49 protein-coding genes and 5 tRNA genes (1 of these 54 only partly in view) are annotated in these 57671 nt (G+C 41.9%); 18 read left to right on the top strand and 36 right to left on the bottom strand.

Annotated features, from left to right (window positions below; all coding sequences use genetic code 11):
- Positions 1–6: 6 nt before the first annotated feature.
- On the bottom strand, positions 7–1077 hold the full coding sequence (locus C2869_RS18445; RefSeq protein ID WP_108604335.1) for a hypothetical protein: 1071 nt from the start codon (positions 1075–1077) through the stop codon (positions 7–9).
- A gap of 220 nt (positions 1078–1297) precedes the next feature.
- On the opposite strand from C2869_RS18445, the gene C2869_RS18450 reads away from it, so the two are divergent.
- Positions 1298–5812: a PAS domain S-box protein gene (locus C2869_RS18450; RefSeq protein WP_108604336.1), complete on the top strand. Its 4515-nt coding sequence runs from the start codon at positions 1298–1300 to the stop codon at positions 5810–5812.
- Positions 5813–6751, top strand: coding sequence for a GGDEF domain-containing response regulator (locus C2869_RS18455; RefSeq protein ID WP_108604337.1), 939 nt, complete (start codon positions 5813–5815; stop codon positions 6749–6751).
- A gap of 31 nt (positions 6752–6782) precedes the next feature.
- On the opposite strand, the gene C2869_RS18460 is transcribed toward C2869_RS18455, so the two are convergent.
- Complete coding sequence (locus C2869_RS18460) at positions 6783–7007, bottom strand: hypothetical protein (protein WP_108604338.1); 225 nt, start codon at positions 7005–7007, stop codon at positions 6783–6785.
- A 246-nt stretch (positions 7008–7253) separates the two neighbouring features.
- Between C2869_RS18460 and C2869_RS18465 the strand changes: the two genes are divergently transcribed.
- Complete coding sequence (locus tag C2869_RS18465) at positions 7254–7574, top strand: RNA-binding S4 domain-containing protein (protein ID WP_108604339.1); 321 nt, start codon at positions 7254–7256, stop codon at positions 7572–7574.
- A 100-nt stretch (positions 7575–7674) separates the two neighbouring features.
- A complete protein-coding gene (locus tag C2869_RS18470; protein ID WP_108604340.1) occupies positions 7675–8586 on the top strand; it encodes a hypothetical protein in 912 nt (303 codons plus the stop codon).
- Between the two features lie 25 nt (positions 8587–8611).
- Here the strand turns inward: C2869_RS18470 and C2869_RS18475 are convergent, their stop codons facing one another.
- From C2869_RS18475 to mltB, 7 genes are all read right to left on the bottom strand, one after another.
- On the bottom strand, positions 8612–9115 hold the full coding sequence (locus C2869_RS18475; RefSeq protein ID WP_108604341.1) for a lipocalin family protein: 504 nt from the start codon (positions 9113–9115) through the stop codon (positions 8612–8614).
- A gap of 117 nt (positions 9116–9232) precedes the next feature.
- A complete protein-coding gene (gene lipA, locus C2869_RS18480; RefSeq protein ID WP_108604342.1) occupies positions 9233–10198 on the bottom strand; it encodes a lipoyl synthase in 966 nt (321 codons plus the stop codon).
- The gene (lipB, locus tag C2869_RS18485) at positions 10191–10856 is read right to left on the bottom strand and encodes a lipoyl(octanoyl) transferase LipB (RefSeq protein ID WP_228710840.1); all 666 of its coding nucleotides are present in this window, start codon (positions 10854–10856) and stop codon (positions 10191–10193) included. The genes lipA and lipB overlap by 8 nt, the downstream gene beginning before the upstream one ends.
- 14 nt (positions 10857–10870) lie before the next feature.
- A complete protein-coding gene (gene ybeD, locus C2869_RS18490) occupies positions 10871–11137 on the bottom strand; it encodes a DUF493 family protein YbeD (protein WP_228710841.1) in 267 nt (88 codons plus the stop codon).
- Positions 11138–11246: 109 nt separating this feature from the next.
- The gene (locus C2869_RS18495) at positions 11247–12392 is read right to left on the bottom strand and encodes a serine hydrolase (RefSeq protein ID WP_108604344.1); all 1146 of its coding nucleotides are present in this window, start codon (positions 12390–12392) and stop codon (positions 11247–11249) included.
- 157 nt (positions 12393–12549) lie between these two features.
- Positions 12550–13344: a septal ring lytic transglycosylase RlpA family protein gene (locus C2869_RS23050; protein ID WP_108604345.1), complete on the bottom strand. Its 795-nt coding sequence runs from the start codon at positions 13342–13344 to the stop codon at positions 12550–12552.
- 3 nt (positions 13345–13347) lie between these two features.
- Positions 13348–14337 (bottom strand): lytic murein transglycosylase B, encoded by a 990-nt coding sequence (gene mltB / locus C2869_RS18505; RefSeq protein ID WP_108604346.1) that lies wholly within the window; start codon positions 14335–14337, stop codon positions 13348–13350.
- Positions 14338–14516: 179 nt separating this feature from the next.
- On the opposite strand from mltB, the gene C2869_RS18510 reads away from it, so the two are divergent.
- Positions 14517–15227 (top strand): DUF6445 family protein, encoded by a 711-nt coding sequence (locus C2869_RS18510; RefSeq protein ID WP_108604347.1) that lies wholly within the window; start codon positions 14517–14519, stop codon positions 15225–15227.
- 14 nt (positions 15228–15241) lie between these two features.
- Here the strand turns inward: C2869_RS18510 and rodA are convergent, their stop codons facing one another.
- The 8 genes from rodA to leuS are packed head-to-tail and all read right to left on the bottom strand — an operon-like array spanning position 15242 to position 23903.
- Entirely contained in the window at positions 15242–16345 is a 1104-nt protein-coding gene (rodA, locus tag C2869_RS18515; protein WP_108604348.1) for a rod shape-determining protein RodA, read from the bottom strand.
- A complete protein-coding gene (gene mrdA, locus C2869_RS18520; RefSeq protein WP_108604349.1) occupies positions 16345–18255 on the bottom strand; it encodes a penicillin-binding protein 2 in 1911 nt (636 codons plus the stop codon). The genes rodA and mrdA overlap by 1 nt, the downstream gene beginning before the upstream one ends.
- Positions 18256–18270: 15 nt before the next feature.
- Positions 18271–18741 carry a 23S rRNA (pseudouridine(1915)-N(3))-methyltransferase RlmH gene (gene rlmH, locus C2869_RS18525; protein WP_108604350.1) on the bottom strand — a complete coding sequence of 157 codons (471 nt, stop codon included), beginning with the start codon at positions 18739–18741 and terminating at the stop codon, positions 18271–18273.
- Positions 18742–18761: 20 nt separating this feature from the next.
- Positions 18762–19079: a ribosome silencing factor gene (gene rsfS / locus C2869_RS18530; RefSeq protein WP_108604351.1), complete on the bottom strand. Its 318-nt coding sequence runs from the start codon at positions 19077–19079 to the stop codon at positions 18762–18764.
- Positions 19080–19094: 15 nt separating this feature from the next.
- Complete coding sequence (gene nadD / locus C2869_RS18535) at positions 19095–19733, bottom strand: nicotinate-nucleotide adenylyltransferase (RefSeq protein ID WP_108604352.1); 639 nt, start codon at positions 19731–19733, stop codon at positions 19095–19097.
- A gap of 6 nt (positions 19734–19739) precedes the next feature.
- Complete coding sequence (gene holA, locus C2869_RS18540) at positions 19740–20780, bottom strand: DNA polymerase III subunit delta (protein ID WP_108604353.1); 1041 nt, start codon at positions 20778–20780, stop codon at positions 19740–19742.
- Between the two features lie 13 nt (positions 20781–20793).
- Positions 20794–21291 carry an LPS-assembly lipoprotein LptE gene (locus C2869_RS18545; RefSeq protein ID WP_108604354.1) on the bottom strand — a complete coding sequence of 166 codons (498 nt, stop codon included), beginning with the start codon at positions 21289–21291 and terminating at the stop codon, positions 20794–20796.
- A 20-nt stretch (positions 21292–21311) separates the two neighbouring features.
- Complete coding sequence (leuS, locus tag C2869_RS18550; protein ID WP_108604355.1) at positions 21312–23903, bottom strand: leucine--tRNA ligase; 2592 nt, start codon at positions 23901–23903, stop codon at positions 21312–21314.
- Positions 23904–24135: 232 nt separating this feature from the next.
- On the opposite strand from leuS, the gene C2869_RS18555 reads away from it, so the two are divergent.
- The gene (locus tag C2869_RS18555; protein WP_108604356.1) at positions 24136–24618 is read left to right on the top strand and encodes a zinc ribbon-containing protein; all 483 of its coding nucleotides are present in this window, start codon (positions 24136–24138) and stop codon (positions 24616–24618) included.
- 43 nt (positions 24619–24661) lie between these two features.
- Here the strand turns inward: C2869_RS18555 and lnt are convergent, their stop codons facing one another.
- From lnt to C2869_RS18585, 6 genes are all read right to left on the bottom strand, one after another.
- Complete coding sequence (gene lnt, locus C2869_RS18560; RefSeq protein ID WP_228710703.1) at positions 24662–26230, bottom strand: apolipoprotein N-acyltransferase; 1569 nt, start codon at positions 26228–26230, stop codon at positions 24662–24664.
- A 3-nt stretch (positions 26231–26233) separates the two neighbouring features.
- Positions 26234–27106, bottom strand: a complete 873-nt coding sequence (corC, locus tag C2869_RS18565; protein ID WP_108604357.1) for a CNNM family magnesium/cobalt transport protein CorC — start codon at positions 27104–27106, stop codon at positions 26234–26236.
- Positions 27107–27228: 122 nt separating this feature from the next.
- The gene (ybeY, locus tag C2869_RS18570; protein WP_108604358.1) at positions 27229–27687 is read right to left on the bottom strand and encodes an rRNA maturation RNase YbeY; all 459 of its coding nucleotides are present in this window, start codon (positions 27685–27687) and stop codon (positions 27229–27231) included.
- 10 nt (positions 27688–27697) lie between these two features.
- On the bottom strand, positions 27698–28753 hold the full coding sequence (locus tag C2869_RS18575) for a PhoH family protein (RefSeq protein WP_108604359.1): 1056 nt from the start codon (positions 28751–28753) through the stop codon (positions 27698–27700).
- A gap of 9 nt (positions 28754–28762) precedes the next feature.
- Complete coding sequence (gene miaB / locus C2869_RS18580; protein WP_108605123.1) at positions 28763–30196, bottom strand: tRNA (N6-isopentenyl adenosine(37)-C2)-methylthiotransferase MiaB; 1434 nt, start codon at positions 30194–30196, stop codon at positions 28763–28765.
- Between the two features lie 102 nt (positions 30197–30298).
- Positions 30299–33136, bottom strand: a complete 2838-nt coding sequence (locus C2869_RS18585) for a ligand-binding sensor domain-containing protein (protein WP_159084232.1) — start codon at positions 33134–33136, stop codon at positions 30299–30301.
- Between the two features lie 241 nt (positions 33137–33377).
- On the opposite strand from C2869_RS18585, the gene C2869_RS18590 reads away from it, so the two are divergent.
- Both C2869_RS18590 and C2869_RS18595 read left to right on the top strand, forming a co-directional pair.
- The gene (locus tag C2869_RS18590; RefSeq protein ID WP_108604361.1) at positions 33378–34562 is read left to right on the top strand and encodes an FAD-dependent monooxygenase; all 1185 of its coding nucleotides are present in this window, start codon (positions 33378–33380) and stop codon (positions 34560–34562) included.
- Positions 34555–34965, top strand: coding sequence for a hypothetical protein (locus C2869_RS18595; RefSeq protein ID WP_159084233.1), 411 nt, complete (start codon positions 34555–34557; stop codon positions 34963–34965). Before C2869_RS18590 ends, C2869_RS18595 begins: the two co-directional genes overlap by 8 nt.
- Before the next feature lie 787 nt (positions 34966–35752).
- On the opposite strand, the gene C2869_RS18600 is transcribed toward C2869_RS18595, so the two are convergent.
- From C2869_RS18600 to C2869_RS18625, 6 genes are all read right to left on the bottom strand, one after another.
- Positions 35753–36997, bottom strand: a complete 1245-nt coding sequence (locus C2869_RS18600) for an IS4 family transposase (RefSeq protein WP_108601866.1) — start codon at positions 36995–36997, stop codon at positions 35753–35755.
- A gap of 464 nt (positions 36998–37461) precedes the next feature.
- Positions 37462–37546, bottom strand: a tRNA-Leu gene (locus C2869_RS18605).
- A gap of 91 nt (positions 37547–37637) precedes the next feature.
- Positions 37638–37712 (bottom strand) — tRNA-Gln (locus C2869_RS18610).
- A gap of 29 nt (positions 37713–37741) precedes the next feature.
- A tRNA-Gln gene (locus C2869_RS18615) sits at positions 37742–37816 on the bottom strand.
- A gap of 3 nt (positions 37817–37819) precedes the next feature.
- Positions 37820–37904 (bottom strand) — tRNA-Leu (locus C2869_RS18620).
- A gap of 14 nt (positions 37905–37918) precedes the next feature.
- Positions 37919–37995: transfer RNA gene (locus tag C2869_RS18625), tRNA-Met, on the bottom strand.
- A 250-nt stretch (positions 37996–38245) separates the two neighbouring features.
- On the opposite strand from C2869_RS18625, the gene C2869_RS18630 reads away from it, so the two are divergent.
- Positions 38246–38797, top strand: a complete 552-nt coding sequence (locus tag C2869_RS18630) for a DUF1415 domain-containing protein (protein WP_108604363.1) — start codon at positions 38246–38248, stop codon at positions 38795–38797.
- Positions 38798–38930: 133 nt separating this feature from the next.
- On the opposite strand, the gene C2869_RS18635 is transcribed toward C2869_RS18630, so the two are convergent.
- On the bottom strand, positions 38931–40496 hold the full coding sequence (locus C2869_RS18635) for a SulP family inorganic anion transporter (protein ID WP_108605124.1): 1566 nt from the start codon (positions 40494–40496) through the stop codon (positions 38931–38933).
- Between the two features lie 511 nt (positions 40497–41007).
- Here C2869_RS18635 and leuA point away from each other — a divergent pair.
- From leuA to C2869_RS18665, 6 genes are all read left to right on the top strand, one after another.
- Positions 41008–42558, top strand: a complete 1551-nt coding sequence (gene leuA / locus C2869_RS18640) for a 2-isopropylmalate synthase (RefSeq protein ID WP_108604364.1) — start codon at positions 41008–41010, stop codon at positions 42556–42558.
- A gap of 299 nt (positions 42559–42857) precedes the next feature.
- A complete protein-coding gene (gene leuB / locus C2869_RS18645; RefSeq protein ID WP_108604365.1) occupies positions 42858–43946 on the top strand; it encodes a 3-isopropylmalate dehydrogenase in 1089 nt (362 codons plus the stop codon).
- 93 nt (positions 43947–44039) lie between these two features.
- Positions 44040–45452 (top strand): 3-isopropylmalate dehydratase large subunit, encoded by a 1413-nt coding sequence (leuC, locus tag C2869_RS18650; protein WP_108604366.1) that lies wholly within the window; start codon positions 44040–44042, stop codon positions 45450–45452.
- On the top strand, positions 45452–46054 hold the full coding sequence (gene leuD / locus C2869_RS18655) for a 3-isopropylmalate dehydratase small subunit (protein WP_108604367.1): 603 nt from the start codon (positions 45452–45454) through the stop codon (positions 46052–46054). The genes leuC and leuD overlap by 1 nt, the downstream gene beginning before the upstream one ends.
- A gap of 474 nt (positions 46055–46528) precedes the next feature.
- Complete coding sequence (locus C2869_RS18660) at positions 46529–47701, top strand: HD-GYP domain-containing protein (RefSeq protein ID WP_108605125.1); 1173 nt, start codon at positions 46529–46531, stop codon at positions 47699–47701.
- 114 nt (positions 47702–47815) lie between these two features.
- A complete protein-coding gene (locus C2869_RS18665) occupies positions 47816–48046 on the top strand; it encodes a (2Fe-2S)-binding protein (protein WP_108605126.1) in 231 nt (76 codons plus the stop codon).
- Between the two features lie 388 nt (positions 48047–48434).
- Here C2869_RS18665 and C2869_RS18670 read toward each other — a convergent pair whose 3' ends face one another.
- The 4 genes from C2869_RS18670 to C2869_RS18685 form a co-directional block, all read right to left on the bottom strand.
- Positions 48435–49628, bottom strand: a complete 1194-nt coding sequence (locus tag C2869_RS18670; RefSeq protein ID WP_108604368.1) for an immunity 49 family protein — start codon at positions 49626–49628, stop codon at positions 48435–48437.
- A 2-nt stretch (positions 49629–49630) separates the two neighbouring features.
- Positions 49631–49867: a hypothetical protein gene (locus tag C2869_RS18675; RefSeq protein WP_108604369.1), complete on the bottom strand. Its 237-nt coding sequence runs from the start codon at positions 49865–49867 to the stop codon at positions 49631–49633.
- A gap of 43 nt (positions 49868–49910) precedes the next feature.
- Positions 49911–50237 carry a helix-turn-helix domain-containing protein gene (locus tag C2869_RS18680; RefSeq protein ID WP_159084234.1) on the bottom strand — a complete coding sequence of 109 codons (327 nt, stop codon included), beginning with the start codon at positions 50235–50237 and terminating at the stop codon, positions 49911–49913.
- Positions 50238–50321: 84 nt separating this feature from the next.
- The gene (locus C2869_RS18685; RefSeq protein WP_108604371.1) at positions 50322–51161 is read right to left on the bottom strand and encodes an REP-associated tyrosine transposase; all 840 of its coding nucleotides are present in this window, start codon (positions 51159–51161) and stop codon (positions 50322–50324) included.
- 247 nt (positions 51162–51408) lie between these two features.
- On the opposite strand from C2869_RS18685, the gene C2869_RS18690 reads away from it, so the two are divergent.
- The 3 genes from C2869_RS18690 (at position 51409) to C2869_RS18700 (ending at position 53879) form a co-directional block, all read left to right on the top strand.
- Entirely contained in the window at positions 51409–52362 is a 954-nt protein-coding gene (locus C2869_RS18690; protein WP_108604372.1) for a hypothetical protein, read from the top strand.
- Positions 52362–52913, top strand: a complete 552-nt coding sequence (locus tag C2869_RS18695; protein WP_108604373.1) for a hypothetical protein — start codon at positions 52362–52364, stop codon at positions 52911–52913. Before C2869_RS18690 ends, C2869_RS18695 begins: the two co-directional genes overlap by 1 nt.
- 81 nt (positions 52914–52994) lie before the next feature.
- Positions 52995–53879: a hypothetical protein gene (locus C2869_RS18700; protein WP_108604374.1), complete on the top strand. Its 885-nt coding sequence runs from the start codon at positions 52995–52997 to the stop codon at positions 53877–53879.
- Between the two features lie 86 nt (positions 53880–53965).
- On the opposite strand, the gene C2869_RS18705 is transcribed toward C2869_RS18700, so the two are convergent.
- On the bottom strand, positions 53966–56641 hold the full coding sequence (locus C2869_RS18705; protein WP_108604375.1) for a nitrate reductase: 2676 nt from the start codon (positions 56639–56641) through the stop codon (positions 53966–53968).
- Positions 56642–56666: 25 nt separating this feature from the next.
- Positions 56667–57671: the 3' portion of an NAD(P)/FAD-dependent oxidoreductase gene (locus tag C2869_RS18710; protein ID WP_108604376.1), read on the bottom strand. It continues 216 nt past the right edge of the window; 1005 of the gene's 1221 nt are visible here — the last part of the coding sequence; its start codon lies off the right edge, out of view; the stop codon is at positions 56667–56669.

Genomic DNA, 57671 nt, shown 5'->3' on the forward strand with positions numbered 1-57671 from the left:
TATGAATTAAAACTCAGCTTGGGTAGACTCTTGAATTGAGCCGTCTAGGCTATTCTCTACCGTTAACTTAATAGTTTCTTCGACTTGCTCACTAACCGTTTCTGACATTTGGCTAGTGATGCTAGATTCAACTTCACTCGATGTTGCACTGGATACAGCCGCTTCTAGCGTACTGCTGGTAACTTGTTCGATAGACAACGCCGCATTTTCAGAAGCAATTAAGCTGGCATCAACCGACTCTTGCACCACCACAGCAAGTTGCTCACCCACTTGGGTCGAACTTGTTAAGGCCGCATTAATCCCGTTATCAACTTGGCTCTCAATTTGTTCTGAGGTTACAAGTGCCAACTGAGCAGATTGTTCAGCCGCTAATGCCGTTTCTGTTGCAACTGCTGTCGATAGATCCTCACCGACTTCCACACCTTGCTCTGCAGTTGAGCTGAAAAATCCAGTCACTTTAGCGAACCACGACTTAGTCTCTTGTTCTTGGTCTGAAGTATCTGGCATATCAGGCTCGTCTGGCATGTTTGGCTCATCTGTGTTTTCATCGTCAATTGGCGGCTCATTTGCTGAACGCTGCAACCCTAGTTGCCCGACTAACTTCGAGTGACTAGTGCTGTTACTGGATAACATTAAGCTCGAACTTGGTTCTTCATCACTCTGTGTCGTGCTAGCGGTATCTGACGAAGCGTCTTGCTCTGTGGTGCCTTCAACGTTTGATTCACTTTCAGGCTCAGTGCCATTGTCTGATTCAGGTTGTGTCTCACTCAACTGGCTTAATGTTTCTGTTGAGTTGTCCATTTCAGTTGCAATGTTACCTTGCCCTGCCATTTCTGTTGGTGCTTCTTGCTCTGAGCTTTCTGACTCAATAGCGCCCTGCATATCCGTTTCTTGATTGCCATTGCTTGTGGTTGTAGTTGTGGTTGGCTCTTCATTCATTTGTGGCTCTTGTTGTGCGCTAAAAGTCACGTTTGATTGATGACTAAATTGGCTTGAGCTTGATACATCAACGTTAGCAAAAGTTGATGATGTGATAACGCTAGAAAGAAATAATGCTGTTTTAGATAACTTAATCATAATAATCACCTCAATTGTGGTTAATGGTTTTGACTTGTTTCATTGAGTTAACGATTAAGGTGAAATATTTATTCCGCACATTTTTGCACTCTGTAGCAAAGTGTTAACCGGTTCACGCTTTGTAAACACAAGCCAACTCAAGCAGATTTTCAGATCTCACATATACTTATAACAACGTAACCACTCGCCTACTTTCAAATTACAAAAATTCGAGTTACCCATGTTCGATAATCTATTTAGATCTGACTATATGCCGCATGGCCACTGTTACTGGTGGACTCCTGAAATATTATGGTTAAACGTGCTATCTGACAGTGCGATTGCTTTAGCCTATTTCACAATCCCAGTGGCTATTTACTTATTTGTTGAAAAGCGTAAAGACTTAAAATTTAAAAAAGTTTTTATTCTATTTTCTGCCTTTATCTTATTGTGTGGTATTACGCATTTAATTAGCATTTACGTTATTTGGTATGGCAGCTACGGCGTACATGGCTTGTCAAAATTTGCGACGGCTATTGTCTCTGTCATCACCGCAGTGTTTGTTTTTAGGGCTATTCCGCTGGCGCTAAAACTACCCTCTCCTAATCAATTCGCCTCAGCGCTTGAACAAGCGCATCAAGAAAAACTGCACGCGCTAGAACTTGAACATTTACGCCAACAAGACGAACTTATTAAAGCAGCCACTCAAGCATCACATGTCGGATTACTCGCTATCGATACCCAAGGCAATATCAAGTTTGTTAATGAACAACTTTGCAACCTATTTGGCTATAGCGAACAAGAATTATTAGAGCAACCGATCACTACCTTAGTTGAAGAAAAATACACAGATGCTCATCCTAATTATGTGCGCGAGTTTATTAATAATGAGCAGCACAAACATAATATGGCTCAGGGGCGTACCGTATTCGGTATGCATAAAACCGGTCGCCGCATTCCAATTGAAATCGTACTGAATAACCAAACCAGTCAACGCGCTTTAATTTTCGCATCGGTCCTAGATGTAACAGAGCGCTTAAAAGCGCGTAACGAATTAATTGAAGCTAATAAACGCTTTGAACGAATTAGCCAAACGACTAACGATGGCTTATGGGAATGGGATTTAGTCGCGAATACACTGTGGTTATCTGAACGCGCGTTACACATACTCGGATTACCCACTACGGAACATTTTATTCAACGCCAAGCTTGGTTAGCCGTCATTGTACAAGGCGATATGGCTGATGTTGAACAACAAATTTTTACTGACATTGATCAACCCCACGAGCGGATCACCGAATATCAAATTTTGCGCAATGAAGAAAGTATTTGGGTTTCTACACGCGCCGGCACCCTGTTTGATAATAACGGCCAAGCTATATTTGTTTCCGGCACGATTGCAGACATTCAAAATCAAAAAGCGTTACAGCAAGCACTGGATGTCAAAAATCAATATCTGCAAAACTTTTTCGATGGCACCGCCAACGCGGTATTTTTAGTTAATGTTGTCGATGATAGTGACTATATTTACGCCGACGTTAACAAAGCCGCGCAAAATATGGTGGGCCTAAAGTGGAGTGCCATCAAAAATAAACGTATTGACGATCTAGTGCCGCAATACATTAGCCAAAAAAATGCCGATAAAGTAAAAACCTATTATCGGCAATGTATTAATAGCAAACAGCCTGTTGAATACGTTGAAGAGCTTAAGCTGGGTAAACGCTCAACTTGGTGGAAAACCAACTTAAACCCACAAATGGATGACAATCAGCAAGTTTATCGCATTGTTGGTACCAGTACAGAAATTAGCGAGCTAGTCAAAGCCGAACACGAAATCAAACAACGGCATATGCAATTTAAAACCATTATTGAGCAAGCGCCGTACATGATTAATTCATTCAACGAAGAAGGAAAATGCTTAATTTGGAATAAAGCCTGTGAACAAGTGCTAGGTTATACCTTTGCTGAAGTGGAAGCAGAAATAGATATGCTGGCAAAGTTTTACCCTGATAACGCATTGCGCCAGCAAGTATATAGAGATATTCATCAAGCCAACGGCGAATTTAAAGAATATCCAGTACGGGTCAAAAATCAGCAACTACGTCAACAATTATGGGCTAATTTTCGTATGCCTAATGGCCAAATTATTGCCTTTGGCCAAGATATACATCACAAGAAAGAGTTAGAAAAACAACAAAAACGCTTGCTGGAAATTTTGCAAAACTCGACCGATTTTGTTGCGCAAGTTGACCAAAATCACGAGATTATTTTCCTTAATAAAGCCATGATGGAATTAACCGGTTGCGACGATACTAGCCAAGCAACAATTAACCAGTTACATCCACCCGCTGCGGCTAAAAAAATTACTACGCAAATTTATCCCAAAGTTAACCGCCAAGGCTCATGGCAAGGTGAAGTCGAACTATTAGACAAGTCCGGTCATACCATTGCGGCGTCTATGGTGGCCATTGCGCATCAAAACGAAAAAGGCGAAAACGATTGTTACTCAGGGATTTTTCGCGATATTTCGCAAATGAAACAAAATGAACAACAGTTATTAGAAGCCACTCGGTTAGCTGAATCTGCCACTTTAGCTAAGAGTGAGTTTTTGGCCAATATGAGCCACGAAATACGCACCCCAATGAATGGGATTTTAGGATTGACTCAGTTGGTGCTGAATATGGAATTGGGGATCAAACAACGCGAATACCTATTAAAAGTCGCCAACTCGTCACATGTTCTATTAAACATCCTAAATGACATATTGGATTACTCGAAAATTGAAGCCAATAAATTAGAAGTCGTCGCCGAAAATTTCGATATAGATAATATTTTAAATACGGCCGCCAACTTATTTAGCATTCAAGCAGAAAAGAAACAGTTGGAATTACTGTTTGATATACCTGACTCCCTACAAAGGTACTATGTGGGTGACAGCTTACGTATAAGCCAAGTGCTGCATAATTTAATTAGTAACGCCATTAAGTTTACTGAGCAAGGTCAAGTTAAAGTCATGGTCACCGAAGAAAGCGAAACCGAAAATAAATTTCGTTTGATCTTTAATGTCAGTGACTCGGGTATTGGATTATCGCCTGAGCAAGCCGACAATTTATTTCATGCATTTACGCAAGCCGATTCATCAATCACCCGTAAATTTGGCGGCACAGGCCTTGGTTTAACCATTTGCCAACGCTTGGTTGAATTGATGAATGGTGAAATATTTTTTATTAGCCAACCTGGTGTCGGCAGTACGTTCACGTTCAATATTGAGCTAGAAAAAGGCCAAGTTCAAAATCAGGCCACGCCAAATCCGCACCCCATGAAAACACTAATTGTTGATGACAATTTAGATAGCCTTATTCTGATGGAGAATATATTTAATGCTTGGGGTTTCCCAACTGATGTCACCAACTCACCAAAACACGCCATAGAAAAAATAAGTCAAGCCGTTACCTCTGGTGAGTTATATGACCTCATTATAATTGACTGGAAAATGCCCGAAATAGACGGCATAGAATTAATTAATCAAATAAAACACCGCAAGGAATTTGCCGAGCAAGCCCAACGCATTAACGCGCTTATGGTCACATCCTATGGCAGAGAGTTTGCCGAACAAGCCGATAAGCACAATAACGTGGACGCCATTATGGATAAGCCGATATTTGCCAGCAAACTCCATAGCACTATTCTCAAGTTACAAGGTCAAATTCAAGCTACATCAAGCAGAGAGTCGCTTAACTTAGACGAAATGCATTCAGATGACACAAGTTCAATCCAGAATGCCAAGATATTAATCGTGGAAGACAATAAGACCAATCAAATTGTTGCCAGTGAATTTGTGAGTCAATTAGGGGCTGAATTTATCATTGCTAACCATGGCCAAGAAGCCGTCGAATATTTCCAAAATAATCATTTCGATTTAATTTTAATGGACTTGCAAATGCCGGTAATGGATGGCTTTGAAGCCACTAAAAGGATCCGCCAATGCGCAACTGGTAAACAAGTTCCTATCATTGCCATGTCAGCCGCCGCTATGGTTGAGGACAAAAAGAAAGCCAAAGAATTTGGCATGAATGATCATGTTGCCAAACCGGTTAATTTTAAAATATTAAACCAAATTTTGGCCAAATGGCTTAGTACCGCTCAGCAAAATACGACAGAGCCCCAAGCTGCAACAGCGCTAGCTATCCCTGGCCTCAATTTACAACAAGCCGTAACAAAACTCGATGGCAATTGGCCATTACTGAAGCGCTTGCTTAATCAATTTAACTTAGATGCCAAAGATATTATCAAGCAACTTCAAGTCCATTTAGCGGATCAGGACATTGATACAACTCTGCGCTTAATTCATACGTTAAAGGGCTTAACCCGCACAATAGGCGCCGACACGGTTAGTCAGTTAGCAGAAGAGATAGAAGTGCAATTAGCCGAAAACCAAAGCGCTGACTTGCAGCCTTTAATAACGGCAATCAATAATATTGTTGAACAAATCACCCCGCATCAATTAGCAAATAACACCACAAATGAACAACCAGAAAATAACCCTGAAGAAGTAAAACAGTGGCTTGCTAATTTACTAATAAAAATTGAAGGTTGGCAATACATTAGTTTGGACGAACTAGAGAGTTACCAAGCTCAGGCACAAAGCCTACTTAACGCGCAAGATTGGCAATCACTAACGCACGCAGTAAATCAAATGGACTATACTCAAGCTAAAGCCATTATTGCTCCTTATCTAAAAAAACAAGGGGATTAAATGCAACCAGCGGCCAAATGCTACAACCAAGTTCAGTTACCCAAAGTGTTAGTGGTTGATGACGACCCAAATATGATCCGCCTAATAGCGGAAAGTCTCGGCAAGAACTACGATATTTTAGTTGCTAGAGATGGTAGAGCCTGTTTAAAAATCATCGCTAATCAATCAGTCGATTTGATTTTGCTTGACGTTATGATGCCAGATATTAGCGGTTTTGAGCTATGCCAAACCATAAAAGACAATGTTAATACCCAAGACATTCCGATTATTTTTGTCACCTCGTTAGAGCAAGAGCACGATGTTGCTAAAGGCTTTAATGTTGGGGCGGTCGACTTTGTTAGCAAACCTATTAGTGCAGTGATATTAAGGGCGCGAGTTCGCACCCATGTCACCATGAAAATCCAGCTGGATAAAATGCAAGTACTCGCCACAACAGATCCATTAACTTTATTGGCTAATCGCAGGAAATTTGACGAAACATTACAGCTAGAGTGGAAACGTTGCTTGCGCAATACCAAACCAATCGCCATATTGATGATAGATATCGATAACTTTAAAGCGTACAACGATAATTATGGTCATGGTGCTGGTGATGAATGCTTAACCCAAGTTGCTAGAACCTTGCAAACGTCTGTCGCTCGTGCCAGTGATTTGGTTGCAAGATTAGGCGGAGAAGAGTTTGCGATAATTTTGCCAGATTGTGACAATAAGGGCGCAGAAAAAGTCGCCCAACGCGTGATTAATTTACTAGAGCAGGAAAATATTCCACATAACTTTTCTGATACGTGTTCACATATCAGTGTCAGCATAGGCATTTGCGCCCAGCTACCGAGCGTCAATACGCAAGCGGCTAAGACTTGTGAACTTGCCGACCAAGCCCTGTATCAAGCTAAACAACAAGGTAAGAATCAATTTAAATCTGCCGATTTTCATGAATAAAAATCGGCACGTTTAATTTATCTTGCCATCATCAACGTAGATCTATATCTGGATTAAAGTTAATTTCACCATCGCAATCAATGGTCGCCACATTGTCATCACAAACATACACGGCTAACGCAGCGTCGCCGCGACCACGTATAAAAGACAATTCATAACCAACTGTTTCAATACCATTAGCGGCGATTTTCTGCATCTCATTGAGTGACATTAGCCACTCGCGAATTGAAGGGTCACGTAGTCGTCGTTCATCCATAAAATTACACCTTATATGTGGCACCTAACCTATTAATCTTTAAACCAAGTCCCAAGCTACCGAGCCGAGCCACCAAATTCTGTAAATTAATTTAGGCCGCTGTCTTCCTACATTATTTATCGTCTTAAACTAATAGTTCTTGAAGCTTACTAGAAACATTTTCACGACAGAATTATCTTACTCTAGCTGGGTCAATACATAAAATCACGCTACAATGGCAATTAATTTCATTTCATTCTGTCTATCATGCAAATTATCTATATCAATCGCGAACCTGTAGAACTTTATAAAATTTTAAAATTCGAGAATTTGGTCGCCGGAGGAGGCGAAGCGAAATTAGTGATAGCCGAAGGTTACGTCTTAGTAAATGGTGAACTAGAAACTCAAAAGCGTAAAAAAATTTACCATGGTGATGTCATCGAGTTTGATGGTGAAACCTTTCAAGTTGAACGCGAAGCAGGCGTAGTCGCTACAGCTAAATCAGCAAGCAGCACCCAGTCAAAAACCACCAGCAAATCAGAAAATAACAAGCCAACAAAAGTTAAACGCCCAGCGATTCGCTTTTAAGTAAACACACATCAAAATACTTAAAAGTTATCCAAATTGGTAAAGCTAGGCTAAGGTTAATTAGCGGCCATACTGTTGCGAGCCAATTTGGAGTTAACGCTTGTTTATCAAATATTTATGTACGTTAACGCTTTCACTTATCTTGTTTAGTTTATGGGGTAATAAAAAAGCGTTTGCCCAACAGCCAATCACCATCAAACTTTCTGGGGTTAAAGACAGTATTGATGTTTTCGAAAAGCAAAGAAAAAAGCACCTTTGCCACCAGTTACCTGAGCTAGCCCATTCTGGCTTTAATCGCCCGACCATGGAAATGTTGATCATGTGCCGAGCATTATATCTCGGTGGTTTAGATTATCGCTTTGAATACAAATTTGTGCCTAATTACAGCCGCGCTTTGTTTGCGGCCAACTCCGGACAAGTCGCCATGCCGTATACCTCCATTTGGCAACCGGAAATAGATACTCGCAAGTTTTATCAAATTAGTCCTATCTACCCTGCCAATGTATTCGTAAAAGGCTTTTTTGTACCTGAGCACAAAAAACAAACTATCGAGCAAACATTAAATACTTTAATCAGCAACGGCGTAACAATTAACCAAGCGTTAAAAAAGTATCGCATTCTCACCACAGAGCGCTGGGGACAAGATTGGCAGATGATAAAAAAACTGGGATTACAAGCAGCTAATGTGTCACAACATGCTTCACTCTGTTTATTAGCCGATAAGGGGCGTGGTGATATAGTACTTACAGAATTATTGATGAAATCGGCATTGGGCATGACGTATACCTGTAAAGACCAATTTAATATGGTGCCGGTTGGTAATATTAAAATTCGCTTTCCCAATAGCCGCCATTTTATTGTCTCGAAAAAAGCGAAACACAGTCGCAAGATCCAACAAGCTTTAGAAAAAGGCCTACAACAAATGCGCGACAACAAAGAGTTTGAGTATTTTTACTATCCATTGGCCGAAAACAAGCAAGCCATCGACAGTTGGCAAACCTTGCCTCAATAACTTAGTCATAGATTTGCCAAGCAAATTAATTAAGCCAAATTAACTGCTCTGTAGCGAAACCTTTATCTTTAGCATTCTGAATAAACTTCTGCTTAGTACGCTCGTCTACTTGTGGGGTACGTGCCAACAGCCACAAATAGTCTTTTGAATAGCCTGCAACAAATGCAGTTTGGTAATTGGCGTCTAATTCAAAAATGGTATAGCTAGCGTAAAATGGGCCAAAGAATGACACTTTAAGGTGCCCTGTTGTCTCATCTTGTACAAAGTAAGCTTTGCCTTCAGCTTGTTGCCAACGGCCATCTTCACTGTTAAAGCCTTTGTTCAATACCCTGACACCGCCATCGCTGCGCATACTATAGCTTGCCGAAACTTGACTTAAACCGCGCTCAAACGAATGATCAAGTCGCGCAATTTCATACCAAGTGCCTAGGTATCGCTGCAGTTGAAAGTTGTTAATTGGCGTGACATTGTTTGGCAATCCCGTACAACTGCAAAGTAATAAAACAAAAGTGAATAGTAATAGGCGCATATAGTCGTTTTTAATTTTGTGCTAATGATGAATTAAATACGAATAAATCAGCAACCAAGATCAAAAAAAGAGGCTTAAAGCCTCTTTTCAACTAATCTAACTGATGTCGGTCGAGTTTTACTTAACCTCTTCACCGGCTGCTTGGCGATCAGCATGATAGCTAGAGCGCACCATAGGGCCACAAGCGGCATGGCTAAAGCCGAGTTCTTCTGCTAATTCGTTTAACTCGTCAAACTCTTTAGGATGAACATAACGTTCAACTTTTAAGTGATGCTTAGACGGTTGTAGGTATTGACCTAAGGTTAACATATCAACGTTATGTTCACGCAAGTCCTTCATAACTTCAGCGATTTCTTCGTTAGTTTCACCCATTCCCATCATCAAGCCCGACTTAGTCGGTACATCTGGGTTGGCTTGTTTAAACTTACGTAATAACTCAAGTGACCATTTATAATCTGCACCAGGACGAGCCATTTTATATAAGCGTGGCGCGGTTTCTAAGTTATGGTTAAATACATCTGGCGGACTCGTATTTAAAATTTCTAAAGCTCTGTCCATACGGCCACGAAAATCAGGTACTAATACTTCAATTTGGATATTAGGGCTGTATTTACGAATAGCATTAATACAATCAACAAAATGTTGCGCACCACCATCACGTAAATCATCACGGTCAACTGAGGTGATCACCACGTATTTTAGCTTCATTTCCGCTATGGTTTTACCCAACTTTTCAGGCTCTTGGGCATCTGGTGCTTTCGGACGACCATGCGCCACATCGCAGAATGGACAACGACGAGTACAGATATCACCTAATATCATGAAAGTAGCCGTACCATGGTTAAAACATTCTGCTAAGTTAGGACACGCCGCTTCTTCACATACTGAGTGAAGATTGTTTTTGCGCATGGTTTTCTTAATTTCATCAATACGCTCAGTACTGCGTGGTAATTTAATTTTGATCCATTCTGGCTTACGTAACATGTCTTCTTTCTCAGTTGGGATAACCTGAACTGGGATCAGACGCATTTTATCTTCGTCACGTAATTTTTCGCCGACTTCTGGGCGTGGGATCTTATTCATTGATTGGATTTCCTGCTTCAATACTGTGTGCCTGATAAGACAACACCGCTTTCAACTCATCAAGCAATTCTATTTTGGTTTGCTCAACGGTTTGTGGACCACCTAAATCAGCGCATTGCGTCATTTGCAGTCCTTGATAACCACACGGATTAATACGCTGAAAAGGCGACAAATCCATATTTACATTTAATGCTAAACCATGAAATGAACAACCACGGCGGATACGTAATCCTAAAGACGCAATTTTCATTTCATCAACGTATACACCGGGCGCATCCGCTTTAGGGTAAGCGGCAATATCATAACGCTTAAGCAATGCCACCAAGGCATTTTCAATCGCCGTCACTAATTGGCGCACACCCATTTTTTTACGTTTGATATTAACCAATACATAAGCCACTAACTGGCCGGGGCCGTGATAGGTAACTTGGCCGCCGCGATCAACTTTGACGACGGGAATATCGCCCGGCATTAACAGGTGTTCTTGCTTACCTGCTTGGCCTTGAGTAAATACGCTTGGGTGCTCAACAAACCAAATCTCATCCTGTGCGTCAATATCACGCTCAGCCGTGAAAGCTTGCATGGCTTGCCACACGGGTTCGTAGTCGCGTAAACCCAAATCGCGAATAATAACGTTATCGGTTAATGACAATGGTATTTCTTCCACAAGCACTACATAACCATACGTACGCCATCAATTTCTGATAACGCTTGATATAGGGTTTCGACGTGCTCTTTGCTTGTTACAGTCACGTCTATAGTAACTGACTGATAAGTACCCTTACCACTATCTTTCGTTTTTGGTGAATATTCACCGGGTGCATGTTGCTGTAAAACTAACATGATGTTATCGACAAGCTTGGGATCGGTATAGCCGACGACTTTGAATGGGAAACGACAAGGAAACTCTAATAACTCATCGAATTTAGTTTTCATAATAACTCTGGTCTCAACTTTAATCTCAATTTAAAACCAAAAATGGCGCAACGTGATACCGCTCCGCCATTCTCAACGATGGATTAAATTAATGTATTGTTCTAAAACAAATTTATTCGGCAAAACTCATTTTTACTTTATCAACCATACGGCTGAAAAATCCGCCTTCGGCTACCGATTCCAGCGCAACTAAAGGATAGCTGGCAATATCTTCACCTTCTAATTGTAAATAGACTTTACCGACTACAGTGCCTTTTTTCAGCGGCGCTTCTAAGGCTTTGTCTAATTCTAAATTAGCTTGTAATGCTTTACGTTTACCACGAGGAATAGTAATTGGCGTATCTTGACTGATACCTAAGCGCACGGTTTTCTTATCTCCTAACCAAATTTTCTGATCAGCAAACTTTTTACCGGCTTTATAAGGTGTAATGGTTTCGAAAAAACGAAAACCATAATTTAATAATTTTTTACTTTCGGTTTTACGTGCGCGCTCTGAACTAGCGCCCATAACCACAGAAATTAAACGCATGCCGCCTTTAGTTGCCGATGACACTAAGCTATAGCCAGCTTCTTGCGTATGTCCGGTTTTAATACCGTCCACATTCATACTTTTATCCCAAAGTAATGAGTTGCGGTTATATTGCTTAATGCCATTAAAAGTGAAAGATTTTTCACTATACACAGCGTACTCTTCCGGCACATCATTGATCAGCGCCTTAGCCAAAATCGCCATATCAACAGGTGTAGTAAAATGATTAGCGCCTGGTAAACCATGGCTATTTTCAAAGTTAGAACCGTGCATGCCCAATTCTGTTGCGTAGGCATTCATTAAATCAGCAAAAGCCGATTCAGAACCGGCAATATGTTCAGCCATGGCAACACATGCATCATTACCAGACTGAATAATAATACCGCGGTTAAGATCCGCTACTGAAACTTGTTTACCGACTTCGATAAACATTTTTGAAGAATCAGGAAAATTTTTCGCCCAAGCTTTCTCACTAATAGTCACTTGGTCTTCTAGGCTAATATTGCCTTTTTTGATTTCCATGCCAATGATATAGCTGGTCATCATTTTAGTTAAGCTAGCTGGCGCCAACTGAGTTTCAGAATTGTCTTCCGACAAGACTTTACCTGTTGAAGCGTCAATTAATAAATGGCCTTTGGCGTTAATTGTTGGCGCATTCGGAGTTATAGCAGATACGGAGACGGAAAAAACACTGGCAATGAATAGCACGCCCAAACGGAAATTTTTCATAATTATTGGTAATTTTCTGAGAATTGTTGGGAAAAGCGAAAAAATAACGTGCCAAAGTGTAACAAATCTCGTTAACAGATAGCACCCCTAAAAAACCGAAGAAACTAAAGTTAACAGACCGAATAATAACAGCTTATAACGTCTATGAATGGAACGCTTAATTCACCTCTTCTTTATTGGTCAATTCGCTTGTTTGAGTATAGCGTTTAGCTGGATAGCCACTCATAGTTAAATGAGCTAATGTCTCGCGCAACCGCTCTTCATCAGCAAAAGGCCCCACTAGCAAATCAAACTCTTCTTCAGCTTGTAACACCTGAGTATCCATCTGAAATAACAAAGCCAAAGCCGAGGCGGTTTTATCTAAGCCTTCTCGCTGCGGCGCTGAGTCAACCAATATATAACCGCCAGGCGTAGTTGCTAAGGTGCGAATTTTCACATTAGCCGTGCCAGATGCTGTTACGCCGAGTTTATAGGCAGCAGAATAGGACAAATCAATTATGCGCCCTTCATGAAACGGCCCGCGATCATTGACACGAACAATGGCTTTGCGGCCATTATCCAAATTGGTCACTTCAACAAACACGGGGATCGGCAAGGTTTTATGCGCAGCCGACATGGCAAACATATCGTAGGTTTCACCATTGGATGTTAAATGGCCATGAAATTTACGACCATACCAACTGGCGATACCCTGCTGTTCAAACCCATCGGCACTTGGCAGCACTTGATACGTTTTACCTAATACTTGATATTCAGGCTGGTTGCCGCCACGACTAGGTGGCATATAGTAAACCTCTGGGTTTTGCATTTCTTCTGCGGTAGGAGTACGAGTCGGTGCTAAATCGTGCTCCAAAGCATAGCGGCTTTTTTTGGTTGACGAACAGGCCGTAACACAACCGGCCAAAATTAAACTAACAAGCCACGGCCTGTTAAACACAATGTTTACTGTCATGATTTACGGTTGTACTGCCACTGTCATATTAACTTGCTGCTTAGCGGCTTTGATTTTTTCACTCAATTGATAAACAGCCATGGAATATAAAGGGCTGTGATTATAACGTGAAATCACGTAAAAGTTATTCAAGGTTAACCAGTGCTCTACACCCGTTTCTGTTTCCAGTTCAAGTAGCTGGCCTTTAGCTTGAGTATTAACATCAGCTTCAATATAAACTTGCTTGTCTAATATCGCTGCAACCTTGTCGACTGGTTTAAGCTTTTTACGCAATAATGTCTGATAAGTATTGCCTTTTACTTTGGCAGGAAACGCGACTGGCTCGCCAAATTGCCATTTGTGTTGTTTAAAATAATTGCCAACACTGCCAATAGCGTCGACTTCGTTGTTAAACAAATCTCGTTTATTATCACCATCAAAATCGATGGCGTAATGGCGATAACTAGAAGGAATAAACTGTCCCCAGCCCATTGCCCCAGCATACGAACCATACAATTGATGAATATCCAATTGTTCTTCATTGGACAATACCATTAACTCAGCCAACTGCTTACGGAAAAACTTGCCTCGCCCTTGATGATGAAAACCTAAGGTATACAAACTATCTAGCGCTTTATACTTACCTTTATATGTACCATAAAACGTTTCAACCCCAATAATGGCGACCACAATAGCGGCATCAACACCCAACTCTTTTTCGACTCGCTCTAATGTCGTTTGGTGTTTTAACCAAAACTTAACGCCGGCTTTAATCCGTTTTTCAGTTAAAAAGATTGGCCAATATTTGTACCAAGGTTTGGCTTCCCAAGGCCTAGAGATCGCATCTAATACCTTTTGGTTTTTATTGGCTTGCTGTAATAAGCTTGATACATGATCTTCGCTAATTGGGTATTTTTTAGCGGTTTGCGCAGCAAACTCTTGCTGGCTAGGAAATTGCGCCAAAGCACAACAAGAAAACAACAGACAAGAAGAAAAAATAATTCGTTTAATCATAGATTTAATAAGCCGACTAATCACGCAAATAACCTACCATTTATGACCTCATTACGCATCATATATTCAGTGACTTAGCCAAATTAACTAAAGGCGGCTCACTCAAAATAAGATTCACTTGAGAAATAATTAAATTAAATATAAATTAAATTTAATTATCAATACAACAGATAAACAAAATGGCGACTTATCTACTCAATCCCAATTGTCAGGTGCAACTTATCCAAGTCGGCCAAGAAAAAACACCCGTATTGATTATTGATGATTTTATGCTGGGCTTAGATCAATTAACCGCCAATATTAATCAAAGCGCGAAGTTTACTGATGCTAATGATTCCAATTACGCAGGAGTCCGAGCGCCAATAGATAGTGACTATCTTGACTCAGTACTGCCTGAGATTGTACCGATTTTTTATCAGGTTTTTAGAGTTCCACAGCAGTTAAATTTAAGCTTAAAAACCGCGCGCTATTCTCTACTCACTAAAGACGCTAACCAATTAAATACCCTGCAAAGATGGCCTCATTTTGATAGTTATGAACCAGGCTATTTTGCTGTCATGCATTATATCAATGAGGGAAATTTTGAAGGCACAGGCTTTTATCGCCATAGAGAAACAAATAAAGAAAATATACTCAATGAGCAACAAGCCCATGACTATATGTTAGCTTTACAAAACTGGGTAGATAAGTACGGAGAACCAGAAGCCAACTACACTAATGGTGGTAACACGGTATATGAACGGATCGGCACAATTGAATACAAACCCAATCGTTTTGTTATTTACCCTGGCTCTTTGTTACATTCACCAATCGCGACTCACACAAGTCATTTAAGTGATGACCCTCAGCATGGCAGGTTAACTGCCAATTTGTTTATTAACTTTGAATAAACACATGCAACGCCCTATTCGCGTAGAAAACGCCTATGGGTACTGATCGCCATTAAAATACCAAAGCCCGCTAATAAGGTAACCATTGAGGTTCCGCCATAACTAATTAAAGGCAGTGGCACGCCAACCACAGGTAATATGCCCGAAACCATACCAATATTAACAAACACATACACGAAAAACGTCAATGTAATACTACCGGCTAATAGCTTAGTGAAAGCCTCTTGCGCCCGCATGGCAATTATCATTCCGCGGCCAACTATGTACAAATAGATAACCATTAATAACAAAATGCCAAACAAACCGAACTCTTCACTAAATACAGCAAAAATAAAATCCGTGTGACGTTCGGGTAAAAACTCAAGTTGCGATTGGGTTCCTGCTAACCAGCCTTTACCTGTCGTGCCACCGGAACCAATGGCAATTTGCGATTGAATGATATGATAGCCTGAGCCTAAAGGATCCGATTCAGGATCAAGAAAGGTCAGTACGCGCTGCTTTTGATAGGGGTGCATAATGAAATACCACATAATTGGCATAAAAGCGGATACACATATTGCAAACGCACCAATTAACTTCCAGCTAAGTCCAGCCAAAAACAACACAAATAAACCGGATGTCGCTATGAGTAATGACGTGCCTAAATCCGGTTGTTTAGCTATCATCAAGGTAGGCAGCAAAACTAAAACTAAGCCAATAAAGGTATCTGTCAAGGTCGGGGGAATGGGTTTACGACTAATATACCAAGCAATCATAATAGGTACGCCTAGCTTCATTATCTCTGAAGGCTGAAACCGCATAAAACCTAAGTCGAGCCAACGCTGAGCCCCTTTTCCCACCACCCCAACGAGCAGCACGGCAACAAGCATACCGCAACCCAATAAAAAGATCGGCACCGCCCAGCGTTGATAAAAACTTGGCGGTATTTGCGCCACCACTAACATAACCACAAAAGCTAAACCTAAACGTGTGATTTGACGATAAATCAAAGCCATTTCTTGGCCACCCGCGCTGTAAATGACAGCCAACCCAACAGACATCAATACCAGCAACGACGTGAGCAAGGGCAAATCGATATGCAACCTTTGCCAAATATTTTTCGAACTTTCGTTACGCATTAAGGCTCCCTAGCCAAAGGTAAGTCTTGCATTGGGTTTTCACCCAGAGGGTTACTAGCGAAATAAGCATCCATCATGGCGCGCGCAACAGGTGCGGCATTTGAACTACCGCCGCCAGCATTTTCCACCACGACCGCAATTACGACTTTAGGTTCATCATATGGCGCAAAGCCAACAAATAAGGCATTGTCTCGATGACGCTCTGCGATTTTAGTTTCGTCATACTCTGCATCTTGCGCAATTGAGATAACTTGTGCTGTGCCTGTTTTACCCGCCGCATCATAGGTTGTGCCTTTAAAGGCTTTATGTGCTGTGCCTGTCACCTTTTGCACTGTGGTATACATAGCCCGTTTGATAATCTGCCAATTTTCTTTATTTTGTATAGCCACAGGCGGTCTATCTTGCGCTGGTGAATCGATTGTGCCGGTATTACTTTCAATCGCTTTTAAAAATTTCGGTTCGTTAAAATTACCTTCGTTAGCTAATACACTAGTGGCTAACGCGAGTTGTAATGGTGTCGATGTCCAGTACCCTTGGCCAATACCAATAGAAATAGTATCACCCGCATACCAAGGTTGATTGTAACGGGCACGCTTCCATTGTTGACTTGGCATATTGGCGGATGATTCTTCAAAAATATCAACCCCTGTCGCTTCACCAAAACCAAACTTGACCATTTCCTCTGAAATAGCATCAATGCCTAAACGTAACGCCAGATCATAAAAATAAGTGTCGCAAGACTCCTCAATCGACTTATGTATATCAACATGGCCATGTCCCCACTTTTTCCAATCTCGGTATTTATGCTCAATACCTTTAATTTGATAATAGCCAGGGTCCCACATTGTGGTTTGTTCCGTCACTAAGCCTTTTTCAAGACCCAACAAACCAATAAGCGGTTTAATAGTCGATGCCGGTGGATACTGACCTTGAGTCGCACGATTAATTAAAGGCCGGTCAGGAGATTGCAGTAATGCCCTATAATCCTTACCGGAAATACCATGTACAAATAAATTAGGATCATAACTCGGGTTAGAATATAACGCTAAAATGCCATTATTAACCGCATCTAACATGACGACCGCGCCACGATTATCAGCCAACAATTGCTGAGCTAATTTTTGCAGGCTGATATCCAAATGTAAGCGCAAATCATTGCCAGGAATCGGCGCTTGCGAATCCATCTCCCGCAGAACTCGCCCACGACTATTCACTTCAACTTTGCGATAGCCTACCGTGCCGTGCAATATATTTTGATAAAACTTTTCTAGCCCTTGTTTACCAATATCTCGCGTAGCAGCGTAATTAGCTTTTTCGTTATTGGCTTCGATACGCGCAGCATCTTTAGGGTTAATTTTAGCGACATAACCCAATGCATGCGTCAACAAGTCACCATGCGGGTAAAAACGCTTTAAATGCGCGTCGATCACCACACCATCGAGTTGATGCTGATTAACCGCAATGATAGCGGCCTCTTCTGGCGTGAGTCGCTCGATTAAAGCAATCGGTTTAAAACGCCGCCGACGATTTTGTTTTAATGCACGGTAAAAACTTTTCTTTTGCTCATGACTGACAGGTATTAGCGCTTCAATTTGCGCTAATAAACCATCTATGTTTTTCACGTCTTCTGCGACGATCTCTAAACTGTAAACAGGATGGTTTTCCGCCAGTAAAACACCGTTGGTATCGTAAATGAGTCCCCGATTGGGTGGCACGGGTTGGACTTTAATGCGATTACCATCAGCCCGTGTTTGGTAATCACTAAACTTCTCCACTTGTAGATGATACAAGTTTGAGAGTAAGGTTAACACCATAGCCAAAACCACAGCGAGCGCAATAAGTGCTCGTCGGGCAAACATATTCGCTTCAGCTGTATGGTCGCGTATCGCTACGCGGCGCTTAACCCACATTCATTAATGCTCTTATTATTCTCTGTGATAAGGATGGTTATTGTTTAAGCTCCAAGCCCGATACAAGCTTTCAGCAACCAAAACCCGTACCAAAGGATGAGGTAAGGTTAGTGGTGACAATGACCATTTTTGTTCAGAAGCTTGAATGCAGCTTGGCGCTAATCCTTCAGGGCCACCAATCAACAAGCTAACATCACGACCATCATGTTGCCAGACTTGTAACTGTTTGGCTAGCTGATGGGTATCCCAAGGTTTACCTGTCACTTCCAATGTAACAATACGATTACCTTTGGGGATGGCAGCCAAAGTCGACTCACCCTCTTTCGCCAGAATGCGCGCGATGTCGGCATTTTTACCCCGTTTGCCAGCAGCAATTTCTGTAAGAAACAACTCACAATCACGAGGAAAACGGCGTAAATATTCATTAAAGCCTTGTGTAACCCAAGTTGGCATTTTTGTGCCAACCGCAACCATTTGAATTTTCATAATGCTAAGCGTTTCGCTTGCTACTGCCAGAGCTTTTCAATTTGATAAAATTCGCGGGTGTCATCCAACATAACATGCACGACAATTGAGCCAAAATCAACCAACACCCACTCACCAAAATCAGCGCCTTCAATACCTATTGCGGGTGTCCCTTGATGCTTAGCCTCAGTCGCGACATGTTGTCCGATAGATTTAACATGAGTTTTTGAATTACCTGAACAGACGATAATAAAGTCCATAATGCTGGATTTGTCGCTAACATCGATTACTTCTACGTCACGACCTTTAAGATCATCAATTTTGTCGACTGCAAAATCGATTAACTGTTGCGTCTCCAATTCGAGTTTTCTCCTCTAAGATAAATATAAATGATGTTCTTCAATATATTCATGTACCGCATACGGCAGCAAGCAACGACAATCTAAACCACTTGATAAGCGTTGCCGAATATACGAAGACGATATTTTAAGCTTAGTCGAATTCACCAATAGGATCTTACCTGAAAGGTTATTTTCTAAGCATTTATAAGATTCTGTTTGATTTTTTGCCAACCAAAGCTGTACATCAGGGTGCAGCTCAGTTTGATAACCACCACGCTCAGCCACCACCAAATGCACATAATCCAATAATTCCTGCCAACGGTGCCAAGTATGAATGCTGTTTAACGAATCCATACCAATTACAAAACACAAAGGTGTCGTTGTATAACGCTGGCGTAATTCAACAAAGGTATCAAACGAATACGAAATACGCGGCGCTGTTAGCTCGATATCATCCACCACAAACTGTGGATACATAGCTGCCACTTGTTGGCACATGGCCACCCTATGCTGGTCTTGCGTTTCGGGTCGTGCTTTATGCGGTGGTATGCGATTCGGGATCAAACGGATCTCGTCTGCCCCTAGCCATTCCTGAATTTCCAAAATAGGTTGAATATGACCATTGTGAATAGGGTCAAATGTGCCACCAAAAAGCAAAGTCGGTTTATTCATTAAAAACTAAGCAACCATGGTTTTGGTTAACGATTGTAATCTTGGATCACCCGTAAACAAGGCACAACAATGCGCCAACATAGTATACGGATGCTTTAAGCCATTGGTTTTATAACTTAAATCAAAATGGGCCAAGGATGACAGAATAATTTCGATACTCTGGCTGTTAAGACGCTGCATAGCTTGACGATACAAGCCTTGTTTCTGTTGCCAAATTCGCAAGGATTTAAATAAAGCGTCAATACTTTGCCCTGCCTGCTGGGCTGCGACTAACTGAGCCAAAATTTCAGCTTCTTTTTGCAATGCCCAAGCAATAATTACAGGCTCTAGCTCTTCACCTTGTAAACGCTGCAACACATGACTCGCACGATCAAAATTACCTAGCAATAGATCATCGACTAATTGAAAAACGGTAAATCGAGATTGATCCGACACCACTTGTTCAATTTCAACCACATCGATCGGCTGGTTTGGGTATAACAGTGACAAGCGTGTAATCTCTTGCGCAGCGCTGAGTAAATTACCTTCGAATAAGTGCGCTAACAATTCGATAGCATTAGCCGTAATATTTAAGCCTTGCTGTTGGCACTGTTGACGCAACCAATTAGGCAGCTTGTCTTTTTCCACATCATACACAGGAATAAACCAAGCATGCTTGTCGACTTCTTTAAACCATTTACTCTTGGTTTGCTCTTGGCCTAACTTACCGCCCCACAACAGTAAAATATGCTCGTTATCCGGTAAAGCGCACCACTGCTGTAGCATTTTACTGCCATCGCGCCCGGGTTTGGCTGTCGGCATTTCCAACTCAATCAACTTACGCATAGCAAACAACGACAAAGCTTGCGCTTCGTCCATTAACAATTGCCAATTGAACTGGTTATCATGTGTCCAGCGAATGCGTTCCTCACACCCTTGTTGCTTGGCAACTTGGCGCAAAGTATCGAGCGCTTGCTGCACCTGATAGGGCTCATCACCAAATACCATGATCACGTTAGGTAAAGGTTGCTGTATGTGGCGTTCGAGTTGATTAGGGTAAATGCGCATAACGATTTGACAATTAGTAGCGAATTGAGGCTAATTGCCTAACAATCCGCGATGCAGCGTCCTTACGCATTTCCTTGAGAATTAAGTTCATTTCGCGGTTTTTAGCCAGTACCGCGTCGGGGTTATCTTGATAGTCACGTAAAATTTCAACCGAAAAACGTCGTGGCTGACTTTCGCCAATTTCGATGAGATAAACTACAGAATAAATAAGTTCATATTCTGCAACCTGACCATTGGGAAACAAAGACAAGGTTCGGCGTTCTAATTTATCATCAATAATCGATAAGCGAGCGCAGAGCGCTGGATTATCAATATTGATACCACCGATTACCAATTGCTCTTTCACTTCAACTCGCAATAGTTTGTCGCCCCGGCTATCCATACAAATGTTCTTTAAAAATGCCGGTACTTCATAACTACCACGAAGTTGAAAACCACAACTAGTCACTAAACTCATTAACGTGATTAGGCTAATGAGTTTAGTTAAGCTCTTTTGAAACGATTTCAGCACTGCGTATTCCGTTGCTATGACTAGTTAGCCACAATATTTAATAATTTACCCGGCACATAAATCACTTTACGTACGGTTTTACCCTCGGTAAATTTAGTGACGTTTTCTTCTGCATCAGCTAATGCCTGAACAGCCTCTTGGCTCGCGTCAGCTGGCACTGTCAATTTTGCACGCAACTTACCGTTAACTTGCACAATAATCAGCTTCTCGTCTTCAACCATGGCTGACTGGTCAGCTTGTGGCCAAGATGCTGTTTCAACTGCCGTTGTTTGACCCAAAGCTTGCCATAACGCATGCGATAAATGAGGAGTGATTGGCGCAAGCATTAAGGTTACCGCTTCAAGCGCTTCTTGAATAACGGCTCTGTCTTGAGCTTGGGCTAATGGCGCTTTAATTAGCTTATTCATTAACTCCATAATAGCCGCAACAGCGGTATTAAACGTTTGGCGACGACCAACATCATCACTCACTTTAGCAATGGCTTTGTGTACTTCGCGACGTAAGTTTTTTTGCGCGCCGGTTAAACTCGCTTTGTCCAGCTCAACTTTATCTCCCGCTTGGTTTAACTCGTAGGCTAAACGCCATAAACGTTTAATAAAGCGATGGGCACCTTCCACGCCTGAATCAGACCATTCTAATGTTTGCTCCGGAGGTGCGGTAAACATCATAAACAAACGAACTGTGTCTGCGCCGTATTTATCAATAACTAACTGCGGATCAATACCATTATTCTTTGACTTAGACATTTTCGTCACGCCAGCCGGAATAACAGGTTGGCCATCTGGTACATATGTTGCGCTTTTCACACCACCTTTATCGTCATGCTCTATTTCAACATCGGCAGGTGAATACCAGCTTTTACCGCCATTGGCATCTTCACGATAAAACGTTTCCGCTAACACCATGCCTTGACAAAGCAAACGTTTAAACGGTTCATCTGACTCAACTAAGCCAACATCACGTAATAACTTGTGGTAAAAACGAGAATACAATAAATGTAAAATGGCGTGTTCGATACCACCAATATATTGATCAACCGGTAACCAATAGTTAGCTTCGGCTGGATCCAGCATTTGCGTATCATCGTTAGCACAGCAGTAACGCGCGTAGTACCAACTTGATTCCATAAAGGTATCAAAAGTGTCAGTTTCACGTAGTGCCGGTTGACCGTTATAGGTGGTTTGAGCCCACTCAGGGTTAGACTTGATCGGTGAAGTAACGCCATCCATTTCAACATCTTCCGGTAACACAACCGGTAATTGTTCTTCAGGTACACCCACGGCTTCACCATTCTCTAAATTAAGAATAGGGATTGGCGCCCCCCAATAACGCTGACGAGAAACACCCCAATCACGTAAGCGATAATTAACCGTCACTTTACCTTTACCTAAGCCTTCTAGCTTAGCGGCAATGGCTTTAAATGCACCGTCAAAATCCAAACCATCAAATTCAGCTGAATTAACTAATACGCCACGCTCGGTAAAGGCTTCTTTGCTTAAGTCTGCTTGTAACTCACTGCCTTCAACAGGCGCGATAACTTGCTTAATGGTTAAACCATAGTTAGTGGCGAACTCATAATCGCGTTGATCATGCCCTGGCACCGACATAACCGCGCCAGTACCATAGTCCATTAATACAAAGTTAGCCGCCCATACTGGCACTTCTTCGCCAGTTAATGGGTGAATGGCACGCAAGCCGGTATCAACACCTTTTTTCTCCATGGTAGCCATGTCGGCTTCAGCCACTTTGCTGTTTTTGCATTCTTCAACAAACTTAGCCAGCTCTGGGTTGTTTTCTGCCGCCGCCAAGCAAATTGGGTGTTGAGCCGCTAACGCCACGTAAGTCACACCCATTAATGTATCAGGACGTGTGGTATAAACCGTAAAATCGGTTGCGATTGACGCAATATGAAAGTCTATTTCTAAGCCTTCAGAGCGACCAATCCAATTACGCTGCATGGTTTTAACTTGCTCAGGCCAGCCATCAAGCTGATCAAGATCATTTAATAGCTCTTCAGCATAATCGGTAATTTTAATAAACCACTGAGGAATTTCTTTTTGCTCAACCAAAGCACCAGAACGCCAACCACGGCCATCAACCACTTGCTCGTTGGCTAATACCGTTTGATCAACTGGGTCCCAGTTAACCGTAGCCATTTTTTTATAAACTAAGCCTTTCTCGTACAACTTAGTGAAAAACCATTGCTCCCATCGATAATATTCTGGTGAACAGGTTGTGACTTCACGGCTCCAGTCATAGCCAAACCCTAATTGTTTTAATTGGGTTTTCATGTCATCTATGTTGGCATATGTCCACTTAGCAGGGGCCGTTTTATTTTTAATCGCGGCATTTTCCGCTGGCAAACCAAAAGAGTCCCACCCCATAGGTTGCATGACATTTTTGCCTTGCATTCTTTGGTAGCGTGACACAACGTCACCTAAGGTATAATTACGTACGTGCCCCATATGCAACTTACCACTTGGGTAAGGAAACATAGAAAGACAGTAAAACTTTTCTTTTGATGGATCAGCCTTAACTTCAAAGACTTTGTTCTCTTCCCAATAAGACTGAACGTCTTGTTCGATTTGCTGCGGATTATATTCTTGTTGCATTAACTAATTTCAACCCAGTTTTCATTAAAGGTTTACGGCGATATTTATTTGGTTTGCTGCGCTGGCAATCATTGCGCAAGCTTAACGAACAACCGTAATACGATTAGCTTAAAAAATGGGGCAAATAATACCGTATGCGCACGATACAAACTAGCGTAAATTTTTTCTAGGCTATGCTTTTAACCACCTATACTTAAAAACGATGGTTTTAACTTTCAACTAGGGAAATATCATGGCAAAAGATAACGGCTACCAATCTTTGGTCAATAAACTGAATGATTGGCTAGATGATGTAGAAAAACATGAAATTGCAGATATAGCTAAAGGTGTCGAGTTTTTAAAAGAATGGGCAAACACAGGGTTCGAGGTAAGCGCAGAGCAAGTGCAGCGAAAAATGCAATGGCTAACCCGTGATTTGCAAACGTTTTATCAGGACTATCAAACAGAAGTCAATGAATCGCTTTATTACCGCTCAATGAAAGATCGCCTCTGGCACACACTCGCCGAGATGACAGATAAAACGCAATTAGAATGGCGTAATATCACCGCTGACTTTAGCCACGAAGGCAACTATCAAGCGGGAGAAGAAATTGCGATTGGCGAATTAATTTGCAAGCAATGTGGTAACAAACATCGAGTTGAATATGTACAAACCATTCAACCTTGCACTGAATGCGAACATAAACACTTTATTCGGCTCAATGCCCTACCTTAACCTACCTGAGACCCGTAGGAATATCAGTATAAAGGTGGCACAGCTAGGATTTAGCAACAACCACAGGTGAGTTGTTTACGGCTCGCTTGCGGTTAACCACCATCAAAAAACTAAAACCAACAGCACACAGGATCCAAACTGGCCAATTACCCCAATATAAAAACGGCGTCATCGATTGGTTTATCGCCAAGGAATAATTAACAACAGCCTCTTCAAACTGCGGTGCTTGAGCCACTATATCCCCTTCTGCGTTGACAATAGCGGTAATGCCATTATTGGTAACACGGACAACCGGTATACCAAATTCTTTGGCGCGCATACGCGCAATCTGCAAATGTTGATGTGGGCCAACAGAACTACCAAACCAAGCATCATTGCTTAGGGTTAAAATAAAATCGGTATTCGGGGTGATATTAGCGCGGATCTGCTCGGGAAATACAATTTCGTAACACAGCGCAGGCAATAGATGAAAACCCTTAGCAATTAGATTGTCTTGCACGAAATCACCGCGCTTAAACGATGAGTGAGGTAAATCAAAAATCGGCGCTAATGGCCTAAGAAGGCTTTCAAAAGGCACAAACTCGCCAATCGGCAATAAGTGATGCTTGGAATAGCGATTAGAATGATCGTACTGATAATGGCCTAAAGTATCTTCGGGTTGTTTGATACCTAAGCTAATCATGCTATTGAAATAACTTTGCTTATCAAAATTATAATCAACCACCCCAGTCACCAGTGCCGCCTTTTGAATACTCACCGCTTTATCTATATCAGAAAGATAATCGTTAGCGTGTTTTTCAATTACGGGCACAGCGGCCTCGGGCCAAATAATAATATCCGCTTGTTCATAATGAGGCCGGCTTAAATCTAAATACTTAAGCATAGTTGGCCACATTTTCTCAGGCGCCCAACGATTTTGTTGCTCTATATTGCCTTGCACTAAAGCCAGCTCAACTTTTTTGTCGGTAACTTGATACCAAGTGGTAGTATGACCTAGCAAAGTGGCTAACGCCATGATCACCATAGTTAATATAAGTGACCGCGACAAAATTTGCTTGGCCATTATTTGTCTGCTCAAAACCACCAAACAAGACAAACACAATACGACAATAACACTAGTGCCATATTCACCCAATATGGGTAACCAACTGGCAAACGGGCTAGATAATTGACTATATCCTAGTGACAACCAAGGAAAGCCCGTCAATAAAAAGCTGCGCAGCCATTCAGTCAAAGCCCAGGCCGGGGCAAACAATAAAATCCGACTATTAACTAAATAACTAAAACGACTCGCCAACCAAGCCGCTAATCCGCTAAATAAAGCCAAATAAGCACCAAGTAGCAACACCATTAGTGCTGATACAGCCAGTGGTAATCCGCCAAATTGGTCAATACTCACATGCACCCAACTTAAGCCACTGGCAAACCAACCTAAGCCAAACGCCCAGCCCAGCTTAAACGCACTAAAGTGAGGATATTTATCAAGAATAAAAAGTAGAAGGGAAAATTGAGCTAAAGGAAGCAGCCAAAACTCATAAGGGGAAAAGGCCAAAGGGCTCAAGCTGCCTGCTAACATCAGTAGCAGGCATAACAACCAAAAAATAGCTTTCATGCTTTAGTTCTCGGTGGCTAACGCTGCATCCATTTTAGGTAGAGTGACTTGCAATTGCAGGATCCGGCGCATATCAGCATTGATCACTTTAAATTGGAAACCTTCGATCTCAACCAATTCACCACGCTCAGGCATACGACCAAATTGATGCAAAACAATACCACCAATAGTATCGGCATCCTCACTTTCAAAAACCGTTGAGAAATAACTATTAAACTCATCAATTGGAGTTAACGCAGCAACAGAATATAAACGCTCACTTAGCTTGCGAATATCTTCTGGGTCATCTGCATCGTGCTCGTCTTCTATATCGCCGACAATCAGCTCAAGAATGTCTTCAATCGTCACCAAGCCTGATACACCGCCAAACTCATCAACCACAATCGCCATATGTGAGCGGCGCGCTTTAAACTCTTTAAGCATGGCATCAACGCGCTTGCTTTCTGGCACAATAAAGGCTTCGCGCAATAATTCGTTTAACGCAAATTCTGGCTCTGGATTAAATCCGTATTTGAGTAGATCTTTGGCAAGTAAGATACCTTCAATATGGTCCTTATCTTCACTGACCACAGGAAAGCGAGAATGAGCAGATTCAATAATAATCGGCAGGTATTCGTCGATAGGTTGCGCTAAATCGATAGTGACCATCTGCGATCGGGGGATCATAATGTCACGAATACGCATTTCTGAAATATCCAACACGCCCTCAATCATAGATTTAGTTTCACTATCAATGACTGAACGTTCAGTGGCTACATCGAATATTTCTTGCAAGTCTTCTTTATTTTTCGGCTCACCCGCAAAAATTTGGCCTAATTTTTCTAGCCAAGATTTCTGAGAGGAACCGCTCATAGAGTGAGGGTTTTCGTCGCTCATCGAGCCTCTATCGCTCCTTTATTTTAAACAAGGGTATCTAATCAACATTACATGGACACTACAAGGTTAAATTTAGCTTCCATTAGGATCGATTAGGTATAAATCTATAATTAGATGCTATATTAATGGTCGGCTGCGTAGGGATCATCAAAGGACAATTGCGCTAAAATTTGCCGCTCTTTGCCTTCCATAATTTCAGCTTCATCATCTTCAATATGATCATAGCCTAATAAGTGTAGGCAGCCGTGTACCAGCATATGAGCCCAGTGAGCATTTAGCGTTTTACCTTGTTCTTGGGCTTCTTGCGCAACCACATCAGCACAAATCACTAAATCACCCAGTAAGGGTAACTCAATACCAGCAGGGGCTTGAAAAGGAAACGACAACACATTGGTTGGTTTATCTTTGCCTCTGTAATCCTTATTGAGCTGCTGACTTTCCGCTAATTCAACCACTCGCACCGTGACTTCGCTAGCGAGGTCTTTGTTTTCAAACGCCAGTACAGCATCTAACCAAACTTGCATGTTAGATTCAGACGGCAGGTTTTCAGCCTGACAAGCTATTTGTAAATCGAGTTGCATGGCTTATAAACTATTCGCTAGCTGACGTTGCAGCTTGCTGCACGGCATCTCGCGCTTTAGCTCGTTCAATTTGCTCGCGCTTTTGCTTTTCATCCCATTTGTCATAAGCCACAACAACGCGTTGTACCACAGGGTGACGCACAACATCATGTGAACGGAAGAAATTAAAACTCAACTCTTCAACGTCTTGCAATACTTCAATGGCATGGCGTAAACCCGATTTAGCCCCACGCGGTAAATCGATTTGCGTAATATCCCCTGTGATCACAGCTTTAGAGTTAAACCCTATGCGAGTTAAAAACATCTTCATTTGCTCAGTGGTGGTATTTTGGCTTTCATCCAAAATAATAAACGCATCGTTTAACGTCCGGCCACGCATGTATGCCAAAGGCGCTATTTCAATGACATTTCGCTCGATTAAGCGCTCGACTTTTTCAAAGCCTAGCATCTCAAATAAGGCGTCATATAAAGGTCGCAAGTAAGGATCAACTTTCTGTGATAAATCGCCGGGTAAAAAGCCAAGTTTCTCACCCGCTTCAACTGCTGGTCGAGTCAGTAATATACGACGGACTTCTTGACGTTCAAGCGCGTCGACTGCACAAGCTACCGCTAAATAGGTTTTACCCGTACCCGCAGGACCAATGCCAAACGTAATATCATGAGTCAGTATATTCGCCACATATTGGCTTTGGTTAGGATTACGCGGTTTAACCACACCACGTTTAGTTTTAATAAATGTTTCGCTCCCCACTTCACCTTCGTCTTGCGCTTGCTCAAGCACTTTAAGCTCTTGAATAGCAAGATGAACTTGGTCGGGTTCTAAATCAGGTTGCTTACCTTTAACTGGTTGAGTTTCGACATAGAGCTTTTTTAATAGTTCAGCGGCCGCAAATACAGACTGATTTTTGCCCATAATTTTAAAAGCATTTTGACGATACGTGATCTCAACCCCTAATCGACGCTCAATATGCTGAATGTTGTCATCAAACGGACCACATAAACTGGCAAGACGACTGTTATCTGCTGGCTCTAAAAATAGATCCAGCGTTTCTAATTTATTCGACAAAACTAACTCTTATGCGTTTGGATTAAAAACAGTAACTCCGTTTTCCCCTTTAGATTCAGGAGCACGGGCTAAAATTTCTGATGGTGCAGTTGCCACACGTAAATCCATTTCATCTTCACCACGAATGAATTGACCGCGTAACGAATTAGGCAATACTTCGACAATTTCGACATCGACAAATTGACCAATACAATGATGAGGACCTTCAAAATTCACCACACGGTTATTTTCAGTACGACCGCGTAATTCCATAGGGTTTTTCTTCGAAGGGCCTTCAACTAAAATGCGCTGAACCGTGCCATGCATTTTACGCGCGATATCTTGCGCCTGCTGATTAATGCGTTGTTGTAGCAAATATAAACGCTGTTTCTTTTCTTGTTCGCTAACATCGTCAGGTAAATCAGCTGCAGGTGTACCTGGGCGCGCGCTATAAACAAAGCTAAAGCTTAAATCAAACCCAATAGAGCTGATTAAGTCCATGGTATCTTCAAAATCTTGCTGAGTCTCGCCAGGGAAACCAATAATAAAATCAGAAGACATACACAAATTAGGACGGACTTTGCTTAATTTGCGGATTTTTGACTTATATTCGATTGCAGTATGACCGCGTTTCATTTGCGCTAGAATACGATCAGAGCCTGATTGCACAGGTAAGTGCAAATGATCCACTAATTCAGGAATAGTCGCATAAGCTTCAATAATATCGTCTGTAAATTCAACGGGATGAGATGTGGTATAACGGATCCTGTCTATACCATCAATCGACGCTACTAAGTGCAATAACTCAGAAAAATGACACGTCGAGCCATCACCATACTCAGCACGATAAGCATTAACGTTTTGCCCTAACAAATTAACTTCACGTACACCTTGCTCTGCTAACTGAGCAATTTCTAACAAGACATCGTCAACTGGACGAGAAACCTCTTCGCCGCGAGTGTAAGGCACAACACAGAAAGTACAGTATTTTGAGCAACCTTCCATTATGGAAACAAAGGCGGTTGGGCCTTCTGAACGAGGCTCTGGCATACGGTCAAACTTCTCAATTTCAGGGAAGCTAATATCAACGACAGATTCGTCGTTTTCTCGCACTTGATTGATCATTTCAGGCAGGCGGTGCAAGGTTTGCGGCCCAAAGACAATATCAACAAATGGTGCACGCTGGCGAATAACATCACCTTCTTGTGAAGCGACACAACCACCAACCCCAATCACTAGGTCAGGCTTATTGTCTTTCAAATTTTTCCAGCGACCTAATTGGTGGAATACTTTCTCTTGTGCTTTTTCACGAATAGAGCAAGTATTAAGTAAAATAACATCTGCGTCTTCCGCTTCTTGCGCTAATTTAAAACCATGAGTTGAATCAAGTAACTCTGCCATTTTCTGCGAGTCGTACTCGTTCATCTGACAGCCCCAGGTTTTAATAAAAAGTTTTTTACTCATCAAATCGCCTAAAAAATAACCAGACATGAAATTTAAAGGCGCGTATTGTACCGCCAATTGCCAACCTTAAACAGTGATTTTTTATAGGGTGATCACTAATGGCTATTCATCTTGGGTTGTGTCGACATAGTGGATCGCCATTGTCACTGAGTTACCACGTGACTTCCTGCGACTAAACTCTAATCTTGATTGGTATTTTTCGGCGATTTGTTTTAACAAAAGAAAGCCGACATCAATATTGATATGGGTGCGTAATTTCGAGAAATTATCACCATCATCATTGCAAATTAGCCAAATTTTTTGATTGTAAAAGCGTAATATCAAATCAATATGACGACTGCGCGCTTCAAAAATAGACAAGTGTGCGACTTCGTATAAAGCTCGGTAAATATCAGCCTGCAATTCGTAATCTAAGCCTTCTGGTAAATGAACTTGGGCATTCACTTGACAACGAAATTCATTTTCTAAATAACGTACTAAAATCGGCACTGCGGTTTCTAAACTGCGACTGCCAATACTATCTGGCACGCCTTGGCGATTTTTAATTGATAACTGCTGCAATGACATTTCAGTTAAATCAGCAATTTTATCTAATGCACCAACCTCAGCATTTTTAGCTAATAACTCTATTTGCTTGAGGTTTAAATTGATTAACGAATCCGTCTTTTGCTTTAACAATAATTCACTGTGCAATAGTTTTTTAGCACTGCGTAAGCCATGCGCGCGGATCTGTACAAGCCAGTAAATAAAGGTGCACAAAGCAAATAAAAAGCCGGCATATAAAAACTGTGCTAGCGGTGTCCAATACCAAGGAGGCTTAACACTGATCTTAAAGTAAGCGTCGCGATTACTCCAATAACCGAGTGAGTCCGTCCCTTGGATCTCCAACAAATGCTTACCGCTTTCTAACCCTGTCAATGCAATACTATTACCAATAATGTCTTGCCATTGGCTTTGTCCAATTCGATAACGAAATCGATGATTTTCCGGATCACGATAATCTAAAACCGCTAGGCTTAAATTAACTAATTCACGACTAGACGATAATTCAACACTATTCACGCCGTATTGCACGCCTTGCAATGTCGAAACGGAAGAAACAATAACATTAGGGTTACTCGCGTGTTGCGATTGAATAGCTAGTGTATAGACGCCGCTTTTAGTGGGGGCTAATAAAAACTTATCTTTAATTAGGGTCGCACTAGCCAACGACCAATCCCCTGTGCCTTCCACTAAATACACTTCATCATCTAAGGTGTTTAAACGATACAAACCTTGGTTAGTACTGACCCATAATTCATTTTTATATTGACGAAAACCGCGAATAGTCTTGCTTTTTAAAAGATGACTAATCACTTTACCCTGACGATCAGTTACATAGACACCATTACCCACAGTGCCGAAATATACTTTATCACTGGCTTCGGTTATCACGACAAATTGACTATAGGGGGACAAATCAATACTCTCACTTTTACCAGTCAACATATGGGTTTTCACAATACCATCATTGCTCGCTACCCATAGCACTTGCTGAGAATCAATATAAAAAGCATTAACTTGGTTGGCTAGATCATTACTGCCCGTATAAACAATAGGTTCTAACCAAGTATGGTTAAGCAAGTCATAACGTAAAATACCATTTTGTTTTGAGGCTATCAGTAGGGTGTTTTGCCAAACACTGGCTAACCCGAGTTGATTAAAAGAGAACGGAGCGCCTAGCTTGATCACTTGTTGTTTGACGGTATCGGCAATAAATACCCCAGTGTCTGTCACTATTATAATCTGATATTGATAACTCACTAAGCTGCGTATGCGTTTACTATGATAATCGGCCAAAACAGCTTCGAGCCAAGGCACACTGCGTTGACGTTTTTGTTGCCAATCAATTTGATAAATACCGGCCCCGAGCGTGCCCATCCAAATATTATCTTCATTATCTAATGTCAAAACATTGTGTTGAACAGGATAATCATAGCTAAGTTCAATGAGTCCAAACTCAACATGATTGACAGACTGTACGCCTTGGTAACTAGCTATCCATAACGCGCCTGCTTTATCTTCAAATAAACTGTGAATAAACTCATTACTGCCAACAAAGTAAGCCCCCAACCGCCGCAAAGGCGCGATTTGCCAATATTCTGCCAAACCATCTTCCGTTATCATCCAAACGAAGCCTGCTTGACGGCTAGATAAAATATCCACCTTATTGTTATCAACCGGTAAACAATGTTTTGAGTTATCAAGGGACAACAAACACACATGCTGATCGCGCGAAATAATAACGGTATCGCCTTGAACCGCTGTCGCAAAATAGGGTTCTGACCATATAGTTTCAAGCTTTAAACTCGCTAAATCGAGCGCATGAATGGATTGAGTACCGGCAACGAGTACCCGTTCACCATCTGTCACTAAATGCCAATTACCAGGTTTTAACATGAGTGATTGGTAGGTTTTAGCCACTGGGTTGTATAGAGTCAGTTGCTCATTAGCCAGCAAGACAATTTGACCATTAATCCATTCTAATGATTGAATATTGCGCCCAGTCACCTGAGAAGTTAATAATTGCTCGACTTGTTGAGTTATCTTGTCAAAACGCCATAACCCAGAGCGAGGTGTGGCCAAATAAACAAAGTTATCCACTAAAGCAATTTTATGGATCCAATTTAAGGGTTTATCGCCACTTTGGGTTAACACATTGCGTAAATTGGTACCATCGTAGCGATACAGGCCTGATTGGCGAGCGAACCAAATAATGTCTTGTTCGTCTTGAGCAATTGAATGAAAATCAGAGCCAGTAAAATGCTGAGTAACGGCGCGGGCAGGCAAACTTAAGCAACAAAAAACGATTAGGATTAATGCCGCAAGCACTGAATGAGTATAAATGCGAAAATCGACATCCAATTTATTTGTTTGCTTTTCCATCATGGTTTGAAACAAGATTAAAAACCTTATCCTAGTTGCAAATGGCATCACCCCATTTAAGAGGTAAAAAATAACCCTTGCCCCTGTTTAATTAAGAACTATGGACATATGGCTATTTAACCATAGCTTGTCCATTAACTGATGCCAAATTAACAAGGCGTTATGGTAAATCAAAACAAGTGTATAAAGTGACTTGCTGTTAATCAAACAACTTCATACACTTGCACTACTTTATTTAGACAAGTCGCTGATATTTATGACAACGAGCACTGATTTTGACCTCATTATTGTAGGCGCCGGTATGGTAGGTGCAAGCCTAGCAGCCTCATTGCGTGACCAACAACTCAATATCTTACTTGTCGACAAGTGCTTACCCAAAAGTCAATTTAAAACCGAGCCTCATCTGAGAGTTTCCTCTATCAATTTAGGTGCCATTCGCTGGCTAAAACAACAAGCAATATGGCCTAATTTAGATCCAGCTCGCTTACAACCTTATACACGCTTGTCAGCCTACGAACAAAACAATTGTTGTATTGATTTTAATGCTAGCGAAGTTAACGAAAAGCAACTAGGGGTATTTGTTGAAAATGAGCATTTACAACAAGCGGCTCTGCAACAAGCCTCGTGTCAGACAGTCACAGGGCAAATTAACCATATTACGCCCAACGATTCTGGTGTTGAGATAGCCCTTGATAATGGCGATACCTATCGCTGTAAATTGTTAGTCGGGGCTGATGGCGGCCACTCGTATGTAGCCAAGCAACTTAAATTTGCGGAAAAAAGCTGGCAATACCGCCAATCGTGTTTTTCTGTCATTGTTGAAATGCAGCAAAGAAATGAAGCGGCGTTTCAACAAACATGGCAACTTTTTCGCCCACAAGGCCCTATTGCTTTCTTACCTCTATTTGCTAACTATGCCAGTCTCATTGTGTATGACGACCCCGCTAAAGTCCAAACCTATCAAGGTTGGAACGCATCACAAGTCGAAAACTTATTACAAACCTTATTTGCAGACCGGCTCCCTCAGTTTAAAGTGATAAGTTATGCCGGATTCAAACTCGCAAGGCGTACAATACAACAGCCTTATCAACACAATACTTTGTTAATAGGCGATGCCGCGCATAATATTCATCCACTGGCAGGGCAAGGGGTTAATTTAGGTTTACGTGATGTCGCTGCATTAAGTCATTTAATTAAAGACAAACTGGCCAAACAACAAGCATGGCATACATTAGACGCCTTTCAACCTTACTTAAAAGAGCGTAAGCTAGATGTTGAAGCCACTAGTGGCGCCATGGATATCACTTATAAGCTATTCAGTAACGATATACCCTTAGTTAAATCTTTGAGAAAATTGGCACTCAATAGTTTAAATTCCGTAGTACCATTAAAACAAACGGCATTAAAATTTGCGTTAGGGTTAAACTCACCTTATGTCTAAGTTACATCTAGCTATTCCAATAATGCTTTTACTGGCGCCATTGGCAAGTCAGGCAGCGCCTTCAGCAAAAGATATTGAAACCAGTTGTAAAAACGCCAGCACCCGCTCAGTAACGTATTCCATGTGCTTGGATGAAAAACTAAAAACCACGCAAACAAGCTACGACGCGTGGATCCAAAGCCGTGAAATTGAATTAGAAAAAGTTGCCAAAGATACTGGCCGAGAGTCAATCATTTACGAATTCAAAAAATCCAACGACTTCTACAAACAATTTATCGAGTCGCAATGCCGCCGAGTGTTTTTTGAAAACCAAAGCAAAGGCAATGCCGCCGATCGCTATCGCGTGTGTAAAATTCGCCAAATGCTTTCGCGCATAGAACAAATGGAACAAGAAGCCGAATAAACCGAGCTTACAACACCCTAACCATCGCCTTTTTCTGAAACAGTGACCTGCCTTGAGGGTTTCTGTTTCACACGCTTAACCGCATTCCCTACGTCCATGTAGGTTGAAATTTATTTCGACAATCGCTGCGGAGCGGCTACAGACTTGGCTTCCGAGCTTCTACTTTTGATTCTTGCAGAGATGCAAGTCTGTCTCTTGATCACAAGTTTCAGAAGCGCTCTTTTACGTTAATGGTTGAAATTTTATAACCTTGGCATAGGTAAATACACTCGTCATCCTCGTGCCTGCACGGATGCTGGTACTTAGGTTTCGTCGGGAACATGAAACCTACGCATGCGGGGATCCAGCGACTTTTGCTGGATAAACACTGTTAGGTTTAAGCTAAAAACACTGGGTTCCTGCATGGATGCGGTAGCTGTGCCTACGCAGGAAAGACGGTACTTTTTTAACCACTAAATACTAATCCGCATTTTTCTTCGACTTTTGGGTAGCTTGAGATAATTAGTATTTGTGTAGAAGAGACAGACATCCATGTAGGTCGAAATTTATTTCGACAATCGCCGCGAAGAAGCGGCTACAGACTTGGCTTCCGAACTCCTACGTGCCTGCAGAGATGCAAGTCTGTCTCTTGATCACAAGTTTCAGAAGCGCTCTTTTACGTTAATGGTTGAAATTTTATAACCTTGGCATAGGTAAATACACTCGTCATCCTCGTGCCTGCACGGATGCTGGTACTTAGGTTTCGTCGGGAACATGAAACCTACGCATGCGCTGAGGGATCCCCATTTTATGTTAAAGGCGTTAGAATTTGTTTTTGATATTCGTGTTGAAGTGAGCGTATTGCTTGCTTCAACAACCCCATCACTGTTCTCATTCTATGTTGTACGATAATGTTTTTTGCTAACGTTAAAAACGATAAAACTCGCCGTGTTTTAATGGTGTTTGCTTGAAATTGTAAGTGCATTTTTCGCTTTTCAGCCTGATAACCCATTAGCCAAAGTACTAGAGTCGCGACATGTGAAATTAGACACAATGCACTAATTCTTCTCACTCCTTGAGTTTTACTGTGCCGCCACGAGAATCCATATCTAAGGCTTTTATCATCTCTGAAATTTTGTTCTATTTGCATTCGTTTACTGTAATAAATAACCGCAGTTTTAGCTGTTAAATCATCATCATTTGAGACCAATAACCAAGGTTCTTTGGCTATCGATTTATACATTTTCTCAGTATCTGGATACCTTCCTTTGAGCTTCTTCCGTCCCTTAATTTTTCCTTTGTATAAGTGAAAACGACAGTTAACTCGAGTTGGCGATGTTTTGCCTAGTAAACCGCTGCCTAAGCTTTTCGGTTTCGTATTCGCACCTTTACTCAACTGACTCACGCTCTTCCATTCCTGGTCTTCAATTTTCCCTGTAATTCGCCCTCTGACTCGGCCAATATAAAACCAGCCTAGTGAATCCACTTTATGGAACCAAGGCGTTTTAAACCCACCATCTGTGACAATATAGACTGGTTTTTCTTTGGGTAATATAGTGGCTAAATCGTCAAGAAAAGCATCGTGACTCTCATTAGTTTCTAAGTCTTCTTTTTTAACGACTTTGTTATATACCGGTATAGAACGACCATCAACTAACAGACTTGCACGAAGTAGCCAAAAATCAGCGCTACAGCATCCACTCCAATCAACACCAATAACGACTGATGGAAGAGAACCGAATAGACTGACAAATAGCTGTTTATAAACGAGTAATTCGTCGTCAGATAATGTCTTGCTCTTTAAAAATCTATCAACACGCTTTATTTTGTTTTTAACTTTCGCTTTACCAGATAAATGTCGACCTATTGAGGTTAACGTCAGTTCATTACCTTTAATGAGTGCGTCACCGCATTGAAGCAAGGTTTTCATTCGAGCTTGATTAAAGTTCTCAAGCGATTTTGTAAGAAATTTATGGCAATATTGTGTAGCAAGCATGGTGATTTTTGTATTCTCTTTGTTGTTTGGCGATAACATAAGATCATAAATCGCCATGCTTGTCACTTCTTAAAATTTTGGGGATTCGTCAGTACGCATGCGGGGATCCAGCGACTTTTGCTGGATAAACACTGTTAGGTTTAAGCTAAAAACACTGGGTTCCTGCATGGATGCGGTAGCTGTGCCTACGCAGGAAAGACGGTACTTTTTTAACCACTAAATACTAATCCGCATTTTTCTTCGACTTTTGGGTAGCTTGAGATAATTAGTATTTGTGTAGAAGAGACAGACATCCATGTAGGTCGAAATTTATTTCGACAATCGCCGCGAAGAAGCGGCTACAGACTTGGCTTCCGAACTCCTACGTGCCTGCAGAGATGCAAGTACTTAGAATTTGTCGGGAACAAAATTCTGGAGTTTAGCTCTTTTAGTCAGTGAGGTTTGCAGGCTCTGCAAGCATAAATGCTCGCCCACAAAAAATATAGGAAAATTTAAAGAGGAAAACTAAGAACAGAAAAACATGGTGCGGACGGAGAGACTTGAACTCTCACATCTTGCGATACTGGAACCTAAATCCAGCGCGTCTACCAATTCCGCCACGTCCGCAGGTAGAATAACAGTGTAACCACTATCAGAAATCAGTTTCTTTTATCTTCAGTTATCGAGTAATAAGAAGGAATAGATAAGAGAAGAAGAATGGCTGGGATACTAGGATTTGAACCTAGGAATGACGAGATCAAAACCCGTTGCCTTACCGCTTGGCGATATCCCAGCAAAAGAAAACTGGCTTTTTTAAGAAAATGGCTGGGATACTAGGATTTGAACCTAGGAATGACGAGATCAAAACCCGTTGCCTTACCGCTTGGCGATATCCCAGCATGGTGCGGACGGAGAGACTTGAACTCTCACATCTTGCGATACTGGAACCTAAATCCAGCGCGTCTACCAATTCCGCCACGTCCGCAATTCTTAAAAAAGTGGTGGCTACGCCCTGATTTGAACAGGGGACCCCATCATTATGAGTGATGTGCTCTAACCAGCTGAGCTACGTAGCCATACCCGCCTCAGCGAGTGGCGCGTATTATGCTGATACAGGTGTTACCCGTCAACCCCTTTTTTGCAGTTTTTTTGCGATTTAATTGATTTTTTAATCCAACAATTAGAAACGTATATTCGACATGCTTTTTTTGCTTAAAACTTCACCAAACCCAGCATTAATAGGAGCTGAGCTAAAAAATTAAGCAAATTCATTATTCACAATTACGATATACTGCGCCAACCAAACTGCAATAAGTGACGTTTATCATGTCTTCAAGCAATACAATTCACCAAGCCGTCGAAAAGTGGTTATTAGATATCGTGATTGGTCTTAACTTATGTCCATTTGCCGCTAAGCCGCAACGCAATGGCCAAATCGATATCCAAATCAGCCAAGCCAAAAACTTAGTCGAGCTTAATCAGGAAGTCATTGACGTTTTAATCAAGTTAGATGAAATCCCTGCGGAGCAACTCGATACTCTATTACTGGTAGTGCCAAGGCAGTTACGTGATTTTTATGAATACAACGACTATTTAGATATGGTTGATCAGCTAATAGAAGAACAGGACAGGATCGGCGTATACCAAGTCGCCAGCTTTCATCCAGAATATAGATTTGATGGCACAGTGGCTAACTCAGTTGAAAATCTGACTAATAAAGCGCCCTATCCTATTTTGCACTTTATAAGAGAAGACTCGTTAGCGGCCGCCGTGGATAAATACCCCAACCCTGAGCAGATCCCAGAAGATAATATAGAAAAGATGCACAAGCTAAGTAAAGAAGAGATTAGAAGGTTGTTTCCTTATATAAGGAAATAGGCAGGTTTGGTTTAACCAACAAAAATGTTTGCCGTGTAGGGCCGGTTTTACACCGGCAAATCCTGAGTATCAACCAAGCTTGGGGTAGTGGATATAAAACCCACCCCCAATTTCTCATTATCCAATGTTAGGCTTAACCTAACTGATCCGACACCACATGGTATTTAGGATCTTCCATTACATTAACCTCACATATATCACCGGCGCGTTTTAGCAACTGACGACATTCAGGGCTTAAGTGACGAATATGCAGCTTTTTATTCTGCGCTAAATATTTTTCAGCTAGGCTATCCAAAGCTTCAATACCTGAATGGTCTGAAATGCGCGAGCGTTGGAATTCAATCACCACGTGCTCAGGATCATTCACAGGATCAAAGATTTCTTTAAAATGCGAAACAGAGCCAAAGAACAAGGGGCCGCGTAACTCATAAACTTTATAGCCATTTTCATCTATCGAGGTTTCTGCATGAATATGTTGCGCGTGTTTCCATGCAAATACCAACGCAGAAACAATCACGCCAACAATTACCGCAATGGCTAAATCAAACACCACAGTGACACTGGAAACCAAAACAATAATAATGGCATCGCTCATTGGCACTTTGCGAATAATACGGAAAGAAGACCATTCAAATGTGCCTAATACCACCATAAACATAATGCCCACTAAAGCCGCCAATGGGATCATTTCGATAAAGTCAGCAGCAAACAAAATAAAGCCAAGTAATACTAACGCTGCCGTAATACCAGACAATCGACCACGACCACCATTATTAATGTTGATCATAGACTGGCCAATCATGGCACAACCACCCATACCGCCAAAAAAGCCATTAACGGTATTAGCAATACCTTGACCGACGCACTCTTTATTCCCGCGACCACGGGTATCGGTAATTTCATCTATTAGGCTTAAAGTCAGTAAAGACTCAATTAAACCAATAGCAGCGATAACCAAACTGTATGGCAAGATAATTTTCAATGTTTCAAGGTTAAACGGCACCATAGGAATGGCAAAGCTTGGCAGGCTGCCTTCTAAGCTGGCATCCGCCGCTTTTTCAGCTGGCAACATATCGCGTACATAATCAATAACTGAGCGGGCATCTAAATCCAAGCCAACAACCAGTAAAGTCACGGTAATAATTGCCACTAAACCTGCTGGTACAGCAGTGGTTAATTTCGGTAAGAAATGACAAATCGCCATGGTTAACGCAATTAAGCCAAGCATAATGTAGAGCATTTGACCGCTCATCCATTCAAATTCACCCGCTGTATTTTTCACCATAAACTGGCCAAACTGCGCCAGCATAATAACGATAGCTAAACCGTTAACAAAGCCAAGCATCACCGGATGCGGCACCATGCGAATAAACTTACCCAGCTTAAATATACCCGCCAGTATTTGCAGTAAACCGGCCAAAATAACCGCCGCAAACAAATACTGCACACCGTTTTCAGCCACAAGAGATACCATAACAACCGCAGTTGCACCGGTTGCACCCGAAATCATACCTGGGCGGCCACCAAAGATAGAAGTCAATAAGCCCATCATAAAGGCAGCATATAAGCCAACCATAGGCTCTACGCCAGCGACAAAAGCAAAAGCAACCGCTTCCGGTACTAACGCTAATGCCACGGTTACACCCGACAGCATGTCGTTTTTGACGTTTGATTGATTACCTGTAATTAAATTAAACATCGAAGATTTGCACTTAGTTAAAGTGACCAAAAATTGGCCAACGTCGAAAATTGCCGCGATTCTATCAAAACCACGCCCATGCATAAAGCACACACCTAAAAAACAAGCATAAGAACAAAACCATTAATAACAATAAGCAATAGATATGCTCAGTATTTAACCAATGGTATAACTATATAACCCAACGCTCTGATTATTAGCTAAGCGTTATTAACATTGGTTAAAATAGTGTTTGACTTAAGGTGTAGAAACAACAAAAATACGGCAATATTAGATTCTTTTGATTTCGGACTTTATTTCGTGAATTCATTCGTTTTATACAGCTTACTGCTCAGCCTGTCTCTGAAAAGAGCACGGGTAGCTTGTTTCGTATAAAACTCACTTCTGAAATCGAAACAAAAACCCGTGCCACGAGCGCGGGTTTTTTGTATTTCCCGCAGTGGCACTTTAGTTAACGACAACCCAGTAAAGCTAAATTTGAATTTTAACCGCTGCAACTAAGGAGTTTCCTATGTCAGACCAAGTCATCATTTTCGACACTACATTACGTGATGGTGAACAAGCGTTAGCCGCCAGTTTATCGGTTCGTGAAAAATTACAAATTGCATTGGCATTGGAGCGACTAGGCGTAGACGTAATGGAAGCGGGCTTCCCTGTCTCTAGTCCGGGTGATTTTGAGTCAGTGCGCACCATAGCCGAAAATGTAAAAAATTCCGTGGTGTGTGGTTTAGCGCGAGCGGTCGCCAAAGATATCGATGCTTGTGGCGAATCATTAAGCGTAGCTGAGCGTTTCCGTATTCATACTTTTATTTCAACATCTACCGTGCATGTTGAATCTAAATTACGTCGCAGTTTTGATGACGTATTAGCCATGGGTGTTAACGCAGTCAAACATGCACGCCGCTATACTGACGATGTCGAGTTTTCTTGTGAAGATGCTGGCCGTACGCCAATCGACAACTTATGTCGCATGGTAGAAGCCGCAATTGATGCTGGTGCAACGACAGTTAACATACCTGATACTGTGGGCTACACCATTCCAAGTGAATTTGGCGGCATTATTACTAACTTATTTAATCGCGTACCGAATATAGATAAAGCGGTTATCTCAGTCCATTGTCATAATGATTTAGGCTTAGCAGTTGCTAACTCTATCGCGGCAGTACAAGCCGGTGCTCGTCAAATTGAATGTACCATAAACGGTATTGGCGAACGCGCGGGTAACTGTTCGTTAGAAGAAGTAGCGATGATCTTAAATACTCGTAAAGACATCACCAATGTCGGTGTGGGTATCAATACTCAAGAAATTTACCGCACGTCGCGTTTAGTTAGCCAACTTTGTAATATGCCAGTGCAAAGCAACAAAGCAATCGTTGGAGCTAACGCCTTTAGTCACTCGTCTGGTATTCACCAAGATGGCGTGTTAAAGAATAAAAACACCTACGAGATCATTACTCCACAAAGCATAGGCAAAAGCGAAAATAACTTAAACATGACATCACGCAGTGGCCGTCATGTCATTAAACATCGCATGTCAGAGTTAGGCTACACTGAAGCTGACTATGATATGGACAGTTTATATGAAAGTTTCTTAGCGTTAGCTGATCGCAAAGGTCAAGTATTTGATTACGACTTAGAAGCCTTGTTGTACTTCAAACAGCAACAAGAAGAAGAGCAATATTACAAAATACTACATTTAAATGCGGTATCAGGCACGCCAAAAACCGCGACTGCTGGCGTATTAATGCAAATTGGCGACAAAGAAGTCGAGCAAGCGGCAAACGGCAATGGTCCAGTAGATGCGAGCTACCGCGCTATTCTTAACGCGGCAAACATACAATTAGAGATTGTCGATTATAAGTTAGGCACCAAAACAGGCGGGGAAGACGCGCAAGCACACGCCAATATTATCGCCACTTATAAAGGCCAGCGTTACCACGGTTTTGGCTTATCGACCGACATAGTCGAAGCATCAGCCGAAGCCTTATTGCACGTACTTAACTTAACCTATCGCGCCGATCAGGTTGAGCAGAAGAAGCAAGAAAAACAAAACGCTAAATAAATAATGATGGTGTTTGGTATAGTCAAAGCGATCAGGTTTTAGGGGGAAGCCGTCAAGCTTCGAGACCCCATGAGCATATGCTCTATTATGTGATTGGGGCTGCCTAAAGGGATTTAGGTAGTAGGACGACGCAGGAGCCAAAGTCGAGAGTAAGCGCTGACAATGAACCATAAAGCCTGAGCGAGAAGACTATATGAACTCAACCTCTTTGAACAACTGGCTCTTGTCGTCACTGACCAGCGCCGATTAAACGAATATGCGGAAAACCGCACTAAACCAATTGTAGAAAGGACAGTTAAATGGCTGAAAATTTAAAGTTTGCTGTATTACCGGGAGACGGTATCGGCCCAGAAGTTATGGCAGAAGCGTTAAAAGTATTAAACGCGGTATCAGCAAAATTTGATTTAACCCTAGAGACAACTGAATATGATGTCGGTGGTATCGCCATTGATAACCACGGCAAAGCATTACCAGAATCAACCGTAAAAGGTTGTGAAGAAGCAGATGCGATTTTATTCGGCTCTATCGGCGGTCCAAAGTGGGAAGGCTTACCTCCTGCTGAGCAACCAGAGCGTGCGGCCTTACTTGGCCTGCGTGGTCACTTTGATTTATTTTCAAACCTACGCCCTGCTCGTATCTACAAAGGTTTAGAAGCGCTTTCGCCATTGCGTGAAGACATCGCCAAATCAGGTTTCGATACCCTGGTTGTTCGTGAGTTAACTTCCGGTATTTACTTTGGTACGCCAAAAGGCCGTGAAGGCGAAGGTGAAGAGTTAAACGCCTACGATACTATGCGCTATTCACGTCGTGAAATTCGTCGTATCGCGAAAATCGCCTTTGAAGCAGCGCAAAAGCGTGGCAACAAAGTGACGTCAGTTGATAAAGCAAATGTATTGCAAGCCTCAGTATTATGGCGTGAAGTAGTTGAAGAAGTCGCTAAAGATTTCCCAGATGTCACGTTAGAACACATTTATATCGACAACGCGACCATGCAGTTGATCCGCTACCCTGCGCAATTTGACGTTATGCTATGTTCAAACCTGTTTGGTGACATTATCTCTGACGAATGTGCCATGATCACAGGTTCAATGGGCTTATTACCATCAGCTTCAATTAACGAACAAGGCTTTGGTATGTACGAACCAGCCGGTGGTTCAGCACCAGATATCGCGGGTCAAGGTATTGCTAACCCTATCGCGCAAATTCTGTCGGCAGCCATGATGCTACGCTTTAGCTTTAATCAAGATAAAGCAGCTGATGCAATTGAAGCGGCTGTTGTGAAAACATTAGAAGATGGTCATGTAACAGCGGAATTATTGCCGGCTGACAAAAAAGACCAAGCGAAATCAACCGCCGAAGTTGGCAGTTATATCGCATCATTAATTTAATTCTGCTCGAATGGGTTGGGCTTCATTCTTCTGTCCAACCTACAAAAGAAAATTTTGCTCAAGCATCAATTGTTCTGAGCCATGGAGAACAAAATGGCAAAAACTTTATACGACAAGATCTACGAAGATCACATCGTTCGCGCCGAAGAAGGCGAAGCGCCGTTAATTTATATTGACCGCCAGTTAGTTCACGAAGTGACTTCACCACAAGCCTTTTCAGGCTTGCGCGTTGCCGGTCGTCCTGTTCGCCAAGTGAAAAAAACCTTAGCGACAATGGATCACAACGTATCAACCCAATCGTTAGCCATCGACGCTGCGGGTCCACAAGCAAAAATTCAAATGCAAACCTTACAGAAAAACTGTGAAGAGTTTGGCGTTGAATTACACGGCATTGGTAATATCAAGCAAGGTATCGTGCATGTAATGGGCCCTGAATTAGGCTTTACCTTGCCGGGCACCACTATTGTTTGTGGTGATTCACATACCGCAACTCACGGTGCTTTTGGTGCATTAGCGTTTGGTATTGGTACCTCTGAAGTTGAACACGTGTTAGCTACCCAAACATTAAAACAAAACAAATACAAAACCATGAAGGTCGAAGTGAACGGCACTTTAGGTTTTGGGGTTACCGCTAAAGACATCATCTTAGCCATTATCGGCAAAATCGGTATGGACGGCGCCACCGGTCACGTAATTGAATACTGTGGAAGTGCAATAGAAGCGACAACCATGGAAGAGCGTATGACCATTTGTAACATGAGTATCGAAGCAGGTGCAAAAGCCGGTTTAGTCGCACCAGACCAAACCACGGTTGACTACTTAAAAGGTCGTGAGTTATCACCAAAAGGTGCCGATTGGGATGCTGCGGTTGATTACTGGTTAAACGAATTACAAACAGATGAAGGCGCTGAGTTTGATATTACCGTTAGCTTAAAAGCGGAAGATATCCAACCACAGGTCACTTGGGGGACAAACCCAGGTCAAGTAATCGGCGTTAATGAGCCTGTTCCTGTGCCAGCCAATATTGATAACGCAGTTGAACGCGCGTCAGCAGAAAAAGCTTTGGCTTATATGAATGTTGCAGCGGGTTCTAATTTAACTGATTTATCGGTAGATAAAGTCTTTATTGGTTCTTGTACCAACAGCCGTATCGAAGATATGCGTGCTGCTGCTAAAGTAGCCAAAGGTCGTCAAGTTGCTGCAGGTGTTCAAGCGATTGTTGTACCGGGTTCAGGCCAAGTTAAACAACAAGCAGAAGAAGAAGGCTTAGATAAAGTATTTGAAGCGGCAGGTTTCGAATGGCGCTTACCGGGTTGTTCAATGTGCTTAGCCATGAACGACGACAGATTAGGTGAAGGCGAGCGTTGTGCATCAACCTCTAACCGTAACTTTGAAGGTCGCCAAGGTCGTGGTGGTCGTACGCACTTAGTTAGCCCTGAAATGGCCGCTGCCGCTGCCGTTACCGGTCACTTTGTGGATGTTAGAACTTTATTGGAGAACAAATAATGCCAGGTATTACAATTATCAAAGGTAAAGCCGCTCCTTTAGATCGCGCTAACGTCGATACCGATGCCATCATTCCTAAACAGTTTTTACAAAAAGTTGAAAAAACTGGCTTTGGTGTTCACTTATTCCACGACTGGCGTTATTTAGATTTGGAAGGTACGCAACCTAACCCAGATTTTGAATTGAACAAACCAGAGCACGCAGGCGCTAATATATTATTGTCGCGCGAAAACTTTGGTTGTGGCTCAAGCCGTGAACACGCGCCATGGGCTATCAAAGACTTCGGCTTAGATGTTGTTATTGCCACTAGCTTTGCTGATATTTTTTACGGTAACTGCATGAACAACCAAATTTTGCCAGTTAAATTAACTGACAGCGAAATGAATGAGTTGTTTGCCTTAGTCGCCGAAGATAGCCAAACTCAATTCGAAATCGACTTACCTAACCAGCAAGTTAAAGCTGGCGGTAAAGCGTACTCATTTGAGATTAATGCTTTTCACAAAGAGCTATTAGTCAAGGGCTTAGACTCTATCGGTTATACCTTGCAATTTGAGCAAGATATCACTGCATATGAAGCGAAAATCCCAGCTTGGCGTGCATAGCTTGCTCTGCTAAGCCATAAACATAAAAAGACGGCATTAGCCGTCTTTTTTTATCGCTATACTTTAATCCTTAAGATAATTTGCTAAAGTTAAATAGTGTCTCCATTACACATTACTATTTAGTTAGGTCGGTAGAAAACGACTACCTTTTCCAGAAAGACATGATCAGTTGAAAGCTCTGAGCTAGTGAGAAAAACCAAACAATATAGGTGCAGTACGCTGTTGCAGACACTCAACGGCATTCCCTACATCCATGTAGGTCGAAATTTATTTCGACGATAGCGGCGGAGCAGCTATCGATTTGGTTTCCAGCTGCGACATAGCTTTAGAATTACCACCTTTGTCGTGGCAGCAAAATTAGGCACTTTAAGCGGGCCTCAACTTTGAGCTTCAACTAATCAAAATTAAATGGAAAGAGTACCGCTTGTTTAACCCGATTATTTTATTTCTATAAAAGGCCAAGAAAAACCCATGTTGGAAACCTTATCTATCGATAATCTTAAAGCAGGCATGTATGTTGTCGATGTAGTGGAAACAAAAGGCAGTTTTAAAGTTAAAACCAAAGGTTGGGTGAAAAGTGAGGCCGCGATTAGGCAACTCAAAGCCAAAGGGATCCTAACTGTCGCCATTGATCCCTCTAAAACCATAGAGCAAGCTCAAACCAAAGAAGAACCGACAGAGCCAAAGCAAAAAATTAAACACACCACATTCGAACACGAAATACAGCGCGCCGATCGTTTATACAACGAAGCGAAAAATCTGCAACAAAAAGCCTTTGAAGATATCGCAGCCGGTCGAGCCATAGACGTTGAGCCAGTCAAAGAAATTACCAAAAATTGCATAGACTCAATTTTTCGTAATCAAGATGCCCTAGCCTGCATGACGCGTATTCGCGAAAAAGACCAATACCTCATGGAGCACTCATTAAACGTTTCCATTTTAATGAGTATTTTTGCCAAGCATTTACAACTGGAGCCGCAATTAATTCAAGACCTGGCAACAGGCGCTTTTTTACACGATATTGGTAAAGTGAAAATTCCTGATGAAATTCTCAATAAACCAGGCAAGTTAACCCCAGAAGAATTTGAAGTCATTAAAACCCATGCCACGCACAGTTTAGAAATACTGCAAAATACTCAAGGCTTGTCCGCTGTTTCGGTGCAAGTTGCTGCTGAGCATCATGAAAAGCTCAACGGGACAGGTTACCCGAAAGGGTTAAAAGGCGACGAAATTAGCCAATGGGGAAAAATGATAACCATAGTCGACATCTATGATGCCATGACCGCCGATCGTGTTTATAAAAAAGGCATGACACCCGCCGCCGCCTTTAAATTTATGAAAAACATGGTGCCGGATGAATTAGATGAAAAACTACTCAATAGCTTTATCCAATGTGTCGGTATTCACCCAGTGGGAACAGTCGTCAAACTGACCAGTGGCAAGCTAGCCATTGTTACTAAATCCAACAAGCTCAACCCACTTAAACCACGAGTCAAAGTGTTTTATCACGCTAAACACCAGCACTATACTGAGCCAAAAGATCTCGACTTAGCTAAAATCGAAAACGACGCAATAGAAGCCAGCGTTAAACCAGAGCAATTTAAAGTCGATTTAAACAAGTTCTTTAGAGAAGCCTTTGTCATGTAATGCAAAAAGCCTGCGTTAAGCAAGCTTTGCCAATTACGCATGACAAGCAGGCAAACAGTTGAGACAATAACCACTAGCGGCTCCCCTCACCCTAGTGCAATTGATAATTTAATAATGACCAGCAACGAAAAACCAATAGAGAAACTACCCGAAATACTCACTCGTGATTTAAACGCCAATTTATGTGTGTGCAACGAGGTGATAAAAATAGACATTATCAATGCCATTGCCAACGGCGCCATGTCGATAGAAGAAGTCCGGCGTCAAACCTACGCCACAGATGGCAACGGCTGCTGTAAACATGACGTAGGCCGATTGATAGAATGTTATTGGGGTAAGGTGTAGGTTAGATAAGCCAAAGGCGCATCTAACGTTTTTGAATATAAGTCTTCTACCAATGGATTGTCAGGTGCGCCTCTGGCTTACCAGACCTACAAAACCACGCAGTTGCTCGGCACACGTCAACCTTTAAATTATGATGCTTGTCCCCGCAAAAGCAGAGAAAGACAAAACACAAATAATAAAACCAAGACTATGCAACAACCTCACGTCCATTCCTTTCATTTAATTCCAATGCTGTCAATTATTATACGTTCGTAGACCGGTTTAGCGCCGTTGGCGCGTAAGCCGGATGGTACAAGCCGGTTGATACGTTAAGTCAGTTGATAAAGTAACGAAGCAAAACCTGAACAATGGTGGCTTACGCTCATACTTCGCTAAACCACCCTACAGGTTATTTGATTACAACTTGAGTATCGGGGTTATCACCCATAACTTCTGACATTTTCTGTTGCCACTTTTGCTTGATATCAGGTAACCAATCGTCAAAGTGTTTTATCGTTATTGGGCGCAGCGAATACGCCGCTAGATAACCGTCTTCACCTAAAAAGTCGATAGCAAATTCTTCGCTTGGCAATTCATTGTCTTTTAAAAATTGCTTAGCAGCTTTGGCTAATGCAGTGCGTTTTCTGTTGGTGTCACTTTTTAGCTCAAAGCTTACGTCTTTTTCTATATAAATGGGTTTATCAACATAAGCTTCGGCTGGTGGAACGATGTTAACCACGGGATTAAAGTCACTGTAATCAAAATCACCATAGGCTAGCCACTCTGGAATATAAGCATTGGGTTCAGGCATTTTAAAGCCATGTTTATCATAGGCTAATACCGCAGCTGCGCATAAAAACGGTGGCACCCAACCTTCAGCTAATTGTTCGCGTTGTTTATCACCAAAGTGTTTACGACTATCAGCAAGTGCTTTAGTTAAACGCTTATGATATTCACCTTCGTGACCATATAAAATCGCCAGCAATACATTAATAAACGGCATACAAACATGATAAATGTAAGACTGCCTACGTGCTGGTATTAAGTCTGGTTCAGATAAACGCATTACCTCAGCCAACAACACTTTAAGGTCAGCCTCTGCATCGAATACGCCTTTAAAGAAATTACAAAACGCGGTATGAAATGGCAAAAACTCTACTTGCGGGTGAAAAAAGTTCTCCACCTTGTATTGGCATAAATTATCAATCGCAGCTTTATCGCGCGCCATCATGGCCAATGCCAATGCCTGACTCCAAGGTTTAACGCTAGTAGATTTGAATGTTTTTTTACCTACAGCATTAAAATTAGCGCCATCAATATAAAAGGTATATTCACTCCCTTGATTTAACGCCAAGTAGTAATAGGTTTGGCACAATTGATGCGATAACTTTAAAAACTTCACTGAATCATTGTGCTCATTTGCTATAAAGCATGAACTAAAATATTCGTAGAAATCTTCACTACTGCTAAAAGCACCATTGTTTGCACCTTGGCCTTTTATGTAGTTTTTAGGATATCTTGATTTCCATGTTCCACTATAGTCCTCCATCGCTATCTCATACATAACTTTAGGTTTTTTATAGGGAAAATGAGAATTGATCATGTTTAATTACCTTGCGCACTTTGGTCATAATTAGTCACTTTTATTGTAGCGTTAGGCACACTATTCTTTTGTTTGTCAAACTGCTGATGCACCACTTTGTACTCAAGTGTATTATTATCACTTGCGTTTTTGAGTGCATCTACCGTTTTCTTAAAGTTATCCACTTCTATTTTGAATGCACTATCGTTCTGATATTCAGGAACCAACGGAACCAACGGGGTCAGAACCAACGGGGTCAAACCAACGGGGTCCAGTCAACGGGGTCAGGTCTTTACCTTTGCATCACGCATTATCAGCCTTCTTTATTATTCTGCTCACTGTGGTGTAATGCAACCCAAAGTAGTCCGCTATTTTCTTCTGCGTATAACCGCCACTTCGATACGCCGCAACTATCGCCTCACTTCTTTTGGGGAACGTTTTTTGATAATACGCTAACGACTCTGCTTGCCTTCTTTGCTGAACATTAGGTATTTCATCAATTACGGGGAGGTCATTTTCGCTGGGTAAATAACGCTTGGCAAATGTTTCATCGCCCAAAAATATCTGATGCGTAATAGCTTGCCAAAAATCAGCTTCTGATTTTTGCTCTACATATTGCTTAAACAGCACAATCGCTTTCGCTTCGTAGCCAACGGGGTCAGGTCTTTACTCTTGCAAACCAACGGGGTCAGGTCTTTACCTTTGCATTATGCATCACGCATTATCAGCCTTCTTTATTATTCTGCTCACTGTGGTGTAATGCAATCCAAAGTAGTCCGCTATTTTCTTCTGCGTATAACCGCCACTTCGATATGCTACAACTATCGCCTCACTTCTTTTGGGGAACGTTTTTTGATAGTACGCTAGCGACTCTGCTTGCCTTCTTTGCTGAACATTAGGTATTTCATCAATTACGGGTAGGTCATTTTCGCTGGGTAAATAACGCTTGGCAAATGTTTCATCGCCCAAAAATATCTGATGCGTAATAGCTTGCCAAAAATCAGCTTCTGATTTTTGCTCTACATATTGCTTAAACAGCTCAATCGCTTTCGCTTCGGATTTAGCAAAACGCGCTAATACAGTTTTTCTCACTAACCAGTCTGGGCTATTACACCTACCAACCATAACTGGATAACTACTCCAATTATATTGACTGACTTGATTTACCATTTTTGCGCGAAGTGGATTTTGAATAACATATCGTATAAGGGTTTTATAGTAAGTATCTGAATCAACCAATATACTTTTGAAGCGACCTTGAAACACATGACCGCTGCGCCCCCGTTTTCGATTAAATCTTTGGGTGTAAACGCCGTTGAGTTGACGCATACCTAACGATAGGTTTCCTTCTGGCGTTTCTACCACTAAATGATAGTGATTAGTCATTAAACAATAAGCATGAATTAGCCAATTGTAACGTTTACAAACATCGCCAAGTGTATCAAGAAACAACAGGTAATCTTGCGATTCGAGGTAGATGTCTTGACGGGCGTTCCCCCTTGACGTTACATGATACAACGCGCCCTCAAATTCTATACGCAGCGGCCTAGCCATAGTGAAATCCTTTTATTGATGATAATCCTAATAACACCCAAGTTTAGATCAATTTACACATAACGCACGAGTAAAGACCTGACCCGTCGTTCTTTTACCACCAAAAGCCCCTTAAAAAAATATTTACACCCAATAAGCAATTTCATATACTGTTAACAATCAACCAAAATAATAAGTAGTAATTAGTTGGCTTGTTTTATTTTTAGATAAAACATTATTCAAATAATAATCAATACGGACATTTTGTATGAAATTAAAATTAAATACCGTCGCATTATCTGTGTTACTCGTTTCGCTAGGAGCGAATGCGGACAATAATAAATTGGCTAATTTTGACCAATCGGCCGCACAGGTGAATAATGCGAAAAAATACGAACTTAATGGCGAAATTAAGATCAATGACGCTGGCGAAATTACGGAACACAGTAGTCTTCCTGAGTATATGCGTGGTCTTGATACGGCAGAATTCGAGCAAATCATGGCTAAAGCGTTAGAAGATTATTACCTGACGGGCGAATACAACTTCCCCATTGCACCTGGTGATGAGCTTTGGGGCAAGTTAAGCTTAAGCCAGCGTGTGCAAGTAAGCACTGTGCCTGAAGAAGTGTTATCTGTAATTTCGACCGAGCAACTTGTTGAGCTTCTACAAGAAAATCCAAATGCCAGTAATATGTTGGCATACAACTCAATAGAGGAAGGATTTTCAAAGACCTCGGGCAAATCGAACGTAATGGCCGAGCTGGTTAAACGTCAGGATAATACCGACGTATTAGTTAAGAAGTACTCTGAAACAAACGTCGATAAGCCTGTACCAGGTCAAAAGTTGAGAAAGAGCAAAGCGTTTAAACAAAGTCTCTTAGAGTTGGCATTAAGCCATCCTGAGATCTTTGAAGTTGCAAGTAAAGATCACCGTTTGTTAACTAAATTTGCCGCTAAATTAGAGAAAAAATTGGCTAACAACGATGACTATATGCCGCATGATCTAAAAGCCTCTGAAGTATTCCTTAAAAAAGCCCTTACCCAAAATGGCTATTTAGGTGCTAAGGCGAATAGCGAATATGCGCAAATCGCCGATCAGCTACTTCCTAAAGATGCGAAGAAAGGTGCAGACGGAAAAGTTCAGTTGACCTACAAACAATACCTAAGATGGTTAGCTAAGATTGGTAAGAAAAACGCAAATAACATCAAGGAAGGTAAATAATGAAAAACCTAATTAAAACCTCTAAATATCTAGCGATGATCTCAGCATTATTGCTCAATGTTTCGGTAATTGCAGCAACGGTATCAACGCCTATGGGCACATCTGTCACGGTACTAGAGCGAGCACCGTTAACATCATCGCAGGTAGCTGCTTATAACCAGAGCTTTTTGGATTCATGGCCTTATGCGCAACTAATTGAAGATGCTTCATCTTTATATAACTGTCACTCTTTCGCATTCTACTGGTTTAATCCAGCTAACCCGTACTGGATGAATGATCCAAGTGCCTACTGGCAAGACGGTAGCTATAATGTCGTAACCGATGGTAGCTTAGCTTATCGCGATAACATTGAATATTATGAAAATGGTCAGTTACAGCACTCGGGGCCGGTTTATTCATATAACAATGGTGTAATTGGCGTTTTATCTAAGTGGGGTTCTTGGCCGATTGCCTATCACCACTATCTATATACGCCGTATACGCTAGAAACCTCGAATAGCACCTCTTATATTCCAGGTATTAGTCTGCAATTGGTTAGAAAAGCATATTAATTCACCGCGAATAACCGCTAAACCAGTTAATAGGGAAATATTTTATTTCCCTATTTTTCTTTTTATGAAGGACTACAATCTATGCTAAAACCGTTATTAATCTTCTCTGCTCTCTTGCTCTGCGCCAGTTGTGGTTCAAGCTCTCCAGCTATTGATGACCCTAGAGCGCAGGACGATACAAAAAAAGAAGAAGTGCAAGATAATCGAGAAATTTTACGAGAGTATAACCAAGAGAGTTTAGAACTCATCACAGGGCTGATGGAGCAAGCTGCATTAGATTATTACGACACTGGCAGCTACCAATATCCTATTCGTCCGGGGTTAGACACATGGGCATTACTATCGACTAAAGGAATGGTATATGTTTCAAGCGTGCCGGAAGATATTTTACCCCTGCTTGATCAACAAGCCTTGCTGCAATTAGCCGCAGATCACCCTATGTTTGCAAACATACTGGCTTACGACGAGTTTTCTGGGTTTCTTAGTGCCTTCAAGCGGTATTGCAATGCATTGGCGTATTTACTGGAAGAGTCTGACGCAGAAAGCTTTTTACTAGAGCAATATTTAACTTCACCGATTGACGGTAATGAGAGTGATCATATTAAAAAGATTCTGCTGGGCGCTCTGCTATCAGAGCAAGCGAGCTTAACTAACCATGTCGATAATAGAGACTTTGTGCAAAGTCTGTATGAAAAGTTTAGCTATCAATTAAATTTGCTAACCCTTGATGAATTTATCTACTATCAACCTTCTTTAAATGTCTCTTTGGCCTTAGCTATCCCCGTATTGAAAAATGGCGGTTATTTACCTACAAAATTTAAAGACGGTACAACGGCTCCATTTAATGAGTTATTATTAAGTGATGAGCAGTTAGAGCTACTACAGCGCGAAGACGGTAGTTTTCATCGAGTAGATATTGATGCGTTTATCATAGATCTATTGCAGACTTACCTTGAGAATTGGTGATCAATAATTAAATCAATGCCCAAAGCTCAATACAGGGAAGCCACATCAAGCAGAAAACATACGTTTTGGTGGGGGTGAACCCCACCCTACAAGAGCTTAGCAATTAGCCCCGATAGCTCAGGAATACACGAGCCGCAGTTTGTGCCGCATTTAAGTACCTTACCCAATTTTTCCGGCGTATCGGCACCTTCGGCAACGGCTGCCTTGATCTGGTTTTCACCAATTTGAAAACAAGAACAGACAATAGCGCCTGGCGAGGCTGAGTCATCTCCTGGTTGACCGGCTAACCAAGTAAATCGCTCTAATGGCTCTGGTGTTTCACCTAACAAGCCACTTAACCAGGCAAATGTAGGTAAGGTGAATGTTGAGGCGGCAACCACAAACGCGACTTGTAATTGCCCATCAATAAAGCCCAATGCTCGATAACCAGCATTGCTTGGATCATGCATATCTACCCAATCATTAATTTCGGGAAAGGTTTGTTGTAACCATACAGGCCAATCCTGCGCTGCCGCTTGATCAGCAAAAGGATAACAAGCGCCTTTATCTACTGAGACTTTAGCCCAGTATTGGCTGTCAGGTTGAAAATTAGCATCACGTGTAACAATAAAACCGTGATAGTTAACTTCAAATTTTCTGACACGCGCTGGGCTGTGTTTAAACTCGGGCTGACCACACAAAGGGTCGACATTATCTAAAACTAAAGCCCCTACCCGACTATGAGCGGCAAATGCATCATTCCAATGCATAGGGATAAATACATCACCCACTCGTTGATCTTCGGTTAATCTTGCGCGCCCTAAATAAGTACTGCCTTGATTTTGGCACTCAACCAAATCATTTTCTGCAATATTTAATCGCGCGGCATCTTGCGGGTTGATCTGCACAAAAGGCTCTGCAATATGAGTGAGTAAGCGTGCCACTTTGCCGGTACGAGCCATGGTATGCCATTGATCGCGGATCCGCCCTGTATTCATCACAAATTCATTTGGCCTCGCTTGTTCCGATGGCAAGCGGGCGGTAATTGGCACAAATTGCGCTTTACCATTGGCGGTATAAAACTGACCATCGCTAAACAAACGACGCGAACCTTGCGGATTGGCTTGATTAACCGGCCATTGCACTGGTTTTAAGTTTTCATACTCAGCTTGGCTGATATTCGCAAAATAAGAAATATCAAACGCGCGATTGTAACTTTGTTGGCGCTGATACCCTGACAAGGCCGCATGCTCAGCAAAAATTTGGTAGGGATGATTAAAATCAAACGCCTGCTCAAAACCCATGTATTTGGCAAAATCACAAATAATTTGCCAATCATTTTTGGCTTCACCCGGTGCGGCAAAAAACGGTTGTTGACGACTAATGGTGCGATCAGAGTTGGTAACCGTTCCCGATTTTTCGCCCCAAGTTGAAGCCGGTAGCAATACATCGGCTAAGTTACCGGTATCTGTATTATCGTTACAATCACTCACCACCACTAGCTGACATTTTTGCAATGCGCGTTTAACTTTGTCAGCATTCGGCATACTAACAACCGGATTAGTCCCCATTATCCATACAGCTTTAACTTGGCCACGATCAATTGCATCAAATAGGTCGACCGCTTTTAAACCCTCTTGCCGGGCCATATTGCTGGCCTGCCAAAAGGTTGCAAGGCGGTCTATATCACTGTCGTTAAAACTCATGTGAGCAGCCAACTGGTTAGCTAAACCGCCCACCTCTCGCCCCCCCATGGCATTCGGTTGACCCGTGATAGAAAACGGCGCTGCACCTTCGCGACCAATTTTACCTGTCGCTAAATGACAATTGATAATGGCATTGCCTTTATCAACACCTGACGAAGACTGGTTAATACCTTGCGAGAACAAAGAAACCACTTTTGAGTTGTTGGCAAAAATTTCATAAGCCGCGCGCACATCTGCCTCGGGTAAATCACAAATGTTAGCTACGGTTGCTATATCCGGTGCTTGTTGCCTTGCCGCGGCGATACTTTGCGCGAAACCTTGAGTATGTTGCGCAATAAAGGTCTTATCCAAATAATCTTGATCGACCAAAAACGTCAGTAAACCGTTGTAAAAATACGCATCCGTGCCGGGTTTTAATGGCAAGTGGAGATCAGCAATGTCACAAGTTGCCGTACGCCGCGGATCAATCACGACAATTTTAATGTCGCGCTCTTGCTTGGCTTTGTTTATACGCTGAAAAACAATAGGATGGGCATAAGCCGCATTAGAGCCGACAAAAAATACCGCATCTGTGCTGTCTATATCTTCATATGTGCCTGGTACCGCATCGGCACCAAATGCACGTTTATGCGCGACTACAGCCGACGCCATACACAAGCGTGAGTTAGTATCAATATTGGCTGTACCCAAAAAACCTTTTGCCAGTTTATTGGCAACATAATAGTCTTCGGTCAACAGCTGACCAGACAAGTAAAAAGCCACTGAATTAGGGCCATGCTCAGCTATGATTTGTTTAAAGCCGTCTGCAACATGCTGTAAAGCTTCGTGCCATGTACGAGTTTGGCCATTAATTTTCGGGCTTAGCAAGCGATTTTGTAAGTTTGCCGTTTCATGTAACGATGAGCCTTTAACGCATAACCGCCCTTGGTTTGCTGGGTGATCTTGACGACCCTCTACTGCCACTAATTTGTTGTTTTTTATGGTGGCCTTTACCCCGCACCCCACACCGCAATATGGGCATGTGGTGTTTTGCGTTTTAATGGTGTCGATGTCTGAGGTGGAAAAAATAACTGTCATGAAAAATTACCATTTAAAAAACGATTTATGCCGCGCTGGCATATTCTTGGCCAAACAATATATTGGGTAATAAAGCGGTTACATCTTGCTGCTGTTGCAGTAAATCAAAATACCAAGCACCGGAGCGCACATCGCCAAACAAAACGATGCCTTTGATTTTGCCTGATTCAATAATCAGTTTGCGATATATATTCTGCTTGGCGTCTTTAATTATCACTTCATGCTGATTATCGTGACTAGCGGCAACAAGTCCTGCAGAATAAAGATTGATACCTGAAATTTTAAGCTTAGTGGCGATTGGCGCGTTAACAAAAGGCTCTACATCACCATCGCTTTGGCACAAACGCTGCGCTAGCGTTTTAGCATGACGCCACAGCGGATCGACCAAACCAAATGTCTGGCCTTGAAATTCAACACATTCACCCATTGCGCTAATACTGGTATCAGAAGTCAACATGAACGAATCTACATTGATTGCGCGTTGGCCTTGTAAGCCAGCTTGCAAACCAATTTCAGCGTTAGGGGTGATCCCTGTCGCGACAATTGCCATATCGCAATCTAATTGTTGGCCATCTTTTAGGCGCGCACCTTGTACTTGCTGCTCGCCAATAAAGGAGTCAACTTCATTGCCTAAGCAAAAGCTTAAGCCACGGGATTCTAAATTGGCTTGCAACATATCAGCCGCGGTTTTATCCAGTTGACGATTCAACAACCACTTACCACGATGCACCAATGTGACTTCAACTCCATTATTGGCTAATCCCCATGCGGCTTCGAGCCCCAAAAAGCCACCACCAACCACAATTGCCTTTTGTGCTTGTTTGGCTTGGTTGATCATTTTTTGCGTATCGGCAATGGTACGAAACGGAAAAATATTATCTAAGTCGAGTTTTTTGGCTGGAATTTTAGCTGAGCGTGCGCCCGTAGCGATGACTAGGTGATCATATTCGATTGTTCGCCCTTTGGCGGTTGTGATGGTTTTGTGCTGGCGATCAATATGCGTAACGGCGTCACCTAAGTGCAATGTCAC

Source organism: Saccharobesus litoralis, from assembly GCF_003063625.1.
Lineage (GTDB): Bacteria > Pseudomonadota > Gammaproteobacteria > Enterobacterales > Alteromonadaceae > Saccharobesus > Saccharobesus litoralis.

Bases quoted from the DNA above. Each gene is read 5' to 3' on its own strand.
- ybeY (WP_108604358.1), bottom strand. From the start codon at position 27,687: ATGCAACTCGATTTACAAATAGCTTGTCAGGCTGAAAACCTGCCGTCT.
- C2869_RS18700 (WP_108604374.1), top strand. From the start codon at position 52,995: ATGCTAAAACCGTTATTAATCTTCTCTGCTCTCTTGCTCTGCGCCAGT.
- mltB (WP_108604346.1), bottom strand. From the start codon at position 14,337: ATGATTAAACGAATTATTTTTTCTTCTTGTCTGTTGTTTTCTTGTTGT.
- C2869_RS18665 (WP_108605126.1), top strand. From the start codon at position 47,816: ATGACCAGCAACGAAAAACCAATAGAGAAACTACCCGAAATACTCACT.
- C2869_RS18465 (WP_108604339.1), top strand. From the start codon at position 7,254: ATGCAAATTATCTATATCAATCGCGAACCTGTAGAACTTTATAAAATT.
- rlmH (WP_108604350.1), bottom strand. From the start codon at position 18,741: ATGAAAATTCAAATGGTTGCGGTTGGCACAAAAATGCCAACTTGGGTT.
- C2869_RS18495 (WP_108604344.1), bottom strand. From the start codon at position 12,392: ATGAAAAATTTCCGTTTGGGCGTGCTATTCATTGCCAGTGTTTTTTCC.
- leuB (WP_108604365.1), top strand. From the start codon at position 42,858: ATGGCTGAAAATTTAAAGTTTGCTGTATTACCGGGAGACGGTATCGGC.
- C2869_RS18510 (WP_108604347.1), top strand. From the start codon at position 14,517: ATGGCGACTTATCTACTCAATCCCAATTGTCAGGTGCAACTTATCCAA.
- miaB (WP_108605123.1), bottom strand. From the start codon at position 30,196: ATGAGTAAAAAACTTTTTATTAAAACCTGGGGCTGTCAGATGAACGAG.
- C2869_RS18445 (WP_108604335.1), bottom strand. From the start codon at position 1,077: ATGATTAAGTTATCTAAAACAGCATTATTTCTTTCTAGCGTTATCACA.
- C2869_RS18685 (WP_108604371.1), bottom strand. From the start codon at position 51,161: ATGGCTAGGCCGCTGCGTATAGAATTTGAGGGCGCGTTGTATCATGTA.
- C2869_RS18475 (WP_108604341.1), bottom strand. From the start codon at position 9,115: ATGCGCCTATTACTATTCACTTTTGTTTTATTACTTTGCAGTTGTACG.
- lipA (WP_108604342.1), bottom strand. From the start codon at position 10,198: ATGAATAAGATCCCACGCCCAGAAGTCGGCGAAAAATTACGTGACGAA.
- C2869_RS18460 (WP_108604338.1), bottom strand. From the start codon at position 7,007: ATGGATGAACGACGACTACGTGACCCTTCAATTCGCGAGTGGCTAATG.
- rodA (WP_108604348.1), bottom strand. From the start codon at position 16,345: ATGCGTAACGAAAGTTCGAAAAATATTTGGCAAAGGTTGCATATCGAT.
- leuC (WP_108604366.1), top strand. From the start codon at position 44,040: ATGGCAAAAACTTTATACGACAAGATCTACGAAGATCACATCGTTCGC.
- C2869_RS18670 (WP_108604368.1), bottom strand. From the start codon at position 49,628: ATGATCAATTCTCATTTTCCCTATAAAAAACCTAAAGTTATGTATGAG.
- C2869_RS18595 (WP_159084233.1), top strand. From the start codon at position 34,555: ATGTCTAAGTTACATCTAGCTATTCCAATAATGCTTTTACTGGCGCCA.
- C2869_RS23050 (WP_108604345.1), bottom strand. From the start codon at position 13,344: ATGACAGTAAACATTGTGTTTAACAGGCCGTGGCTTGTTAGTTTAATT.
- C2869_RS18590 (WP_108604361.1), top strand. From the start codon at position 33,378: ATGACAACGAGCACTGATTTTGACCTCATTATTGTAGGCGCCGGTATG.
- leuS (WP_108604355.1), bottom strand. From the start codon at position 23,903: ATGCAACAAGAATATAATCCGCAGCAAATCGAACAAGACGTTCAGTCT.
- nadD (WP_108604352.1), bottom strand. From the start codon at position 19,733: ATGAATAAACCGACTTTGCTTTTTGGTGGCACATTTGACCCTATTCAC.
- C2869_RS18635 (WP_108605124.1), bottom strand. From the start codon at position 40,496: ATGTTTAATTTAATTACAGGTAATCAATCAAACGTCAAAAACGACATG.
- leuA (WP_108604364.1), top strand. From the start codon at position 41,008: ATGTCAGACCAAGTCATCATTTTCGACACTACATTACGTGATGGTGAA.
- corC (WP_108604357.1), bottom strand. From the start codon at position 27,106: ATGAGCGACGAAAACCCTCACTCTATGAGCGGTTCCTCTCAGAAATCT.
- leuD (WP_108604367.1), top strand. From the start codon at position 45,452: ATGCCAGGTATTACAATTATCAAAGGTAAAGCCGCTCCTTTAGATCGC.
- C2869_RS18555 (WP_108604356.1), top strand. From the start codon at position 24,136: ATGGCAAAAGATAACGGCTACCAATCTTTGGTCAATAAACTGAATGAT.
- holA (WP_108604353.1), bottom strand. From the start codon at position 20,780: ATGCGCATTTACCCTAATCAACTCGAACGCCACATACAGCAACCTTTA.
- C2869_RS18455 (WP_108604337.1), top strand. From the start codon at position 5,813: ATGCAACCAGCGGCCAAATGCTACAACCAAGTTCAGTTACCCAAAGTG.
- mrdA (WP_108604349.1), bottom strand. From the start codon at position 18,255: ATGTGGGTTAAGCGCCGCGTAGCGATACGCGACCATACAGCTGAAGCG.
- C2869_RS18630 (WP_108604363.1), top strand. From the start codon at position 38,246: ATGTCTTCAAGCAATACAATTCACCAAGCCGTCGAAAAGTGGTTATTA.
- lnt (WP_228710703.1), bottom strand. From the start codon at position 26,230: ATGAAAGCTATTTTTTGGTTGTTATGCCTGCTACTGATGTTAGCAGGC.
- C2869_RS18695 (WP_108604373.1), top strand. From the start codon at position 52,362: ATGAAAAACCTAATTAAAACCTCTAAATATCTAGCGATGATCTCAGCA.
- C2869_RS18600 (WP_108601866.1), bottom strand. From the start codon at position 36,997: ATGGCGATTTATGATCTTATGTTATCGCCAAACAACAAAGAGAATACA.
- C2869_RS18690 (WP_108604372.1), top strand. From the start codon at position 51,409: ATGAAATTAAAATTAAATACCGTCGCATTATCTGTGTTACTCGTTTCG.
- C2869_RS18705 (WP_108604375.1), bottom strand. From the start codon at position 56,641: ATGACAGTTATTTTTTCCACCTCAGACATCGACACCATTAAAACGCAA.
- C2869_RS18450 (WP_108604336.1), top strand. From the start codon at position 1,298: ATGTTCGATAATCTATTTAGATCTGACTATATGCCGCATGGCCACTGT.